46 protein-coding genes and 1 tRNA gene (1 of these 47 running past the window's edge) are annotated in these 57,671 nt (G+C 62.5%); 23 read left to right on the plus strand and 24 right to left on the minus strand.

The annotated features are described in order from the left end of the window. Both QZ269_RS01195 and QZ269_RS01200 read right to left on the minus strand, forming a co-directional pair. A partial coding sequence (locus tag QZ269_RS01195; protein ID WP_291423420.1) for an aldo/keto reductase occupies window positions 1-483 on the minus strand: 483 nt, incomplete at its 3' end. A 102-nt stretch (window positions 484-585) separates the two neighbouring features. Beyond that, complete coding sequence (locus tag QZ269_RS01200) at window positions 586-1,659, minus strand: FtsW/RodA/SpoVE family cell cycle protein (protein WP_291423422.1); 1,074 nt, start codon at window positions 1,657-1,659, stop codon at window positions 586-588. A gap of 309 nt (window positions 1,660-1,968) precedes the next feature. Here QZ269_RS01200 and QZ269_RS01205 point away from each other — a divergent pair, with 309 nt between their 5' ends. Both QZ269_RS01205 and QZ269_RS01210 read left to right on the plus strand, forming a co-directional pair. Continuing rightward, window positions 1,969-2,523 (plus strand): GNAT family protein, encoded by a 555-nt coding sequence (locus tag QZ269_RS01205; protein ID WP_291423424.1) that lies wholly within the window; start codon window positions 1,969-1,971, stop codon window positions 2,521-2,523. Window positions 2,524-2,554: 31 nt separating this feature from the next. Continuing rightward, entirely contained in the window at window positions 2,555-3,205 is a 651-nt protein-coding gene (locus QZ269_RS01210) for a hypothetical protein (protein ID WP_291423426.1), read from the plus strand. Window positions 3,206-3,490: 285 nt separating this feature from the next. On the opposite strand, the gene QZ269_RS01215 is transcribed toward QZ269_RS01210, so the two are convergent. The 4 genes from QZ269_RS01215 to QZ269_RS01230 form a co-directional block, all read right to left on the minus strand. Continuing rightward, a complete protein-coding gene (locus QZ269_RS01215; RefSeq protein ID WP_291423428.1) occupies window positions 3,491-3,859 on the minus strand; it encodes a DUF805 domain-containing protein in 369 nt (122 codons plus the stop codon). 478 nt (window positions 3,860-4,337) lie between these two features. Then, window positions 4,338-5,030, minus strand: a complete 693-nt coding sequence (locus QZ269_RS01220; protein WP_291423430.1) for a VTT domain-containing protein — start codon at window positions 5,028-5,030, stop codon at window positions 4,338-4,340. Between the two features lie 321 nt (window positions 5,031-5,351). Then, window positions 5,352-5,942 carry an ATP/GTP-binding protein gene (locus QZ269_RS01225; protein WP_291423432.1) on the minus strand — a complete coding sequence of 197 codons (591 nt, stop codon included), beginning with the start codon at window positions 5,940-5,942 and terminating at the stop codon, window positions 5,352-5,354. 84 nt (window positions 5,943-6,026) lie between these two features. After that, on the minus strand, window positions 6,027-6,512 hold the full coding sequence (locus QZ269_RS01230; protein WP_291423434.1) for a roadblock/LC7 domain-containing protein: 486 nt from the start codon (window positions 6,510-6,512) through the stop codon (window positions 6,027-6,029). Between the two features lie 124 nt (window positions 6,513-6,636). Here QZ269_RS01230 and QZ269_RS01235 point away from each other — a divergent pair, with 124 nt between their 5' ends. Both QZ269_RS01235 and QZ269_RS01240 read left to right on the plus strand, forming a co-directional pair. Beyond that, window positions 6,637-7,734, plus strand: coding sequence for a S1C family serine protease (locus tag QZ269_RS01235; RefSeq protein ID WP_291423436.1), 1,098 nt, complete (start codon window positions 6,637-6,639; stop codon window positions 7,732-7,734). Between the two features lie 38 nt (window positions 7,735-7,772). Then, window positions 7,773-7,973 carry a hypothetical protein gene (locus QZ269_RS01240; protein ID WP_291423438.1) on the plus strand — a complete coding sequence of 67 codons (201 nt, stop codon included), beginning with the start codon at window positions 7,773-7,775 and terminating at the stop codon, window positions 7,971-7,973. Between the two features lie 100 nt (window positions 7,974-8,073). Here the strand turns inward: QZ269_RS01240 and dnaE are convergent, their stop codons facing one another. The 6 genes from dnaE to QZ269_RS01270 form a co-directional block, all read right to left on the minus strand. Then, window positions 8,074-13,416 (minus strand): DNA polymerase III subunit alpha, encoded by a 5,343-nt coding sequence (gene dnaE / locus QZ269_RS01245; RefSeq protein ID WP_291423440.1) that lies wholly within the window; start codon window positions 13,414-13,416, stop codon window positions 8,074-8,076. A gap of 79 nt (window positions 13,417-13,495) precedes the next feature. Beyond that, window positions 13,496-14,449: a restriction endonuclease gene (locus tag QZ269_RS01250; RefSeq protein ID WP_291423442.1), complete on the minus strand. Its 954-nt coding sequence runs from the start codon at window positions 14,447-14,449 to the stop codon at window positions 13,496-13,498. A gap of 9 nt (window positions 14,450-14,458) precedes the next feature. Then, window positions 14,459-15,055, minus strand: a complete 597-nt coding sequence (locus tag QZ269_RS01255) for a hypothetical protein (protein WP_291423444.1) — start codon at window positions 15,053-15,055, stop codon at window positions 14,459-14,461. 214 nt (window positions 15,056-15,269) lie between these two features. Continuing rightward, a complete protein-coding gene (locus QZ269_RS01260) occupies window positions 15,270-16,181 on the minus strand; it encodes an aldose 1-epimerase (protein WP_291423445.1) in 912 nt (303 codons plus the stop codon). Beyond that, a complete protein-coding gene (gene rlmB / locus QZ269_RS01265; RefSeq protein ID WP_291423447.1) occupies window positions 16,178-16,924 on the minus strand; it encodes a 23S rRNA (guanosine(2251)-2'-O)-methyltransferase RlmB in 747 nt (248 codons plus the stop codon). The genes QZ269_RS01260 and rlmB overlap by 4 nt, the downstream gene beginning before the upstream one ends. 334 nt (window positions 16,925-17,258) lie before the next feature. Next, on the minus strand, window positions 17,259-19,895 hold the full coding sequence (locus QZ269_RS01270; protein WP_291423449.1) for an EAL domain-containing protein: 2,637 nt from the start codon (window positions 19,893-19,895) through the stop codon (window positions 17,259-17,261). A 441-nt stretch (window positions 19,896-20,336) separates the two neighbouring features. Between QZ269_RS01270 and QZ269_RS01275 the strand changes: the two genes are divergently transcribed. The 4 genes from QZ269_RS01275 to rph all read left to right on the plus strand — a co-directional run bounded on the left by QZ269_RS01275 (window position 20,337) and on the right by rph (window position 24,772). Further along, the gene (locus QZ269_RS01275) at window positions 20,337-21,584 is read left to right on the plus strand and encodes a S41 family peptidase (RefSeq protein ID WP_291423544.1); all 1,248 of its coding nucleotides are present in this window, start codon (window positions 20,337-20,339) and stop codon (window positions 21,582-21,584) included. Window positions 21,585-21,909: 325 nt separating this feature from the next. Then, window positions 21,910-23,115, plus strand: coding sequence for a PLP-dependent aminotransferase family protein (locus QZ269_RS01280; protein WP_291423451.1), 1,206 nt, complete (start codon window positions 21,910-21,912; stop codon window positions 23,113-23,115). Between the two features lie 34 nt (window positions 23,116-23,149). Beyond that, window positions 23,150-23,989 carry a glutamate racemase gene (gene murI / locus QZ269_RS01285; RefSeq protein WP_291423453.1) on the plus strand — a complete coding sequence of 280 codons (840 nt, stop codon included), beginning with the start codon at window positions 23,150-23,152 and terminating at the stop codon, window positions 23,987-23,989. 24 nt (window positions 23,990-24,013) lie between these two features. Further along, a complete protein-coding gene (rph, locus tag QZ269_RS01290; RefSeq protein ID WP_291423455.1) occupies window positions 24,014-24,772 on the plus strand; it encodes a ribonuclease PH in 759 nt (252 codons plus the stop codon). Window positions 24,773-24,827: 55 nt separating this feature from the next. Here rph and QZ269_RS01295 read toward each other — a convergent pair whose 3' ends face one another. The 4 genes from QZ269_RS01295 to QZ269_RS01310 all read right to left on the minus strand — a co-directional run bounded on the left by QZ269_RS01295 (window position 24,828) and on the right by QZ269_RS01310 (window position 27,582). Further along, on the minus strand, window positions 24,828-25,436 hold the full coding sequence (locus tag QZ269_RS01295; RefSeq protein WP_291423456.1) for a DinB family protein: 609 nt from the start codon (window positions 25,434-25,436) through the stop codon (window positions 24,828-24,830). Window positions 25,437-25,482: 46 nt separating this feature from the next. Continuing rightward, complete coding sequence (locus QZ269_RS01300; protein WP_291423458.1) at window positions 25,483-26,088, minus strand: 5-formyltetrahydrofolate cyclo-ligase; 606 nt, start codon at window positions 26,086-26,088, stop codon at window positions 25,483-25,485. Then, window positions 26,075-26,974, minus strand: coding sequence for an acyltransferase (locus QZ269_RS01305; RefSeq protein WP_291423460.1), 900 nt, complete (start codon window positions 26,972-26,974; stop codon window positions 26,075-26,077). The genes QZ269_RS01300 and QZ269_RS01305 overlap by 14 nt, the downstream gene beginning before the upstream one ends. A gap of 299 nt (window positions 26,975-27,273) precedes the next feature. Continuing rightward, window positions 27,274-27,582: a hypothetical protein gene (locus QZ269_RS01310; protein WP_291423462.1), complete on the minus strand. Its 309-nt coding sequence runs from the start codon at window positions 27,580-27,582 to the stop codon at window positions 27,274-27,276. A 97-nt stretch (window positions 27,583-27,679) separates the two neighbouring features. On the opposite strand from QZ269_RS01310, the gene QZ269_RS01315 reads away from it, so the two are divergent. The 15 genes from QZ269_RS01315 (at window position 27,680) to QZ269_RS01385 (ending at window position 44,081) form a co-directional block, all read left to right on the plus strand. Beyond that, window positions 27,680-28,438, plus strand: coding sequence for an exodeoxyribonuclease III (locus QZ269_RS01315; RefSeq protein ID WP_291423464.1), 759 nt, complete (start codon window positions 27,680-27,682; stop codon window positions 28,436-28,438). 859 nt (window positions 28,439-29,297) lie between these two features. Next, on the plus strand, window positions 29,298-32,966 hold the full coding sequence (gene rnr / locus QZ269_RS01320; protein ID WP_291423466.1) for a ribonuclease R: 3,669 nt from the start codon (window positions 29,298-29,300) through the stop codon (window positions 32,964-32,966). A gap of 276 nt (window positions 32,967-33,242) precedes the next feature. Next, the gene (locus QZ269_RS01325; protein WP_291423468.1) at window positions 33,243-33,893 is read left to right on the plus strand and encodes a DUF1345 domain-containing protein; all 651 of its coding nucleotides are present in this window, start codon (window positions 33,243-33,245) and stop codon (window positions 33,891-33,893) included. Between the two features lie 81 nt (window positions 33,894-33,974). After that, window positions 33,975-35,702, plus strand: a complete 1,728-nt coding sequence (locus QZ269_RS01330) for a PASTA domain-containing protein (RefSeq protein WP_291423470.1) — start codon at window positions 33,975-33,977, stop codon at window positions 35,700-35,702. 16 nt (window positions 35,703-35,718) lie between these two features. Next, window positions 35,719-36,855 carry a cysteine desulfurase family protein gene (locus tag QZ269_RS01335; RefSeq protein ID WP_291423473.1) on the plus strand — a complete coding sequence of 379 codons (1,137 nt, stop codon included), beginning with the start codon at window positions 35,719-35,721 and terminating at the stop codon, window positions 36,853-36,855. Between the two features lie 85 nt (window positions 36,856-36,940). Then, window positions 36,941-38,131, plus strand: coding sequence for a VWA domain-containing protein (locus QZ269_RS01340; RefSeq protein WP_291423475.1), 1,191 nt, complete (start codon window positions 36,941-36,943; stop codon window positions 38,129-38,131). A 162-nt stretch (window positions 38,132-38,293) separates the two neighbouring features. Further along, window positions 38,294-38,536, plus strand: a complete 243-nt coding sequence (infA, locus tag QZ269_RS01345) for a translation initiation factor IF-1 (RefSeq protein WP_291423546.1) — start codon at window positions 38,294-38,296, stop codon at window positions 38,534-38,536. Between the two features lie 120 nt (window positions 38,537-38,656). Continuing rightward, complete coding sequence (gene rpmJ, locus QZ269_RS01350; protein WP_019012075.1) at window positions 38,657-38,770, plus strand: 50S ribosomal protein L36; 114 nt, start codon at window positions 38,657-38,659, stop codon at window positions 38,768-38,770. A 2-nt stretch (window positions 38,771-38,772) separates the two neighbouring features. After that, window positions 38,773-39,153 carry a 30S ribosomal protein S13 gene (gene rpsM / locus QZ269_RS01355; RefSeq protein WP_291423488.1) on the plus strand — a complete coding sequence of 127 codons (381 nt, stop codon included), beginning with the start codon at window positions 38,773-38,775 and terminating at the stop codon, window positions 39,151-39,153. A 3-nt stretch (window positions 39,154-39,156) separates the two neighbouring features. Then, window positions 39,157-39,552, plus strand: coding sequence for a 30S ribosomal protein S11 (gene rpsK, locus QZ269_RS01360; protein WP_291423490.1), 396 nt, complete (start codon window positions 39,157-39,159; stop codon window positions 39,550-39,552). Window positions 39,553-39,697: 145 nt separating this feature from the next. Next, window positions 39,698-40,315, plus strand: coding sequence for a 30S ribosomal protein S4 (gene rpsD / locus QZ269_RS01365; RefSeq protein WP_291423492.1), 618 nt, complete (start codon window positions 39,698-39,700; stop codon window positions 40,313-40,315). A gap of 13 nt (window positions 40,316-40,328) precedes the next feature. Further along, a complete protein-coding gene (locus tag QZ269_RS01370; protein WP_291423494.1) occupies window positions 40,329-41,357 on the plus strand; it encodes a DNA-directed RNA polymerase subunit alpha in 1,029 nt (342 codons plus the stop codon). An 89-nt stretch (window positions 41,358-41,446) separates the two neighbouring features. Continuing rightward, the gene (rplQ, locus tag QZ269_RS01375) at window positions 41,447-41,797 is read left to right on the plus strand and encodes a 50S ribosomal protein L17 (protein ID WP_291423496.1); all 351 of its coding nucleotides are present in this window, start codon (window positions 41,447-41,449) and stop codon (window positions 41,795-41,797) included. Window positions 41,798-42,047: 250 nt separating this feature from the next. After that, on the plus strand, window positions 42,048-43,298 hold the full coding sequence (locus QZ269_RS01380; protein WP_291423548.1) for a S41 family peptidase: 1,251 nt from the start codon (window positions 42,048-42,050) through the stop codon (window positions 43,296-43,298). A gap of 99 nt (window positions 43,299-43,397) precedes the next feature. Next, window positions 43,398-44,081, plus strand: a complete 684-nt coding sequence (locus QZ269_RS01385; protein ID WP_291423498.1) for a hypothetical protein — start codon at window positions 43,398-43,400, stop codon at window positions 44,079-44,081. Between the two features lie 680 nt (window positions 44,082-44,761). On the opposite strand, the gene QZ269_RS01390 is transcribed toward QZ269_RS01385, so the two are convergent. From QZ269_RS01390 to QZ269_RS01425, 8 genes are all read right to left on the minus strand, one after another. Beyond that, a complete protein-coding gene (locus QZ269_RS01390) occupies window positions 44,762-45,184 on the minus strand; it encodes a hypothetical protein (protein WP_291423500.1) in 423 nt (140 codons plus the stop codon). Between the two features lie 650 nt (window positions 45,185-45,834). Further along, window positions 45,835-45,909, minus strand: a tRNA-Asn gene (locus QZ269_RS01395). A gap of 122 nt (window positions 45,910-46,031) precedes the next feature. Continuing rightward, window positions 46,032-46,559: a YqgE/AlgH family protein gene (locus QZ269_RS01400; RefSeq protein ID WP_291423501.1), complete on the minus strand. Its 528-nt coding sequence runs from the start codon at window positions 46,557-46,559 to the stop codon at window positions 46,032-46,034. A 202-nt stretch (window positions 46,560-46,761) separates the two neighbouring features. Then, window positions 46,762-49,233 carry an endopeptidase La gene (lon, locus tag QZ269_RS01405; RefSeq protein WP_291423503.1) on the minus strand — a complete coding sequence of 824 codons (2,472 nt, stop codon included), beginning with the start codon at window positions 49,231-49,233 and terminating at the stop codon, window positions 46,762-46,764. Window positions 49,234-49,765: 532 nt separating this feature from the next. Further along, window positions 49,766-52,702, minus strand: coding sequence for a malto-oligosyltrehalose synthase (gene treY / locus QZ269_RS01410; protein ID WP_291423505.1), 2,937 nt, complete (start codon window positions 52,700-52,702; stop codon window positions 49,766-49,768). Then, on the minus strand, window positions 52,699-54,597 hold the full coding sequence (gene treZ / locus QZ269_RS01415) for a malto-oligosyltrehalose trehalohydrolase (protein WP_291423507.1): 1,899 nt from the start codon (window positions 54,595-54,597) through the stop codon (window positions 52,699-52,701). Before treZ ends, treY begins: the two co-directional genes overlap by 4 nt. 124 nt (window positions 54,598-54,721) lie before the next feature. Further along, window positions 54,722-56,869 carry a glycogen debranching protein GlgX gene (gene glgX, locus QZ269_RS01420; protein ID WP_291423509.1) on the minus strand — a complete coding sequence of 716 codons (2,148 nt, stop codon included), beginning with the start codon at window positions 56,867-56,869 and terminating at the stop codon, window positions 54,722-54,724. 408 nt (window positions 56,870-57,277) lie between these two features. Then, a protein-coding gene (locus QZ269_RS01425) for a GntR family transcriptional regulator (protein WP_291423511.1) crosses the window boundary here: on the minus strand, window positions 57,278-57,671 show its 3' portion. Its footprint extends 299 nt past the window's final position; only the last 394 of its 693 coding nucleotides appear in the window; its start codon lies beyond the right edge, outside the window — the gene reads right to left on this strand; its stop codon occupies window positions 57,278-57,280.

Here is a 57,671-nt window from a genome sequence, read left to right on the forward strand (position 1 = left end):
CTGGGCGATGCGGGCGGCGGGCCACATGCTGGTGCCCCAGTACAGCGCCTTGCCGTCGCGGATGACCTGGTCAAAGGCCATCACGATTTCTTCCATCGGCACTTCGGGGTCGTAGCGGTGGGCAAAATAAATGTCGAGGTAATCGGTGCCCAGGCGCTTAAGGCTGGCGTCGATGCTTTCCAGCACGTGTTTGCGTGACAGCCCCCGGTCGTTGACATGGTCGCTCATGGGCCAGAAGACCTTGCTGGCGATGACCAGGGTATGGCGAGGAAATTCCCTGAGCACCTCGCCCATCAACTGTTCAGACTGCCCCCTGGCATACACGTCGGCCTGGTCGAAGTAATTTACGCCCAGGTCGTACGCCCGGCGAACGATGTCGCCCACCACCTTGGAAGCGTCATCGTTGATGCCGTAGGTTTCCCAGCCTCCCAGGGCCACTTCGGAGACTTTCAGACCACTTTTTCCCAGATTGCGAAATTCCATAGGTCTGTACTGTACGCCCCGGAAGATGAGGAAAAAGTCAGGTAAATCAACGGTTCGCAGGTCTTTTTAACCTATACGGACTGCCGATTGAATCTGGTTATCTCAGGCGATCACGCCGTAACGGTCACGGTAGACCACGTAGACCAGCCCAAGGGTGCTGAGGGTGCTGACCAGACTGCTCAGGCCGTAGCTGATGAGGGGTAGCGTAATGCCAGTGAGGGGCAACAGGCCCAGCGCCGCGCCGATGTTTTCCAGCACCTGAAACCCGACCTGGGCCAGCACGCCCGCCATCAGAATCTGATCCTGCAAGCGGGGGCTGCGGGCCGCCATACGCGAGAGCCGCCAAAGCAGCAGGCCGTACAGAATGAGCACGCTGACCGCCCCCACGAAGCCCTGTTCCTCGGCCCAAGTGCTGAAGGCAAAGTCGGTATCGGCCTCGGGCAAAAAGCCGTTGTGCGACTGGCTGCCCTGCTTGTAGCCCTTGCCCTGAAGCCCCCCCGACCCCACCGCGATGGTGCTCTGAATGACCTGATAGCCCGCGCCGCGCGGGTCGGTGTAGGGGTTCAGAAAAATAGTCAGGCGCTTTTGCTGATAGGGGGCCAGGTGCGGGTAGACCGCCGTAGGAAAGGCCACCCCAAGCGCCAAAGCCGCCAGCAGAGCGTGCCACCAGGGAATCCGGGCCGCCAGCAGCATAACTGCGAACATGACAGCCAGGATCATCGCGCCGCCGAAATCCTGGGTAACGACCAGCGCCAGCGCAGGCAAAAACACCGCGAAAGCCGCCGCGTAGGTGCGCCAGCCCTCGTAACCGCGCCGCAGGGTCACGGCCAGCATCAGGATCAGTGCCAGTTTCAGGATTTCCAGCGGCTGAAACTGCACCTGCCCCAGCATGATCCAGTTGCGCTGCCCGTTGACCTCCTTACCGATCAAGAAGGTGCTGGCCTGCAAAAGCAGTGCGGAGGCGTACAGCGGCGGCGCAAAGCGGTAGAGGCGGTCACGGCCTGCCCACCACATTACCCCGATGGGAAGGGCGGCGAGGAATACGCCCATCAATTGTTTACTGAAAATGCCCGGCGACACGCGCGGCGAGAGCGCGGCGGTACTGACCGTCAACAGGCCCACGGCGAGCAGCGCCAGCACGATGAGCGGCAGGTGGAGATCATATTTCAGATTCAAGAGCGGGTTACCTCAGCGGGGGCCGGACGACGCACCTGCTCAGGCTACAGGCTTTTGAGCCGCAGCGGGAAAGATGCTGAAGCGGTCTGGGGGGCGGCGTGACCTCCGCCTCACGCTGAGCGAACTACGCTGGGCGGATCAATGCACTAGCCCGCATCATGCCCGCGCCGTTCTATCAACACCACTTTGCCGGTCGAGCTGTGCCCGATCTGGAAGAACACCATGTATAGCAGCGCCCATCAGCGCGTCTGTTTTGCCCCTCAAGCCGACCAAGCAAGTTTTCACTGTCCCACACGCTAGGATTAAGCCGTGCAAGACTTGTTTACCTTACCTGTCGTGCTGCGTGACCGCCGCCCCGACGATATTCCGACCATGCAGCGCTGGCTGACCGATCCACGGGCCGAGTGGCGGCGCTGGGACTCGCCCTATTCGCCTGCCGAGCAGACCACCGAAACCATGCAGGCTTACATCCGCTTTTTGCAGGCCACCGCACCCGAGGCCGACGAGCGCGTGATCGACGTGGACGGCGAGGTCGTGGGGCTGGTCAACCGCGATCAGGAAGAGCCGGAGGGCAATGGGTGGTGGGATTTAGGCATCCTGATCTTCAATCCGCACTACTGGGGGGGCGGCGTGGGTACGCGGGCGCTGAGGCTGTGGGTGCAGGACACGCTCGACTGGACCGACGCGCACACCCTGACTTTTACCACCTGGAGCGGCAACGAGCGCATGATCCGCGCGGCCCTGCGCCTGGGCTTCCGCGAGTGTATGCGCGTGCGGGAAGCCCGCGTAGTCGGCGGCGAGCGCTTCGACAGCGTACGTTACGACCTGCTGCGCCGTGAGTGGGAAGCCGCGCAGCTCTCATGAACCGACCCGCCGAACGGCCCACTGGGAAGCCATGAGCCGCGAGAGATGGTCGCCGCCCATCAATCCGCCCGGATTTCTGGCGACCCAGGATCTCAAGGCCCGGGGCTGGACGCCCGCCATGATCCAGAAATTTCTGGGCGAACACGACGACACGCGCCTCAACGGGCTGAAGATGGGTCGCCGTCGCCTGCCTCCCGTGAAGCTCTACCGCGAGGAGCGTGTCAACGAGGCTGAGCGCGAGGACGACTTTCTGGCGGCTCAGGCCAGAGCGGCCGACGCCCGTGAACGCGCCGCCCGCGCCCGCGAAACCCGTGAGGCCAGACGCGCCGCGCTGCTGCGGAGTGCCGCCGGGAGCTATGTGCCGACTGTTCACCCCGAGCCGCTGCGTAAGGGCGCGACCCGCAAGGCGCGGGAGCCGTATCTGGCGGGCCTGGAACGCACCCAGAGCAAGTTGGAACGTGAAATCGCGGCGGCCTCCAAGCCGCTGGGGCAACGGGAGGCGGCGCACCTGCGTGCCCTGCTTCTCGAACAGCTCGATCTGGCGCTGTCGCAAGTCTACGACTGGTTTCCGGCTCCTGGCCAGCAGAACCAGACCGGCACAAAGAAAAAAACGGGGTCCCAGGCCACCGACCCGCAGGCCGTGGCCCAGGCCAGCGACTGGCGCGAATGGGACTGGGATTGAGAGGAGCGCCTAGAGAGTGGCCGATAGCCTACCGAAGTTCGCGCAAAGATTTAGAGCATTTTGCACAAAGATAGTGCTCTTTTGACCATGTTTTTGGCGAGTGGAACGAGTCAAAAAGAAAGAGCAGGACGTAGATTGAAGGGGGCGGCGGTGTTGTTCCGACGTGCCCATCATTCGGAGAACTGTTCTAAGCTCAGCATGCTGATAGTTTATCAGAGCGCCCTCAGCTCCCTGGAATCCAGGAAGAGCCGAAAGGTTTTGCCAACCTTTTAACCGGAGTCCGTATTACCAGGCTTCGACCGGCGCGACTGCACCAGCACCAGTTTTAGGGTTGGCCCCCCACTTGTTTTCTCCCGGCTGGCTATCGAGGCACAGAAAGTACAACAGCACAAAAGAGCCGACGAGAGGAACAAACTGAATAAACCACCACCACCCGCTCCGGCCCGTGTCGTGTAAGCGGCGAACGCTGACAGCAATAGAAGGAATGATCACCAGAAAAGCAAAAATGTAGTAGAGGATGTTGAAGAAATTGAAAGACGAGTGAGGCTGCGTCGTCAAGATAGCCAGCATCGCAAGGAAAATCCGAAGACGCCACTGACCAGCGTAAACAACCAGTAGTCCCGCCGCCGGGTTCTGCCTGAAAAATAATTCCATCCGTAGAAGGCACCAAAAAAGGCCGCTGAAGCTTCATTGATGGACTGAATCATGGCTTCAGCTTAATGAGGGGAATCTTACAGAGTTATTAAAGGTAAACAACTCCCGGTTACAGTCCCGCCGATTCGGGAAAAGTACCGGAAGCTGCTCTGCTTCTACCAGCAGCTCCTTTTGCCTTCTTGCCCTGCTCGGAGAAAGCGGAGATTCAGGGTGGCCCGACCCCCACTTTCGGGTAGTTGTCGGTCATAGTTCCAACTTGCCCAGTCGTGTGCACCGTCCGGCACAGGATTATGTTTTTGGCGAAACCGACGCGAATCAAGAGATGAACCCGAAAACCTCGTAAAAGGTAAGACCGGCACCTTTTGCTTGGGAAATCCAATTGAGAAAAATGCGTTCTCAAGGACTTTACGCAAGGATTGTCGGGAATAGTTCCAACCAACTACCCACTTTCGCAAGCGGCCTACTTATTGAAGTTTTATTAGGCCGCGACCAGGCGACGTTTATGCACAGCCCAGCGCCCCAGAGCGACCACGGCGACCAGCACCGAAAAAATCCCCAAGCCGACCACCAGACGTTGCAGGCTGCCCGAGAGCCACACGACCAGCAGCGTGACCGGCAGGATTCCCAGCGCCGTTGCCAGCATGAAGGGCCGGAAGCCCATGCCCACGGCCCCCGCCACCAGACTTATGACCTCGGAGGGCAAGATGGGCATCAGACGAACCAGCATGACGCCCTGAACACCACTTTTGGCGGTAAAGCGGTGGGCCTCGTTCCGGGCACGCTCACCGGCAAGGGCACGAACCAGGGGGTCGCCCAGTGCCCGGCCCAGGCCGTAGCCTGCCGCCGCACCCAGCAGCGCCCCAAGGTAGACGATGACAAACCCCTCGACCAACCCGTAGGCGCGAACCGCGACCGCCGTGATGACCAGCGAAGGCATGACCGGAACAATCGCCTGCACCATGAACGCCGCCAGCAAAGCCAGAGGCCCAGCCCAGCCCAGACCCTTGACGAAGCTGCGGGTCACTTCCGGATTCTGCGAACTGAGGGCCTCGTAACCGCGCTGAAAAAAGAGGCGCATGTCGGGAATCAGCCCCAGGCTCAGCAGCGCCAACAGGACGCCGCCGAGAATTAGCCAGCGTAAATGGCGTGTAGGGGGCTGAACAACAGTCATCACATGTTCTACTCTAGACAAGTTCCCTGAGACAAGCACCATCCAAAAGTTGCGGCTTTCTTGAACGAAAGCGGGGTTGTACAGACTGCCGATTGAACCAGGCCATTTTGGATTCAACCCGAGCGGAGGCGAAAAAATACGGATTTCGCGGCATGAACTCGCAGAACAGCGCCCAGAAAGGGGCCTGACCGCTTCTTGATCAAAACGGCACCCGTATAAGCAAATACTGGATTAACCAAGCACCATATTCAGAGCGCTCCCGCTAGCGACGGAAGGGATAAGGAAACGGGACTCAGCGTTGGAGGAGGGTGAGCCGTGAACTCAGCGGTTTTGCGACAACTTTTCAAGCACCAGACGGCTGGCGGCCTTGAGGGTCTCGAACACGCCCACGCCCTGGCTGGCCGAGGCCTCGAAGGTCTGAAGTTCCTTGCGCGGGTCGATCACGGCGCGAATCATATCGGCGGGCAGCGCGTCGGGAAGGTCGCGCTTGTTGATCTGAAGGATGATCGGCACATCCTTGACATCGATGCCGTGCTCGGCGAGGTTTTCACGCAGGTTACGCATACTCTCGGCGTTGGCCCGCAGGCGGTTAGGCGAGCTGTCGGCCACAAAGACGATGCCGTCCACGCCGCGCAGAATCAGTTTGCGGCTGGCGTTGTAAAACACCTGTCCGGGAACGGTGTACAGGTGAAAACGGGTCTTGAAGCCCTGCACGCTGCCGAGGTCGAGCGGCAGAAAGTCGAAGAAGAGGGTGCGCTCGTCTTCAGTGGCGAGCGAGACCATCTCGCCGCGCAGATGCTCGGGGACGCGGCTGAACACATGCCTGAGGTTGGTGGTCTTGCCGCACATACCGGGGCCGTAGTAGACGATCTTGCAGTTGATTTCGCGGGCGGCGAAGTTGATGGTACTCACGTGATGACCTCCTGATTCCAGAAACGAAGCTCAAAGGGGATGATGACCGCTGCGGCTGGGCACAGGGCCGCTATGAGAAGGCACTTATCCGAGGAGGTCATCCAGCAGCGCTGTCGCACCTGCACTAAAATCGTTGCTCAGTTGCGGTTCAGGAATATCCTTGATTTCGTCGAGGATAACAGCCAGTTTTTCGATAGATTTACGGGTGTAAACCTTGACCTTACCCAGGGCCACCGAAGCATCGAAGATAAGGGTCAGCAGGGCGTCTCCGCCGACCGACTCGACGTACAACGTACCGTTCTCGCCCTGGTGGGTCTGCTCGCTGAAGGTGCGTTCGCCCAGCATATTCGCCAGGGCTGCGGTGGCCGCCGCGTTGCTGGCGACCAGCGTGGCCACGCTGTCGAGGGCCGGGGGACGGGGGGCCCAGAGGGCTTCTTTGTGGGAAAGGACAAAGCCTTTACGGTCTACAAGCAGGCAATAGCGCACGCCAGTCTGTTCCAACAGTTCTTCTAGCTGCTGGTCGACTCGGGCGAACGCTTCGCCGTACAGGGCAAGGGATGGCTCAATCATGTCAAGCCCAGTATATGGAGCGACTTGGCACAAACCTCTGACGCGGGTCACAGGTGAGCGAGCCACGCGACTTTTGTGGCCCCTGCCCTACGCCTTGGCACGCCCTGGCACGTACACTCTGCGGGTGCGCCGCCCGAAGTTGCTCTTACCTGCCCTGCTGCTCCTGTCGCTGTGGGCTTACATCGTGCCCGCCCACCAGCCCAGCACCTCTCAGGGGACGCCTAGCCCATCTCCGGTCAGCCCAAGCCTGCCGGGTGACCTGCCCCCCGAGACGATGGCGCTGTTCGGGAAAGTGCGCCCAGCCACCGTGCAGGTCGAGAGCCTGAACGTGACCGAGAACCGGGGCGGCCTGGGCACCGGATTTTTTATAGACGCGGGCGGTCATGTGCTGACGGCCTACCATGTAGTCAGCACGGGGCAGCTGTTTCAGGTGCGGACGCTTTCAGGCACTACCCTGCCTGCACGGGTCATGGGCTTTGACGCGCGGCGCGACGTGGCGCTGCTCCAGGTGGGGCGCGGCGGCCCTTTTCCCTTTTTAAAACTGACCACCCGCACCCCGCGCCTGGGCGAAAGCGTGCTAGCCGTCGGCAACAGTCACGGCGACTTTTTGCAGCCGCGCCGGGGGCAACTGCTGCGCCTGAACGTGGAAGCGGGCCGCGCCGACTTTCCCGAGGACACCATGGAACTTTCGGCGCCGCTGGCTCCGGGCGACAGCGGCGGCCCGATTATTGACGCTAGCGGGCGGGCGACCGGTGTCATCAGTTACATCCGTGAAAGTGCGGCGGGCGCGACCCAGGCCAGTTACGCGGTGCCGTTAATGCAAGGCAGCGAGCTGATGCGGGCGCTGCTGCGGGGCGAAAAACGTGATACGCCGGTGGCGGGGCTGGTGCTGGACCCGACCCACAGCGGACAGACCGACCCGCCGGGCGCCGTCGTGGCGCATGTGGTGGCAGGCAGCCCCGCCGAGAAAGCCGGATTGCGGGGCTGCGCGGTAGACCAGAACGGCAATCTGAAACAGCTGGGCGACGTGATTGTTCAGGTGAACGGCACCGCCACACCGGACGCCAACGCCTTTATCCGGGTGGTCGAAAACCTCCAGATCGGGCAACGGGTGTCGCTGACCTACATCCACGACGGGCGGCAGCTGGAAACCACACTGACCCTGGCGGCCCGGCGCGACGTGCGCGGCCTGAACGATCCCTCAAGGAAAGGGCCGTGCTGACCCACCTTTTTTAGGGTGTGCCGGGGCATATTCAGGGGATGTCGAGTGCCTTTATCAAGGAAGAGGCGGGTGAACGCTGGACGCCCCCAGCGCCGCTGCGCGAGTACAAGATTCTATTGGGCAGCGAGGTGCTGCGCGAAACCGACGACCTGCTGGACGCCTTGCAGTGGTCGGCGCAGCGCCCGGTCAGCGGCCTGGAGATTCGCACGCGGGAGGGGCGGCTGCTGGCGGTGGCCTGAACCAGAGATGACCCGACACTCGGCCCACTGCGCCAATCACTTTGCTTTCCACACTGATGCTGCGCGGCGGTTTCCAGGTGTGGGAATGGTAATGAGGTGGTTACGCCCGCATTCCCTCACCCTTTCCTTGCTGCCGCTGCATCCACGCTGGGGGTTTGGGCGCAAAGCGGCCCAGAATGGTGGTCTGGTCGTAAGCCAGCTGCGCCCTGATCCACGGAAACGTCCGGTTGAGCGCCTTGATCGCCTCCGCGCTGCCCATGCCATGGTCAAGCTGGTACACCACGAACTGCTCGGGCGTCTCCAGGCGCAGGTAGGTGGGCATCGGCCCGGCGTATTCGTCAAGCACGCTCTGAAACTCGCCCAGCGCGTCGGGACTGGCCGTTTCGAGGTCAATGGTCACGTACATGACTTTGGGCACCTCGTTGAGCTGCTCGATGCTCACAACTTCCTCGGCAATGGCCCGCAGGCCACCGTCTTCCGATTCCAGTTCCACGATCACCAGCGCGGGCGTGTCGTTGATCAGGCGCTCCTGAATGCGGTCATAGGCGCGGGAAAAGGCCACCAGCTCGGTCTGCCCGGATTCGTCGGCCAGGATGAAGCGGGCCATCATACCGCCGGACTTGGTGGGTTTTTTGACCACGCCCTCGATCATCCCCGCCAGCACAGCCTTGATCCGTTTGCCGGGGGCCACCTGCTGGGTGGTGAACCACGCGTCGAGGTCCGCAATCCGGCAGCTGGCGGCCTCACGCAGGCCCTCGTGCTGCTCCAACGGATGGCCGGAAATGTAAAGACCCAGCGAGTCTTTTTCGATCTTCAGGCGCTCGAGATCGCTGTACGGCGCGACGCCCTGACGCAGCGGACGCTCCTTCTTGACTTCTTCCAGACCGAACATCATGCTCATGCCGCTCTGGGCCTTAGCGTTGATGTCGGCGGTTCCGGCGGCGTCCTCCAGGGCGTCTTCCAGGCTTTCCATCAGCTGGTGGCGCTCACCGAAGGCGTCGAAGGCCCCGGACTTGATCAGGCTTTCAAGCGCCTTGCGGTTACACACCTTGTTGCCTAGGCGCGAGCAGAAATCGGCCAGCGACCTGTACGGCCCCGACTTCTCGCGCTCCTCCAAAATCCTGAGCACCGCGCCTTCGCCCAGGCCCTTGATCGCGTACAGCCCAAACAGAATTTCCTCACCGGCTACGGCAAAGTCGCTGCTCGAACGGTTGATGTCGGGCGGCAACACATGCAGGTCCATCTTGCGGGCGTCGCTGACGTATTCGGCCACCTTGTCGGAGTCGCGGCGCTCGACAGTCAGAAGCGCCGCCATGAACTGCACGGGGTAATTAGCCTTGAGCCACGCAGTCTGGTAGGTAATCACCCCGTAAGCAGCAGAATGGCTGTTATGAACGACCAGCCCGTTCGCCACAAAGTTGTGGGTGCCGGGCACTTCCAGGTCATAGGTCTGCGCCTCGCCCGCCGCCTCGATGCTGGTGATGGTGTCCCAGTAGAGGTCATCCGAGCAGACGCCCAGCAGCTCCGGGGCGTCAAACCATTCGCCCGGCGTCTGAAGGGTGGCGCGGTGCAAGCCCTTTTCATGGGCCCCCTTTTCATGGGCCTTAGACGCGCCAAACTCCTTGGTACAGCCGCGCTCCGGCGTCTGCACCCCGCGCCAGGTCAGGCCGCTGCCGTCCTGAGCGACCTGCACGCGGGCTTTGGTGCTGGCGGGCAAAGTGTCCACCGTTTCGCGGCGGGCGGGCGCGGCGGCGTAGGACGCCCGCAACCCTTCCAACTGAGCTTCACGCCCGACCAGCTGCGGCCCGACCACCGCCAGGAATTGTTCTACGCTGCGCCGCCCGACCAGCTGAACCGTGTACCCGGTGCGCTTCGCCGTGTCCTCGCCACGGGCGCCGCTAAAATGCTTCTCGGTCACTTTGGCGACCATGCCCAGCCGCAGCAGGATGTGGGCGAGGTCGTCCGCCAGCCTGCGCGACGAGGTGGCCGCGTAGGGCGCCGTGTTGCCCGCGCCATAAATAAAGCCGTCGCCCGACCAGTAGCGCCCGACCAGTACGGCGAGGCTGGCATTGCTCAGGCGAAAAGCAGCGGCGGGAAGGGCCTTTTCGGTGGCCCTGCCGCCGACCATCCCTAGTTCTTCCAGCCACAGCTGCACGCCGGACTTACCACCAGTGCCGCACACGCCGGTGCCGAGGCACACGTCCCAAACAGTCTGCTGCTCTGAGCGCTGCTTGAGGCTGGGCTGCGTGTTGGCAAAAGCGGCGGCGCAGGCAACCATATCGGCCACCTGGGTTTCACTTTGCGAGTACAGGTAAGCGCCGTGGAGGTAGCAGGTATTGCCCTCGGCCAGAATCCAGCCTAGCAGCGCGGCCTTGTGCCTAGGCCACTGCTCGGCCCCCAGTTCGGGCAGGCGGGCAGGCGCGGCAATCCGGTCGCCGGGCTGCAAGTTCTCTACGTTGCGCCAGCCGTCCAGCGTGAGCAGCGGGTGGTTGGCGGTGGCAGTCAGTTCGCGGCCCAGCGCGGTTCTCACCCGCCACACGGACTGGGGGCCATTGTCAAAAAACTCTCCGGTGGGGCGCAGTTCCAGGCGGTAACTGGAGTTCACGCTGGGCAAGTGCACGCCTTGACCCTCGCGGTACAAGTCCTCGATGCGCCGCAGTTCGCCGCCTGCCACCGGAATAAGCGTGTCGCCAGTCAAACATTTGTTAAAGCCGTAATTGGCAAACGCATCCAGCAAGTCGAACAGGCGATTGCCCTCGTCCTCCGGCACGCCCTTTTCGTTCGCGCCCTCCACGAACAGCTGACGCTGACGCTTCATTTCCTCGGTGTCTTTCTTGCCCATGGCGCGGCGCAGCAGGTCGGCCCCGCCCAGCGAGTACCCGGCGACCTCGGACGCGATCTGCATAATTTGTTCCTGGTAAACCGGAATGCCGTAAGTCTCTTTCAGGATTTTTTCGAGCCACTGTTTACTGTTCGGAAAGCCGTCCTTGTCGTAATCCACGTCCTCTACGCCGTGGTGGCGGCGCACATAAGTAGGGATGTTCTCCATCGGGCCGGGGCGGTAGAGCGCCGAGAGCGCGATGATGTCGGCCAGACGCCGGGGCTTAAGGCGGCGGCTCGCGTCGGCAATCCCCGCGCCCTCAAGCTGAAAGACGCCCTTGGTGTCGCCCCGGCTCATCAGCTCATAGGTCTTTTCGTCGTCGAAGGGGATGTCGTCGAAGGTGCCGTATTTTTCCCCAAAGTCGGTGCCCGACTCGCGCAAAATCCGCTTGGCTTCGTCCAGAAAGCTCAGTGTTCGCAGGCCCAGAAAATCCATCTTGATCAGGCCGATATCCTCCACGGCCTTCATATCGAACTGGCAGACGATGCCCTCGCCGGACGTGTCGCGCATGACCGGCACGAGGTCGGTGAGCGGCTCCTTACTGATAACCACGCCCGCTGCGTGTACCGAGGCGTGGCGGGTCAGGCCCTCGAGTTTCTGCGCGAACTCGTAGGCCCCCAGCAGTTCGCGGTCGGCCCCGAGCATCTGCTGGATGTCGGGGACCGATTCGCGGGCCTGCTCCAGAGAATAGCTTTTGCCGAACTTGATCGGAATCAGCTTGCTGACCTTATCCACCTTGCTGTACTCCACGCTCATCACGCGGGCCACGTCCTTCAGGCAGGCTTTGGAGGCCATCGTTCCAAACGTGGCGATCATGGCGACCTTGTCGTCGCCGTACTTGTTGCGGACATAATCGATGACCTCAACGCGCCGGGCATCGTTGAAGTCGATGTCGAAGTCGGGCATGGAGATGCGGTCAGGATTGAGGAAGCGCTCAAACAGCAGCTCAAATTCCAGCGGGTCGAGGTTGGTGATGCGAATGGCGTAGGCGACCAGTGACCCCGCGCCCGACCCGCGCCCCGGACCCACAGAAATATCGTGGTCTTTGGCCCAATTGATATAGTCGGCCACAATCAGGAAGTAGTCGGGGAAACCCATGTTGTTGATGACGCTTAGCTCGTACTCGGCCCGCCGCAGCAGCACCAGCGCGTGCTTGTAGAAGGCACGCGGCGTCTGACCGTCCACGTCCTTGTCGGGGTCAAGGTCAATCTCGGTGTCGGAAGTCTCCTGGCACCCGGCGCGGCGAAAATCGGCCAGGGCGTAGGCGGGCAGAGCTCCGGCTTCAGCCTCGGCTTCCATTTTGGCCAGCGCGGGGTACGGCGTGTATTTTTCGCCCGCGTCCTTTCCCCGTGCCTCCCACTCGCTGCCTAAAAACGCCAGCAAGGTATACAGCGTGTCCAGGTCACAGGTGGCGGCGTCGCAGCCGTTGACCCGCTTGAGCACCCGCGCCGTGTCCGCCTCGCCCAGTTCGGTCAGCGAGCGGGTGGCGTAGTCGCGCAAAAGTCCCTCGGTCAGGTGTGCCGGGTAGCGCTTGACGGCCCCGGCGTAGGTCTGCACGCGCAGTTCCTCGGCCATCGTGCGGCCCTCGGGGATGGGCAGCGCGGGCATCTGGTACACGCGCTTTTTGCCTACCGGCAGCTCCACGTTGCACAGGTCGGCAATCGCGGCGGTGTTGTCGAACGGTTCATCGCCCCACTCGGCTGGTGGCAGCGCGGCCTGCATTTCCTCCAGGTTCTTGACGTAAAACTCGTCGCAGGGAAACTTGAAGCGGTTCTCGTCGGCCAGCGTGGCCTTTGTCTGAATGGCGAGCAGGGTTTCGTGGGCGGTGGCGTCGGACTTTTTGACATAGTGGCCGTCGTTGGTCGCCACCATGCCGATGCCCAGTTCCTGCGCCCAGGCCCGCAGAATCGGGTTGTTTTTCTTCTGCTCGGGCAGGCCGTGGTCCTGAATCTCTATGTAGTAGTTCTCGCCGAACAGGTCGCGGTACCACAGCAGCCGCTCCCTGGCCTGCTCCTCGCGCCCCTGCATCAGCAACTGCTGCACCTCGCTGCCCAGGCAGCCGCTCATAGCAATCACGCCCTTGTGGTGCTCTGTGAGCAGTTCGTGGTCGATGCGCGGCTTGTAGTAGTAGCCCTCGGTGTAGCCCCGGCTGCTCAGGCGGCAGAGGTTCTGGTAGCCTCCGAAGTCACGGGCCAGCAGCGTCAGGTGAAATATCCCCTTTTCACCGTCCTGGGCGCGGCTGCGGTCACGTCGCGTTCCTATTCCCGGCACCACATACGCCTCGTAGCCGATAATTGGCTTGACCTCCATGCCTACCGCGTAGTTATAAAAATGCACCGCCCCGTGCATGTTCCCGTGATCGGTCATCGCCAGCGCGGGCGTCTGGCCTTCGGGCGTGACCTCCTTGGCCCATTTCAGCAAGTCCGCCAGCTTGGCCGCGCCGTCCAGCAGGCTGTATTGCGTGTGCTGGTGCAGGTGGGCAAAGCGTTTGGGCTTGCAGCAAGAGCCGTCGGGCAGGTGGATGTGGGGCTGAACAGGTAAAACGTCGCCGGGCAGAGTCACTTTAGAAGTCTAGAGCGGGGCAGGATTCTGGACAGTGGCCGCCGCCGCTTGACAGCTAATTATTCCGTCTCAGACAGGATTACTCGAAAAAGTCCTCATCGATTTCCAGCAGGGTCAGTGTCTGCTTGGGCTGTACCCCGACGCCGTAGCTCAGCATCAGCGTGGTCAGTTGCACACCGTCCACCAACACGACGCGGTCTTGCGCTTCACCCTCGGCGTAGGCTTTGGCATCCGGTGTATAGCGCGAAGTAGTGATAAATACCCCTCTGGTCGCCCGCTTGCCGTGCAGCGCCCCCACGAAACCCTGCACCTCTGGGCGGCCCACCGACTTCCCTTCGCCGTACCGCTTGGCCTGGATGTAGATGTTCTGCACGCCCAGCGGGTCAAGTTTAATGATGCCGTCTATGCCGCCGTCGCTGCTACGCCCGGTGTGGCTTTTGCTGAGCAGCGTCGCCAGTTCGCGCTCGTCTTTACCGCCGTAGCCCATCGCCCACAGTACCCGAATCACCGCCCGCTCAAAAAACGCCGGGGAGCCTTCGCGCAGGCGGCGCAGCAGTTCTACGGCGAGGTCATCATTCAGCTTGTCTACTGCGGTAATGGCGGCGTTTTCGGGGTCTTGTTCTTCAGTCTGCGGGAGAACCGTAACGACCTGCGACGCATCTCCCCGCGCACTCTGGCGCTGCCTACGCTCCGCCAGATATTTCTGCCAGCGGGGTTGTGTTTCAAAAACAGTCTCAGTCAGCGTGGTGCTCACCATCGGCAAAATCTGCCGTCCCGTTTCCGAAATCTGGTAAACGCCTCGCTGAGGCTTGACCAGAAAACCAGCGCGGTACAGGTTGCTACACGCCCAGGTGATCCGGTGGCGTACTTTCGGTTCACCACTGGGGATTCTCTCGGCCAATGCTTCGGGCGAAAGCTGCGCCAGTTCGGTCACGGCGTCTTTAATCTGGTTGACTTGCCGCGCCACACCATCTCCCATAAATTTCAGCGTAAGGGCGTTAAATTCGTCAAAGCTGGGCATCGTGTTACGCATAGCTTCAGCCTACTTCCGCCCCGCCCGCACCTGTCCCAGCGCCAGCCGCCGCGTGACCGCCCCCGCCAGCTTGACCCGCTCGGCCAGCGGCAGGCCAGTCACCACCACCGCCACCGGCTGCCGAGCGGCGCCGAGGGTCTGCGCGGGCGTGTCGGGGCCGATTTCCACCATGCTGGACACCATCTGAGTGGGCGTTTCGCTAAGCAAAATGGTCACTTCCTCGCGCCGCTCGAACATGCCGCTGAAGGCCCGGAACTGGCGTGCAATGGGCAGGGCCACCAGCGCAGCAGTCAGCGCCAGCCCTAGCAGCAGCGTCAGCCAGAACGGGGTGCGCAACAGGCTAAGGGCCACCAGCACTACAAAAGAAGCGGCAATCACCATCCAGGGTTTCAGCGGGCCGTAGGCGTTTCTGGCGGCGCTTTGCACCGCTTCCATCTCGGCGGGGGTGGGCTGGTTGGTCGGGCCGCCGGGCATCACGCCCTGCACTTTTACACCCTGCGCTTTCAGTCCGTACAGCTCCACACCGTCGGTCCAGACTTTACCCGCCGGGCCGCTGTAAAGCAGTTTGCTGGGAGCCGGAGCGGGGGCCATCGGGGTGCTGGTCATGTGCCAATCATAGAAGCTAGCCAGAAAACATGGCTGTAATACGGATTCCGCGAAACCCGTATGATGTTCCTACTCGCATCCGCTCGGATTGATTCAGAACTGCACCGAATCAATCGGAATCCGTATAATAAGGATTGCGCTACATTCTGCCCGCAGTCGGGGGGCGGTTAGACCCCTTCCTGGGTGCCGTTTTGCCAGCAGTCGGCAGTCCGTACTACCAGTTGCCTTCCAGCGTGACCCGCGCCGTTCCCGCCAGGCTCTGGCCCGGTTGCAGGGTTCGCATATCTACCCCGCCCACCCCCCGCGCCGCCAGATTGAAGGCGTCGGTGGCGTGCGTCACGGGTTCCAGCGCCAGTGAGCCGTCTGGGGCTGTAAACACGATCAGGTGAGAGTACACGTTATCAGCGGTGATGGTCAGCGCCCGGCTGCCCCAGTCAAGTCGCGCGGTGCCGTCCCAGGCGGTGTAGCCCCGGTCTATGGTGCGCTCACCGACGGCGTGGGGCGTGCGGTAGTCCTCCTCGGGGCGCAGCGGGCGCGGGCCAGCCGTGGGCAGCATCCGCTCGTCGGTGTCGTAGGCCAGGCCAGCGCCGAAGCTAAGTAGTGGATCGAGCTTTTTACCATCCGGGCCATCCTGTTTGCGGTGGTAGTACGGGTGCAGGCCCAGCCCGGCAGGCATTTCACTGCTGTCCACGTTGGTCAGCGTGACGGTGGTATCGAAATGCGGCCCGCTCAGACGGTATTCGATCAGGGCGGTAAACGCCCAGGGCCAGTTGATGTCGGCAAAGTCCTGGCTGTTGAAGCTGCACACCAGCACGCCGTCGCCCTTGGGCCTGACCTGCCAGGGGCGGTTGCGGACGTCACCGTGCTGCGCGAGACCGTCTTTGGTGTTGACCCGGAGCTGAATCTCGCGGCCCTGAAACGTAAAATGCGCGTCGCGGATGCGGTTGCTGTACGGCAGCAGCGAAAAGCTGGCGCACTGGCTGCTGGTCTGTACGTTCGCCAGGTCTACCGGGCGCATGACCGGGCGGCCCGAGGCGGCTTTCAGGTTCAGGATGCTGGCTCCTAGATCGGGCAGGACGTCCAGAGTGTAAAACTCGTTGCTGAGGCGCTCGATCCGGTGCGTCATGGCTTGCCTCCTACAGCGGCGGGGCGATCAGCGGCAGGGCGATTGCGGGTCGCCTCATACAGCAAAATCCCGGCGGCCACCGAGGCGTTCAGGCTCTGTACCTGCCCGCGCGTCGGAATTTTCACCAGGGCGTCACACTTTTCGCGCACCAGCCGCCGCAGGCCCTCGCCTTCCGCGCCGATCACCAGCGCCAGCTTGCCAGAAAAATCGGTTTTGGCTGCGTCCTGGGCCGCCTCGCCCGCCGCGCCATACACCCAGACGTTTTCCTGCTTGAGCTGGTCGATCAGCCGGGGTAGGTTCTTGGTCTGGGCCACCGGCAGATAACTGGTCGCGCCCGCCGCCGTCTTGGCGACCACCGGCGAAAGCGGAGCGCTGCGGCGTTCCTCGACGACCACGCCGTGCGCCCCAAGCACCTCGGCGCTGCGGATAATAGCCCCAAAGTTGCGCGGGTCGGTAATGCCGTCGAGCAGCACGATCAACAGGTCCTCGTGCCTTTCCTCGGCACGGTCCAGAATGTCATCCACACTGGCCCAGGCGAGGTCCTCGACTTCGGCCACAATGCCCTGGTGCGCGGTGGTGCCGACCAGTTGGTCCATTTCGATGCGCGAGGTCCAGCGCACCAGAACGTCGAGTTCCTTGACCTCACGCACAAAGGCTTCCTCGACCCCTTTGGCAAGCAGCACTTCACTGACGCGCCCCTCACGCAGGGCTTCGAGTACGGGATTCCGGCCATAGAGCAACATAAGAGCAGTCTAGGTCAAGCCACCGGAAGAGAGAACTTCTGGCGGCCACTTCCCGCCCGCTGAAACTCCAATAGACCTTTTGCAACAGTCGCCCGGTTACTTCACTTAGAGCATTTTGCAAAAAGATGGTGCTCTTTTGACCATCTTTTTGCCGAGTGGAACGAGTGAAAAAGAAAGAGCAGGACGTAGAATGAAGGGGGCGGCAATGTTTTTCCGACGTGCCCATCATTCGGAGAACGGCTCTAGGTTTGCTCCTGCTTGCCCTGCTCGGCGAAAGCGGGGATTCCGGGCGGCCCGGCCCCCACTGTCGCAAAAGGTCTATTCCGTCTGGAGTTTATTTGCCTTTCTCCGGCAGCACACGGCTTTTTAGCCAGACCGCCAGATCGTCCACGGCCAGCGGCGGCGTGATCGCGTAGCCCTGAGCGGCGTCGCAGCCCAGATCGCGCAGCACGTCGAGCTGGGCATAGGTTTCTACCCCCACCGCCGTGACCGTCAGGCCCAGGCTATGCGCCAGACTGATGGTTCCCTGCACCAGCTTCAGCGATTTCTCGTCGCCGGGAAGGCGGGTGGTCAGCGTCGGGTGCAGTTTCAGGCCGCTGAGGGGAAACCGGGTCAGGGCGCTCAGGCTGCTGTTGCCATCGCCAAAATCGTCCACGATCAGGCGGCTGCCCTTCGAGCGCAGGCTTTCGAGCACTTCCAGGGTTTCGCTGCTGTGGTCGAGCAGACTGCCCGCGCTGACCTCAACGTCCAGAGCATTTTGCTTGCTCATCAGCGGCAGCAGGCGCTGGGCGGCTCCGGGGCGGCGCAGTTCTTCGAGGCTCAGGTTGACGCTGGTGCGCCAGTCGCTCTGGCCCGTCGCCTCGCGGATCAGGGCGCGCCCCCGGCCCGCTTCGTGCAGCACCCACTCGCCGACTTCGGTAATCAGGTTGCTGCGGCTTGCCAGCGGAATAAACCGCGCTGGAGAGATGTTGCCTAGTCTGGGGTGCGTCCAGCGCAGCAGCGCCTCCGCGCCGATGGTCCAACCATCTTTCAGGCTCACAGAAGGCTGGTACATCAGGGTGAACTGCCCGGCAGACACGGCCTGTTGCAGGTCGGCTTCCAGCTCGAAAGTCTCGGCTTCCTGATCGCGCAGACCCGAATTAAAATGCTGCACCTGCCCCCGGCCCTGGCGTTTGGCATATTGCAGCGCCATATCAGCGTCGGCCAGACCCTGCTCGGGCAACTGCAACGGCACATCCGCCGTGCCCAGCGTAAACGTCACCGGCACCAGCCTGCGCCCAGCCCGTAGCGGATCGCCTAAGGCGGCCCGGAGCAGCTGCCCCCCGACCTCCGCCGCCAGTTCTGGCAGGTAAATGGCAAAAGCGTCGTCGGCCAGCCGGGCCGTGCGGCCCCCGTGTTCGGCAGCCAGATCATTGAGCCGCGCCGCGACTTGAATCAGCAGCAGATCGCCCGCCGTGCGCCCGAGCGCCGCGTTCAGCGCCCCGAAACCGTCAATATCCAGGCAAGCCACCATGCCTGAAGCGCTGCCCTCACAGTTGAGCTCGGTCAGCAGGGTTCGCAGCCCGGCGCGGTTGAGCAGCCCCGTCAGGGGGTCATGCACGGCGTCGTGCCGCAGCTTGGCCTGGGCGCGGCGCAGGGCCGTCAGGTCGTTGAGCGTCAACAAGATGCCGGGTTTTTTGCCGCTCTGGGCCTCCACACTGGTCAGGCGAACTTCCATATGGCGGGTCACGCCCCCGGGCAGGCCGATCAGCACTTCACGGGTTTTGGGAAGGGTCAGGTCCTTGAATTCGGGAAGGGGCAGCGGCGCACCCTCCGGGGTATAGACCCGCACCCCCATCTGCCCGGCCACACGCGAAAGGCTTAGACCGGTCAGCTGCGCGGCGTCAAGTTCGAGGAGCGCAGCCGCCTGCTGACTGACCAGTTGGGTCCGGCCAGCGTGGTCTAGCATGAGACTAGCCGCGTCGCTCATAGACAGGGCCTGTGAGGCCAGTTGACGCTCGGCCTGGGCAGCGTTGACCACGGGGCCTTCCAGAATGATGCAGTCTGGTGCCGACGGATTGCGCCGGGCGGTCAGCGGCAACACGCAACCGCCCGCCAGGAGAATCTCGGCGCGGGCCGTCGTCGCCGCCTGCTCGACCAGTCCACGCAGGGCCGCCGCCGCCGTCTCGCCAAAGCAACTCCAGTCCCAGATCGGAATTCCGGTGGCCCCTTCAGGGTTCACGCCCGTGACAGTGCCCAGGCCACGGCTGAACTGCTGCACCTTACCAGCGGTATCCAGCAGCGCCAGAGCAACGTCGGTGTCGAGCAGGGCCGCCAGTTCGCCGAGGCGGACATATTCGGGGCTGACATCCTGTGAGGTCCACAGCACTCCCGCCGCCGCGCCGCCGAAATAGGGTTTGGCCTCGCCGCGAATCCAGCGCCCGCCGATCTGCTCATCTCTCAGACGAACCTGCCGCCCCCCCGCCGCCGCCCCGAGCTGCGCGGCAAACGTAGAAGGCTCCGGAAAAACCTGTGAAAGAGGCTGCCCGATCACGCCAGTTTCGGCCAGGCCGAACACCTCTAGGAAGCTGCGGCTTACCTGCCGGAAGCTGAGGTCTGCCGAGAGCCACGCGGTCGCCGCCGGAAGCTGGGTAATCAGCATGTCGACCTCGCGGTTGGCTCCCTCGGTACTGGCCGCCGAGAGCAGCAGCGTCAGCACATGCACCGCGCCGGGGGGCACCGGGGCATCTTCGGACCACAGCAGGCCCAGCAGCGCCCCGTCACGCGTGATCCAGGCCAGATCGCCGTGGCTGAGCCAGTCGTCCGGGGGCACCAGCTCCGTTCCATGTTCCTCGCTGAGCGGACCGTCACCGCGCACGTCGAACACACGCTGCCCCACAGAGGCCAGCAGCCTCGCGCCGGGGGCTTGAGTACGCAGCAGGTCACGCAGCGCAAGGTGAAGGGCGGGATCGGTAGCAGAAGATGCGGACATAGGACGTAACCTCGGAGAAAAGAGAGGAGAAAAGAGAGCAGTGAGAACAAAATGTCAGAGATCCGGTATGCAGGGAACATCCGGAGTTGGCCTCTAGCCTCTACCTTGCCACGACAAGTCTTACCGCCTTCATGCAAAATTGCCGTCCCGCTGGCCCTCCGGTCAGTTAACAAGTAGGCGGCGTGCAGCAAGGGCTATAGCTCTGCTGCGCCGGCTGATAGGCCTGGCCTACCCCCGGCCTTCCAGCAGATTTCCACCCCCGCCACCCCCCCAACCGGACGCGGGGCAGAGCTTTCGCTGGTACCAGGAACCCAGATTTTTCCTTACCCATATTTCAAGCTGGCCTAACCAACTCGCTCTATGCTACGAGGCGTGAAACCTAACCGCGCCCTCCTTGTCACCGGCACCCTGGCCCTGACTGCCGCCGTCGCCTACGCGCAGATGGGCGGCTATACCAGCAGCAGCGTCGGGAACACCACCACCGGAAAAGCCCTGCTACAGGTGCTCAACGACCTCAACCGCTACTACCTGTACCCGGTCGACCAGGAAAAACTGCTGCGCGGCGCGATCAACGGCGCGGTGGGCAGCCTCGACGACCAGTTTACCTACTACACCGAACCGAGCAACAACGAAATTGACCAGCAGAACCTCAGCGGGCAGTTCTACGGCATCGGCATTCAGCTGATCTCGGCCAATGCCGACGGCACGGGCGGCAAAGTAGACAACGTGTTCAAAGGCGGCGCGGCGGCGGCGTCGGGCGTGCAGATCGGCGACGTGTTCGTCAAGGTCGGCGACAAGAACGTGGTCACGGCCAAACTCGACGACATCGTCAAGCAGGTGCGCGGCGAGAAGGGCACACCCGTGACGGTGACTTTTGCCCGCGACGGCAAACCCTACACCGTCAGGATGGAGCGCCAGCCCGTGAACATCGTCAGCGTCGAGGAAACAGTGCTGCCCGGCAATATCGGTTACATCGCTCTGAACACCTTCTACAACGACAAGGCCAGCGAACAGTTCCGCGCCGCCGTGGCCGACATGAAAAAGAAGAATGTCAAGGCCCTGATTCTGGACCTGCGCGACAATGGCGGCGGCCTGCTGAGTGCCGGGATCGACGTGGCCGACCAGTTCCTGCAATCCGGCCCCATCGTCAGCTTGCGTGAGCGCGGCGGCAAACCCCAGGTCTACGGCAAAGCCACCAGGCAGAGCAGCGACTACACCGGAAAACTGGTCGTGCTGGTCAACAAGAACAGCGCCAGCGCCAGCGAAGTGGTCAGCGGAGCGTTGCAGGACACCAAACGCGCCACCATCATCGGCGAGCAGACCTTCGGCAAGGGCGTGGCCCAGGTGCCGATCGAGTTACCCGACGGCGGCAAGATCGCCATAGTCAACAGCGCGTGGATTACGCCGCTGGGCCGTGAGATTCATAAGAAGGGCATCACGCCCGACCTCGTGGTCAGGGATACGCGCTACACCGTGCCGCTCAACTTTATCGGCAGCGGGGCCGAGCCCGGAACCAGACTGAACCTCACCGTCGAAGGCAAACCCGTAACCGTCACCGCCGACAAGGACGGCAAATTTACCTACACGGGCGAGATTAGGCGCCCCGTACACAGCACCACCCAGGGCGAGGCCGTGGTCAACGTGAACAACGACGCCATCTTGAAAAAGGCGCTGGAAACGCTGAATTAAACTGGACACTTTGAGTTAGAGCCACTTTGAGGTAGAGCCACTTTGAGGTAGAACAGACCCGACGAAAGCCGCCCGCCTGAAAGCCAGTGGGCGGCTTTGTTGTGCGCTTATACGAAGTTGATCCGCCAGTTATACAGACTGCCGCACCATTGCGCCACAGTCGGGAGTGCTGGCGCCTCATAGCCCCGAGCGGACCCGTAATAAGAGCAGTTGTCGGGGCAAAACGCTACGCACAAGGGTCAGGGTAAGGCGGGATCATGGGGGGCAGTGTGCCGGGCAGGGTATCACGCGTGCCTTTCCAGGCTGACAGGACTACCATAAGGCCATGCCCAGACCTCAACCGCTGGATTTTTCTGCGCTTCTCTCGGCGCGTGCCCGCACCATGAACGCTAGCGCCATCCGCGAGATTCTCAAGATCACGCAGCGGCCCGACGTGATTTCCTTTGCCGGGGGCCTGCCCGCGCCCGAACTGTTCCCGATGGACGAGTTTCGCCGCGCCGCCGACACGGTCATGACCAAATATGGCCCGGCCTCCTTGCAGTACAGCACCACCGAGGGGCACGCGCCGCTGCGCGAGTGGATCGCCGCCCGCAGCCACATTCCGGCCAGCAATGTGCAGATCACGACCGGAAGCCAACAGGCCCTTGACCTGCTCGGCAAAATTCTGATTTCGGAGGGCGACACCGTGCTGGTCGAAGCACCGAGCTATCTGGGGGCGCTGCAATCGTTCCAGCCGTATTTGCCCAGCTACGCCGAAATGCCCACCGATGAGGGCGGAATCGACGTGGACGCGCTGGAAGGGCTACTGAAAGCCGGGAACGTCAAGTTGCTGTACGCCATTCCCAACTTTCAGAATCCCACCGGGCGCACACTGAGCCTGGAGCGCCGCCGCCGCCTGGTCGAACTGACCGCGCAACACGGCGTGCTGGTCATCGAGGACGACCCTTACGGCGACCTGCGCTTCAGCGGCGAACCGATCACCAGCCTGTATCAGCTGGGACTGGAGCTGTGGGGCGACGTGGATCAGAACCACGTTATCTATTGCAGCAGCTTTTCTAAGACGCTGGTGCCCGGCCTGCGCGACGCCTGGGTGCAGGCCGCCGCCCCGATTATCGGCAAACTGATTCAGGCCAAGCAGGGGGCCGATCTGCATACGCCCACCCTGAACCAGATGATGATTACCGAGCTGCTGCCGCTGCTACCCACGCAAATCGAGAAGGTCAGGCGGGCTTACGGCGAGCGGGCCGGAATCATGATGGACGCGATGGATCGCCTCTTTCCGGCGGGCGCACAGCACACCACGCCGCAGGGCGGAATGTTCCTGTGGGTCACGTTGCCCCACGGAATCGACACAGCCAAGATGCTGCCCCGCGCCGTGGAGCGTCAGGTGGCCTACGTGCCCGGCAGCCCGTTCTATGCCAGGGGCGGTGGCGAGAACACCATGCGCCTGAGCTACAGCTGCTCGACCCCCGAACAGATCGGGCGCGGCGTGCAGGCGCTGGCCGACACTATCCGCGAGAGCCTCGACTGATGAGCACCCGCCCAAGTCGCTTACCCCGTACCCCATGACCCACCCGCTAAGCAGCGCCGCACCCATAGGCGTCTTCGACAGCGGCGTGGGCGGTCTGAGCGTGCTGACCGAACTGCGCCGCGCCCTGCCCCACGAGAACTTCATCTACCTCGCCGACACCGCCCACCTGCCCTACGGCACCCGCGAGGACGACGACATCCGGCAGCTGACCGCCCGCGCCGTAACTGCGCTGCACGGCCAGGGCGTCAAGGCGGTGGTGGTGGCGTGCAACACTGCTTCGGCCTTTAGCCTGGACCACCTGCGTTCGCACTTCGCGCTGCCGATCATCGGGCTGGTTCCGGCAGTCAAGCCTGCGCTCAAGGCCACCCGCACGGGCGTGGTCGGCGTGCTGGCAACGCCCAGCACCATGCGCGGCAGCCTGCTGCAAACCGTGATTCGCGAGTATGCCGAACCGACCGGAATTCAGGTTGTTAAGGCTGCCAGTCCCGAACTGGTGCCCCTGATCGAGACTGGGCAAGCGAACAGCCCACGCACCCGCGCCGTGCTGCGCGACATCCTGACGCCCATCGCCGAGGCGGGCGGCGATCAATTGGTGCTGGGCTGCACCCATTACCCCTTTTTAAGCGGCAGCATTCGCGCTGAGTTCGGCGATCAGTTCGCGCTGGTCGACAGCGGCGCGGCGGTGGCGCGGCACACCCGCAACGTGCTGGAGCAGTCCGGACTGCTGACCGAAGTCCCGCAACCGGGAGAAGTCCGTTACCTCGTGACTGGCGAGGTAGAGGCGGCCCGCCCGCAACTGACCATGCTCAGTGGGGGGAGTGCCGGACTGTTCGCTGCGCCTAGCCCACTCGACATCGCTGCCATTCAGACCTGAACGGCCTACATCACAAGGTAGCTTATGACCCAGACCAATTTACCCGTCCGTGAGGGCCGCGACCTGCTGACCCCGCGCCCCATAACCGTCAAACGCGGAGTCAATCCGCACGCGCCTGGCAGCGCCCAGCTGAGTATGGGCCGCACCGAGATTCTGGCAACGGTGACCCTCGAAGACAAACCCGCCCCCCACATGCGCGGCAGCAAGGAAGGCTGGCTGACCGCCGAATACGCCATGCTGCCGCGCTCGACGGCCGACCGCCAGGCCCGCGAACGCAACCTGCAAAACGGGCGGCGACATGAAATTCAGCGCTTGCTGGGGCGGGCGCTGCGTTCCAGCCTGGACCTCAAATCTTTCCGCAATCAGACGCTGTATATCGACTGCGATGTGCTGGTGGCTGACGGCGGCACCCGCGTCGCCAGCATTCTGGCCGGACACGCCGCGCTGCACGACTTTTGCGAGCACCTGATCAACACGGGCAAGCTCAGCGAGTGGCCGATTATTCATAACGTCGGGGCAATCAGCGCTGGGCTGCTTGGCCACGAGGTGCGGGTAGACCTCGACTACGCCGAGGACAAGGTGGCGCGGGCCGACCTGAACGTGGTCGCTACCGACACGGGCCTACTGATCGAGGTGCAGGGCGGCGCGGAAGCCGGGCCTATTACTGTGCAGGAGTACGCCGCCCTGCTTGAGACCGGAGTGACGGCGGTGCGCGGCGTGATGGCCGAGCTGTCGCGGCAATTGGCGGTCGTTCAGGGCTTTGGGCATTCCTACTCGCCCTGATCGGTGAAAGCGGCGGTACGGGGCGGCCCGACCCCCACTTTTGTAAGAGGTCTATTCAGCCTGCGCTGGCCGCTTCTTGCTCGCTTACGCTAAGCGTTTCCTTCCCGGAGCGCAGTTTGCGGCTTTCGAGGTCGGCGTGCTGGGTCAGGTAACGCAGCCAGCCCTTGGCGGTCAGCGGCCCCAAACCGTTATGCTCGACCACGAAGTCGTCGTCGGGTGGGTTGTGGTGCAGTTGCCGGGCCAGTTCCACGGTGCGGGCGCGGGTCTGCGACAGGGTGCTGCGCAGTTGGGGCAGGCCGGTGCCGCTGGGTGGGCGGTAGCCCTGGTACTCGTCCTTCACGAATTCTTTTTGCCCCAGCGCCACCTGAATCCGGCTCTGACCCCAGCGCTCTATGCCGATGATATGTGCCAGCACCTCGCGGTTTTCGGGCGTATCGCTGGCAGCCTCGGCCCGCTGGGTCAGATAGGTGCCGCCGCGTTCAAGGCTCTGGCCCAGATCGGTGAAACTGCTGCGCCCCGCCGGTTTTTCGAGGACGTTTGCCACGACAAAATCCTTGATTTCGCCCTTGTTCTTGCGGGCCAGTAAGGCCGCACCCACCGCAATGCCCACGGTGGCAACCGTGACGACGGCAGGCAGGAGACCTCTAGTGTTCTTCTGCGTCATAAAATCAGTGTAGAGCCTGCATCCTAACGAAAAACTGAGGCTTCCTTTACTCCGCCTGAGCGACACAAACCTCAAGTACCTCCTGCGGCGTAGCGATCAGCGACACCCGCGAGTCGGGCGGACAGGGAAGCTGATCGCGCAGCATCAGGGGGTGCGCCAGGGTAAATTCCGGCAGGCTCAGGCCCAGGCCACGTGCGCCCCAGCTGTAGCCTTTGCCCAGTCGTCCGCCCTGCCGGTCGACACCCACGCAGGCCAGCACCACCGCCCTGGCCCCTTCCGGGATCAGGCGGGGTTCGCCCACAGCCGACATCTTGCTCAGACTGGCCCCCGCCGGATCAGTCAGCCGCCAGTACCAGCCCGCCTTTTTCTGGTGGGGCACGTACAGCACCTTGCCGCTTTCCAGCGCCAGCTTTCGCAGGGGCAGCAACGCCCGCTCGGGGCCGACAATCAGGGAATCCAGGGCCGCCAGCCGGGGATGCGCCAGCAGCTGTCTGGCGGCGTCGCGTGCGCCCTTGAAGTTGGGGCAGTGGCCGTGCGGCGGCAACGGAAAAGAACACAGGCGCGTGCGCTCCAGGGCGTTCCAGACCGCTTCCCGGCAGGCACCAGCAGTCTGCGGCGGTCTGGGGGGAGGCGGCAGCTCAGCCCTCGCCACCGCTGAGGTCTTCCGGCCCCGGTTGGCGGGTCTGGCCGGGGGTCGGCTCCGGGAACTCCGGGTTCGCCTTGCGGTCGGGCACACGAGCGTGCGTGGCGGCCCGAATGTGGTACTCGCCCATTTCCTGCTCGGGGCGCACCTTGTAGCGCGTGACCTTGGCGGGCACCCCCATGGCAATGCCGTGCGGCGGAATGTCACTGCGGAGCAGGGCGTGGGTCGCCAGCATTCCGTCGTCGCTAACGATGCTACCCGCCAGCACGGTGCTGTGGTAGGTGATGCGTGCCCCGCGCCCGATGACCGTTTTACGCAGAGTCACGTCGGGGCCGTCGAGCACGCTGTGCGTGTGGCTGTAGATGTTGACGTAATCGCTGATCGAAGCGCCGTCGTGCAGTTCGATCCCGCCGATATCGTCGAGCAGCACGTAGCGGTGCACCACCACGTCGTCCCCGACTTCCATGTTGTAGCCGACGCTGAATTCCACGTTCTGCCAGCACTTGAAGTTGCGGCCCACCTTTTTGAAGATGTGGCCCGCCAGCACCCGCCGCAGCGGGATGCCCGTCACAGGGTTCTGGCCGAAGGGAGTCAGGTCCAGGTTTTTCCAGAGCCACAGCAGCGGCTTGACCTGCTTAAAGCGCTCCTGGTCGGTCGCCATGTAATACTCGGCCTCGAAGGTGGCGTTGTTGGCGTCGCAATTGAGCGCAGCCATGGGCATGTCAGAAAGCAGCGTGGCATAGCTGCGGCCATACATCACCTGGGCCAGCACCTCACGGCACAGCTCGTAACGGTCAGTCGCCGGATCGGTGAGCCTGGCCTCCAAATCCCCGAGAAACTGGTCGAAAACGCTTTGGGCGTCCGAATTGATGCTGATGGGCACGAGCCAGGTCACGCCAGAAAGTGTAGCAGTTGATAGGAAAGGTCAACCGTCATCCTATCCAGCACTCTTTGTCTGAGAGTCTTTCATCTGGGCCTGATCTGCACGGCTAAAGTTAGGAAATTATGAGAACCTTGCGGTTACCCTCATGCGTATCTGGGTAAAACGCCCGAATCCCCTGTGCGGCGCAGTTCTACGAAGCCGCTCGGAGGGGTACCGCAATCATAATCCGGCAAGTACTGAACACTGTGAGTACGTCAACGGCGAAACACCGACTGAATCGTGTGAACGTCCTAAACCCGTCCGAACTATTACTAGTTGTCGAACTTGTCGTACCCGGCCGCCACACGGCGCTGCGCTCCACGGGCATAGTCCATCTGCATCTCGACAGTCTCATGTTTGCCCTCGGTAAAGGTACTGTCGTGAATCCAGTAGTTCAGGCGGTTGTCCCCGAGTTGCACCCAGAATTTGTGGGGGTCCGCGACATCACGCAAAAAGGCCACGTGATCGTATTCGTTCTGCTGCGCCCATACCTTGATGTCGTCCAGCACACGCACGGCTTTAGGATCAGTCATCTGGAACTCGTGACCGTCTGACTCGTTGATGAACTTGATGGTGACCATAGGCTCAGCTTAGGCCGCTTCAAGCTGATTTGAACATGAATTGACTGAACGTATCTTGACCAATAGCCTCATGGCGCACAGGCTATGCTCGGCAGCAATGCCCGGCCTTAAAGTCACCACGCTCAACGCCAATGGTCTGCGGAGCGCCTTACGCAGGGGGCTTGCGGCCTGGGTCGAGCGCCAGCAACCCGACGTGCTGCTGCTTCAGGAAGTTCGCGCCGGGCCGATGCCGGAGGCGCTTCCCGGTTACGCGTCGGCCTGGTTTCCGGCGCAGAAGGCGGGCTACAGCGGCGTGGCGATTTTGTCGCGCCATGAACTAAGCGACGTGCGAACCGGAATGAACCACGTTCAGATGGACCATGAAGGCCGCGTCATCAGCGCCGTGATCCAGGGGGTGCGGTTTGTCAGCGTGTACCTCCCCAGCGGCAGCAGCGGCGAGGAGCGCCAGGGGTTCAAAGACCGCATCCTGGGCGAATATCAGGTGTGGGTAGAAGGCCTGCTGGCGGGGGGAATACCCCTGGTGATCGGCGGCGACTACAACGTGGCCCACCGCGAAATCGACCTGAAAAACTGGCGCGGCAACCAGAAAAACAGCGGCTTTCTGCCTCATGAGCGCCAGTGGATGACAGACCACCTGCGGGGCGGCCTGACCGACACCCACCGCCTGCATCTGGGCGACACACCCGAATACACCTGGTGGAGCAACCGGGCCAACGCTTACGCTAACAATGTCGGCTGGCGCATCGATTATCTGCTGGCCGCCAGGGTGCATATCCGTAACGTTGGCGTGGACCGCGAAGCCTGCCTTAGCGACCACGCACCGCTCTCGGGGCAGGTCGAGTGGCCGCAGGAATGAGGAATATAGACTTCCGGTTGAAGGGGCCTGCCCGCCTCCCGACTGCGGGCGGAATTGAGCGCAGTCCGTATAAGTCTGTCAAAAAGCGTAAACATTCGGTCAGAGTCGACGTGATATGCTGCGCGTGCTGTTGGGAACTGCCGTGACAAACCGCAAAGACCATGAGGGTCCGCGGAAAGTGTTGGCGCAGGCAAGCCCGAATGAAGCGAAGATTGTCGGCGTCGGCCCCCATGAGAGGAATGCACGCGGTACGCCAGGGCCAAGTGGGCCACGTACTAGCCGCACCACACGCAAGACTACAAGTGCTCATGGGCGTGAATCGGCCCGACTGGGTGCGTAAATGCCAAAAATGAAGAAAATGGCTGAGGCGGTCAGTGCGACCAGCACCGAAGCCGAAACCGTGAAGAAAACGAAGAAAACCGCTCAGTCCAGCGCTGAGCCTTCCGCCGCCTCCAGTGCGGCCAAACCTCCGAAGGGCAGCAGCCGTAGCCCGAAAAAAGCCCTGGCCTCCTCCCGTTCAGAACCGTCCCAGCCGGAGCCGTCCCTGTCAGAATTACCAGCCCCAGGAGCTGGCAAGTCGCGCACCAGCCGGGCAAAAGAGACGGGCGCTACGGCTAAGGGCACCACCTCTAAAAGCCGCCCACCTGAACCCGGTTCGATTAAATCCAGCGCCGTTGAACCCGCTGCTGTAGGAACAGCAACACCAGAACCTGGGGCGGCTCCCCTTGAGCGCAAGCCGCGCAGCACCAGAGTGGCGCAGGCGATAGCGCCCAGTGAACCAGTTTCCGCTGTTCCAGCACTTTTGCCAGAAACAGTCGAAGAGGCGGCCAAGCCCCGACGCGGACGTCTGCCCCGCACGGTGAGGGAAAAAGTTGCAACGCTGCCAGCAGAGCAAGACGCTCCGGCTGCGGACAGCTCTGCCTCTACCTCTGCCGCCCAGCCCCCGGCCCGCCGAGGCCGCAAGCCGAAGCAGGCCCTGACTGAGCCCCTTGCGGAGCAGCTGGCCGAGCCGGTGCCGGTGGCCGGGGCCGCTGCCGCCGAACCCGTACTCCTGGAACGGCCCAAAAAACAGCGTGGGCGCAAGCCTAGAGGGGCCCCGGAAACGGCGCTGGCCGAGGTTCTCGATGGCGTCGAAGCTGTACCTGTCGGGCCTGTAACCGCTGAGCCTGTAACTCTTGAGCCTGTAACCGTTGAGCCTGCACCTGTCGAAGTCCCAGCCGCCCAGAGTGCAGAGCCAGCTCCAGCGGCCCTGGCTCCAGCCGCCGTAACGCACGAAACCAGTGAGCCTGCGCTAGACCTCACCACGTCCGAGCAGGCCGTGCCGCCCGCCAAGGCCACTCGCCGGGGCCGCAAGGGGGCCGCCGCGCAGGTGCAGGCACCAGAGAGCAGCGAGGCCGCAGCAAGCGCTGTGCAGACGCCGGAAGGCGCACTTGAGTCAGCGTCAGCACCAGAGCCGGAGTCACCGCAAGAAGCACAGCCGGGGCCGCACAACGACCTGGCCGACGACGCCGAGGTGCAGGAACAGGTGGCGTTGGAGCAGGTGCAGCCCGAACAGTCGCTGGTGCTGACCCAGCTGCGTAAAATTGGCCGCCCGATTCATGTCCGCGACCTCGAAAAGACCTTTACGCGCCAGGCACTCGAGCGCATCGGCGGCTGGCGCAACCTGACCGACCTGCTCGAAGAACTGGCTGAAAGCGGTCAGGTGATCCGTACCCGCAAAAAAATGTACGGGCTGCCCGAGGCCATGAGTCTGGTGCGCGGGCGCTTCCAGGCGTCGGCAGCGGGCTTCGGCTTCGTGATTCCCGACTCGGGCGGCGAGGACTACTACGTCCCCGAGGGCAAAACGATGGAAGCCTGGAACGGCGACATCGTCCTGGTGCGCATAGAAGGCCGGGGCGACAGCCGTAACGACAGCGGGCGCGGCGGCTCGCGGCGTGGGCAAAAAGGCGACGGAAACCCCCGCGCCAGCGTGGTGCGCTTCGTGCAGCGGGCCTACAAGCAACTGGTCGGCACCCTGGAGTTCAGTCACGGCCACCCCATTTTGAAACCTGACGATCACCGCGCCCGTCACCGCATCCTGATGCTGCCCGAAGGTCTAGAAGACTTGGAAGCCGGGGCACGCGTCGTGTCCGAGCTGTACTGGCCCGAGATCACCGGCGAGGACGAGGTGTTCGGGCAGGTCGTGCGCGTGCTGGGCACCGAGGACGACCCGGTAACCGAAACGGAAGCCGTCATTGTCAAGTTTGGGCTGCGCGGCGATTTCCCTGAGGAAGTGGTCGAACAGGCGAACGCGATTCCGGCCCAGATTCCCGCCGAAGCCCTGAAAGACCGGCTTGACCTGCGCTCGTTTAACATCTTCACTGTCGACGGGCGCGATGCCAAGGATTTCGACGACGCCATTCATATCCAGCCCACGCCCGAGGGCAACTTCGTGGTGGGCGTGCACATCGCCGACGTGAGCCATTACGTGCGTGAAGGCACGCCGCTAGACACCGAGGCGTATGCCCGCGCCACCAGCGTGTACCTGCCGGGCCGGGTGCTGCCCATGCTGCCCGAGCACCTCAGCAACGGGGTGTGCAGCCTGGTTCCCAACGAAGACCGCCTGACCATGACCGCGCTGGTCGAACTCTCTGCCGAGGGCGAGATTCTTAAAGTGCAACTCGCGCCTAGCGTGATCAATTCCAAGGCGCGGCTTACCTATGACGAGGTGCAGGCGTACAGCGAAGCCACCGCCACGCTGCCTGATCACGCCCGGCAACTCGAGGGTGACCTGCACCTGCTGCTTAAAATCACGACCAAACTGCGCCAGAAGCGCCTGCGTGAAGGCTCGCTGGACTTCAAGCTGCGCGAGGTTAAGGTGGATGTCGGCCCCGACGGGCGCATGGAACTTATTCCCATCCGCGAGGAAACGGCGCGGGGGATGATCGAGGACCTGATGCTGCTCGCCAACAAGGTGGTCGCCCATTACCTGATTGAACGCGAGATTCCGACCCTGTTCCGTATCCACGAGGAACCCACGCTGCAACGCTTTCAGGACGTGAGCGCGGCTATCGGGCGGCTCGGGCAGGCCTTCCCCGGCGGCCAGCCAACCCCACAGGCGTATCAGGCGGTCTTGAAAGCCGTGCGCGGCACCCCGCGCGAAAGCGTGGTCAATACGCTGCTGCTGCGCTCGATGCAGCAGGCCAAGTATGCGGGCGAGAATGTGGGCCACTTCGGGCTGGCGTTTGACGAGTACTTGCACTTTACCAGCCCGATTCGCCGCTACCCCGATCTGGTGGTTCACCGAACGCTTAAGCGCGTGCTGCTGGGCGAACTGCGGGCCGGAAGCCGTGAGGTTGCCGCGTTTCAGGCCAGGCTGCCGGGCATGGGCGAGCACACCAGCGACGCCGAGCGCAAGGCCGCCGAAGCCGAGCGCGACCTGACCAAGTACTACCAGTGCAAGTGGGCGCAGGAGCACAAGGGCGAGTCCTTCCCCGGCACCGTGTCGGGCGTAACGGCCAGCGGTCTGTACGTATCGCTGGAAAACGGCGTGGAAGGCAAGCTACACATCAGTTACCTCGACGACGACTACTACGCCTACATCGAGGACGCCCAGATGCTCAAGGGCCGCCGCACCGGGCAGAGTTTCCGTCTCGGGGATCCGGTCAACGTCACCATTCAGGAAGTCAAACCCATGGCCCGCCAGATCGATCTGGTCAAGGCCGACCCCACCAGCCCCGATTACAGACCCGGCGATATTAATGCGCCGCAGGAGAACGTCATGGATTCACCCGTCAAACCCCGTGCCCGTCGCCGCGAGGACCGCGAAGCCGAACACCGCGAAAAGCTGGCCGCCGTGCCTGTCAGCGCCCCCAAGAAGTTCACCCTGGACGAGGACGCCGCCACCGAGACCGGACTCCCGCGCCCACCACGCGAAGGCGGCAGCTACCGTCAGGGCCAGCGTCCCCAGGCAGGGCGGACACAGGGAGGACGCCGTGAGGAGCGCACCTTCGGCGGAGTCAGCATGAACGGCCAACGCACTGAAAGTCAGCGCGGGCGCAGCGCGGGCGGCTCCCGCCGGGTGATTACCCTTGAGCGCCCCCGCAACGAGCACCTGCGCCCGGTAAACATTACCGTGCAGCGCATGTATTTTGGAGATTGGTCGCTGGACAACATGCCCCCAGAAGAAGGCCCCAGCCAGGCCCGTGGCGGGCGTGAGCGCGGCTACAACCGCCAGGAACGCAGCGAACGCGGTGGCCAGATTTCAGGCACTGCCCGCAGCCAGACTCGTGGCGGCAGTGACCGCCCCGCCGTGCAAAACCCCAATGGCCGCGCTGCCCGGCAAGAAGCAGCCCCGGCAGCGGCTTCGGCCAGCCTGTCAGCCCAGCAAAGCCTGACCGAGCACACTCTGGCCCCGCAAGGTCTGGTTCAGCCTCAGCACAATCTTGCCTCGCCCAGCGCCGCCCAGACGGCTCAGTCGGAAGAAGCCAAACGCCGCCGCCGTCGCCGGGGCCGCCGCACGCCCGGCGCTCCGAGCAGCAGCGAGTAAAGGCCGGGTCAAGGCAACATCGCCAGGAAAATACGGATTCCGCTAAATTCTGGTACAGCTGGGACGACACCTCCTGTACCGCCATACTGCGGAATCCGTATTTTTCCTTCTCGTAGCCGCTCGGATTGACTCTGAACTATCCACATTGGCCGAAGCTCTGGGCCAGCGTAAAGGTTCCGGAGCACTGTCTAGGCGACTGAACCGCACTCCGCACTACTCTGTAACCACAGGCACCGTTTCACGCAGCACTTTTTCATCTGGCTTATGCTGCGGCGCATGTCGCCTATGCCGCCGCGCGCCGCCCACCGCCTCGCTACCGGTATAGGTGCTGGTCTGCTGACCACTTTGCTGGTTCCGCACAACTGGCCTGCCGAGGCGCGCATCCTGCTGGGCTGGGCGGGCTTTTGTCTGGTTAACCTCATCCGGCTGGCCCGGTTCCTAGACTATTCCCCGGAGCAGACGCGCCAGCTGGCCACCCGTGAGGACGAAACCCGCGTGGTGGCCGCCAGCCTGACGATCCTGTCGGCCCTGGTCAGTCTGGTCGGCGTGCTGTTCACGCTACACGCGGCTTCCCAGGCCAAAGGCACGCTTGCCTACCTGCTCACGGGACTGGCGGTTCTTACCGTTACGCTGTCCTGGCTGCTTATTCAGGCCGAATACACCCTGCACTACGCCCGGCGCTACTACACCGATAACGCGGGCGTGCAGTTCACGCAGCATGGCCGCGCCGAACCGCTTAGAGAACTGAATATCGTTGACTTCGCCTACCTGTCTTTTACGATTGGCATGACTTTTCAGGCGTCCGACATGCTGCTCGACACCCACAGGATGCGCCGCCTGCTGCTGGGGCACGCCCTGCTGTCCTACGGCTTTAGCGCCGTGATTATCGCCGTTACGTTCAGCGCCGTCGCTAGTATCGCTGGCTAAAGGGATGGGTCGGCTCAGGGGTCAAGCTGCGCCCCTCCCCATAACCCCTCTCACAAGTTGCCGCGCTATGCTGTCTGGCGCATGACCGTGCCGGACTCCTCAACCTCAACCTCTGCTCCCGCCACGCCACAGGTGATTGACGGGAAATATGAGGTGCTGCGCGAACTTTCTCAGGAGGGCAACCTCCACATGTACGAGGTCAAGGCTGCCGAGGGCGTTATCCGCCGCGTGGCGTGGTTCGATGTCACCACTCCGGCGGATCGCCAGCAGTTCCACGCCTACCGCACCGCCATCCGGGCCATTGCTCCGGCGGGCCTGACCGATGTCGTCGCCCGTCCCGGCGCGTATTACGCCGTGTGGCAGGACGTGAGCGGTCAACCGTTTCAGGACTACCTGACCCAGTCGGCCAAGCGGGTCAAGTCGCAAGAAGAGGTTCAGGCCGTGCAGAACCTGACCACTGCCCTGGCCGCCAGCGGCTTTGCCCTGTCGGACGCCGACATCGTTATGAACGGTCAGCTGCCCCAAGTGACTTACCTGCGGCCTCTTAGAACAAGCCGCACACCCGAGCAGATCGCGGTACTCAACAGTGCGGCCCTCAGCGCCCTAAGTGGGGGAAAGATCAAAGCGCCGCGCAGGCCGCTTGACCGCCTCGCGTGGCTTAGCTTTGTTCCTGGGCTGCTTTTTCTGGCCGGAGCGGGCCGATTCGGGGCGCAGGCCGCCCAGATCTATCTCAACCCACCAGTCACTCAGATTAAGGCCGTCACCGGACGCCCCGCCCGTGAGGCTGCGCAGATTTTGGTCAAGGCCGGCTACCGGGTCGAATATAATTACGGCGACAGCAGCGCGGTCAATGTCGGTTCAGTCATTCGCCAGGAACCGCCCGCAGGCACGCAGCTGCCGGTAGGCCGCCTCATTACGTTGACGGTCAATAAGCCCGAGCCGCTGACCGTGCCCAAGATCGAGGACATGACACTGGAACAGGCTAAGTCCCCCCTGAAAGACAATGTGCTAAAGCTGGGCAAGATTTCTAAGGTCGACGGAACCCTTACTAACACGCCGGAAGGCCGCATCATCGCACAGGTGCCTGTGCCGGGGGCGACCACGCAGCGCGGCCTGCCGATTCAGGTGCTTGTCAGTACCGGGATCAAGGGCAAGGGAACCTGGATCGCTCTGCTTGAAGGACTGACCTACGACCAGGCGCGTGAGCATGTGCGTGCGGCGGGCCTGGTACTCACCGACGTGATCAAGGAACCCAGTGACCGCCCGGAAAATACTGTTTTACGCCAGAGTCCCGCGCCGTTCGTACGTGTCACGGTGGGCAGCCCGGTTCAACTGGTGATCGCCACCGCCAAGTACACTCCGCCTAGCACCCCGGCAGGTAGCCTCCCTGTTCCACCGCCTTACGTGCCGCCGCCACCGCCCATCGAACCGGCCCCCTCCACTGGGCAAACTTCGCCTGCCACGGATCAGGCCACTGTCACGGATCAGACCGCTGCCACTGACCAGAGCACCGCCGCAGCGCCGACGCCCGACGCGACTCGCCCCGACGCCACCGGCGCCGCGCCCCCTACAGAAACCACCAACGAGGCGCGTACGGTCACGTTCTCCTACGTTTTCCCCGCCGATCTGCCTAGCGGAAACTACACGGTGGTTGTGCAGGACGCCGACGGCGAGCGGGAGGTGCTGCCCGAGACCGATTCGGCCAGGCTGGCCGGGTTCCAGGCCTCTGCTCCGACTAACGTGCGTGGCAATGCCGTGTTCATTATCCGGGCCAACGGGGCCGAATACGCCCGCGTCAATCCGCAGTAAAACGGGGAGCGTCCATATGATTTACCTCGATTACGCCGCCAGTCATCCGATGACGCCGGAGGCACTCACGGCCTATGCCCAGGCGGCGGCGCTGCCCGGCAATCCGGCCAGTGTGCACGGAGCGGGGCAGGCGGCCCGTGAAAAGCTGGAAGAAGGCCGCGCCCGCCTCGCGCTGGCCCTGGGCACCGACCCGCGTACCCTGACCATGAACAGCGGCGGCACCGAGGGAAACAACCACGTCCTGCTGGCTGTAGCCCGCGCCTGGGAAGCGCACCACGGACGTCCCGGACACCTCGTGACCACCCTCACCGAACATTCGGCAGTGCTCGCTCCGGCCCAGTGGCTGGCAACGCAGGGCTGGCAGGTGACTTTCCTCAGTCCCGATCAGCGGGGCGGTTACTCGCCCGAACAACTGGCCGGGGCGCTGCGCGACGATACGGCGCTGGTTTCCATCCACCATGCCAACAACGAAATCGGCACGGTGCAAGATACGCCCGCGCTGGCACAGGTCGCCGCTGCACGCGGCGTTCCCTACCACACCGACGCGGTACAGGCTCCCGGCGTTTTGCCAGTTGCCCTGGGGGCCTGGGGCGTTACCTTCGCGACCTTCAGCGCCCACAAATGGGGCGGGCCACGCGGCGTGGGGGTCCTGTATGTCAGGCGCGGCACCGAGTTGCTCCCGGTGACGCTGGGTGGCGGCCAGGAGGGTGGGCGGCGCCCCGGCACCCAAAACACGGCGGGGGTCTACGCCGCAGGTCTAGCCCTGGCCCAGGCCGAGGCCCGCCGGGAAGCCACTTTTACACACCTCAGCACGCTCAACAGGCAGTTCTGCCAGCTCATCGCTGATATTCCAGGGCTGCGCTTTAATCAGCCTGGAGGGGGGAGTCCCCGAATTGTCAACGTGACCATTCCTGGCGCAGACGGTGAGGCACTGCTGATGAACCTCGACATGCTGGGGATTTCGGCCAGTACGGGCAGTGCCTGCGCCGCCGGGACCATGCAGCCCAGCCACGTATTAACTGCTCTAGGCCTAAGCGAATCCGATGCCCGCGCCAGCCTGCGCTTCAGCTTCGGGGCGGCGACCACCCAGGCCGAGATAGCCGCCGCCGCCGCCGCACTGGCACAGGTGAGTGAGTGGAGTCGGCTGGGGTAGTTTTGTTATTGGCGTAATTTGTGGTATTTTTTGTTATAGAAAAACCTGATTCAATCGGCAGTTTGTATTAGGAGGCAAGATAACTATGCATTCTCCTTCCGGCCATCCCACTTCCGAACGACTTCGCCGCTGGCGGCTGGTGCTGGGCAGCGAGGCCGACCATGCTGAAGCCGGAAGCGAAGGTTATCCCCTCTCGGTACAGGATCAACGTATAGACGCCGCTCTGGCGGGGCTGTACGGCGCTCCTGATGGGGGCACGCGGCGCGGCGGTCTGGGGGCCAGCGCTCCCAGTGTGGCCCGCTGGTTGGCCGATATACGCGAGTTTTTTCCGGTAGGCGTGGTGCAGGTCATGCAGCAAGACGCCATCGAGCGCCTGAATCTGGCGCAGCTACTTTTTGAACCGGAAATGCTGGAGCAAGTCGAGGCGAACGTGCAGCTGGTCGGTACGCTTCTGTCGCTGAAGGGCGTGATGCCTGCGCGGGCCAAAGACGCCGCCCGCGCCGTGGTCCGCAAGGTGGTGGACGACCTGACCCGCCGTTTGGAAGAGCCGACCCGCGCCGCCGTTGCCGGAAGCCTGAACCGCGCCCAGCGCAATTTCCGCCCCAAAGGTAACGAGATCGACTGGAACGCCACCATCCGCAAGAACCTGAAAAATTATCTGCCCGACAAGCGCACCGTGATTCCCGAACAACTGGTAGGGTACGGGCGCAAACGCCGCAGCCTACGCAACATCGTGCTGTGCCTGGATCAGTCCGGCAGCATGGCCAGCAGCGTCATCTATGCGGGGGTCTTCGGCGCCGTGCTGGCGAGCCTCCCAGCTGTGGAAACCAGAGTGGTGGTGTTCGACACCGAGGTCGTGGACCTTTCCGAACAGCTCGGCGACCCGGTAGACGTGCTCTACGGCATCCAGCTGGGCGGCGGCACCGACATCAACCGCGCCCTAGCGTACTGTCAGGGCATCATCGACCGGCCCGAGCAGACCATCCTAGTGCTCATTTCCGACCTGTACGAGGGGGGCAACGAGCGCGAGATGCTGGCCCGCGCCCGCACCCTCAAAGACGCCGGGGTCAATGTCATTGCGCTGCTGGCCCTCTCCGACGACGGCGCACCCAGTTTCGACCACCGGGTCGCGCAGGCCCTTGCCACCATGCACATTCCAGCTTTTGCCTGCACGCCCGATCAGTTTCCTGGCCTCATGGCCACGGCGATCAGCGGGCAGGACGTGGCGGCCTGGGCCGGTCAGCAGGGCATCGTGACGCGGGGCGGCGCAAGTTGAACCACCTCCTGAGTCGAACAGGTCCTCAGATCGTCCTGCTATTTCGGACATAACGCCTTGTCTGATGGGTAGAGCTGGGGGGGTGCTTGTCGGTAGCGGCAGAAGTGTAGTAACCTTATGTTTGGCCTGTAATGGCCTGGAGGTTGCGTGGCAAGACGAAAGATGCCGGAACAGCGGGAAAAAAAGCCCAAAAAGGATGAAGATACCGTACGTGCTGAGGGTGTCGTAGAAGAAGCATTACCCAATACGACCTTTCGCGTAAAGCTGGATACGGGACACGATATTCTGGCCTATATCAGCGGAAAAATGCGGATTCACTATATCCGTATTCTGCCTGGTGACCGTGTGGTTCTGGAAATCAGCCCCTACGACACCAGTCGGGGGCGCATCGTCTACCGCAAGTAACACACGGCCAGAGCAGTGACCATCAGATTCCCTGCCACTGATGGTGAACAGAGGGTCGAGCGCTGCCACTGAACACGCGAGTGGGGCACCATGATTGGTGCGGCGGCGCGAGGAGGAAGTATGAAAGTTCGTAGCAGTGTCAAAAAGATGTGCGACAACTGCAAAGTGATCCGCCGCCATGGGCGCGTGCTGGTCATTTGCACCAACGTTAAGCACAAGCAGAGGCAGGGTTAAGTATGGCCCGCGTAGCAGGCGTTGACCTTCCCCGCGAAAAGCGCATCGAGATTGCGCTGACCTATATCTTCGGTATTGGCCCGACCCGTGCCAAGGAAGTTCTGGCGACGACCGGCATCAACCCCGATACCCGCGTCAAGAACCTGACTGAAGCCGAGCAGAGCACCTTGCGTGAAGTTATTGAAAAAACCTTCAAGGTCGAGGGTGACCTCCGCAGCGAAATCGGCCAGAACATCAAGCGTCTGATGGACATCGGCGCGTACCGTGGAATCCGCCACCGCCGTGGCCTTCCCGTGCGCGGCCAGCGCACCAAGACGAACGCCCGCACCCGCAAAGGTCCGAAAAAGACCGTTGCCGGGAAGAAAAAGGCAGCGAGGAAGTAAGCCATGGCGAAAGCAACCAAAGGCAAAGCTCCACGTCGCGCCCGGCGCAATATCAGCTCGGGCCGCGCTTACGTGCATGCGAGCTACAACAACACCATCGTCACCATCACCGACATGGACGGCAACTCCGTGGCGTGGTCAAGTGGCGGCACCATCGGCTACAAAGGCAGCAAGAAGGGTACGCCCTACGCAGCCCAGCTGGCTGCCGCCGACGCCGTGAAAAAGGCCCAGACCTCGTTCGGCATGAACGCTGTCGACGTGATCGTGCGTGGCAGCGGCTCGGGCCGTGAACAGGCCATCCGTGCCATCCAGGCTTCGGGTATCGAAGTTCGCAGCATCATGGACGACAGCCCCGTGCCTCACAACGGCTGCCGCCCCAAGAAAAAGTTCCGCGCCTAAGCGGACTGCGCGTGCCCACCTGCCCCAGTTTCGCTGTGACCGGGTCAAACCGGTTACTGAAGCCTCACCACAGGCGAGAAGCTGGGCAACAGAGGGCCGCAGACCCGGCCAGAAAGAGAGTCTGGTCGCTGTAAGGAGAATTTAAATGGGTCGTTTCCGTGGTTCCATTACCAAACAAAGCCGCCGCGAAGGGATTAACCTCGCGGAGACTGAGAAAGTCCAGAAGTACCTCGATAAGCGTCCCTACGGCCCTGGTCAGCACGGCCAGCGCCGCAAGGGCCGCCCGAGCGATTACTCGGTACGTCTGCGTGAAAAACAGAAGCTCGCCCGCCTCTACGGCATGGGTGAAAAACAGTTCCGCAACCTTTTCGAAGAAGCCGCCAGCGTTCCCGGCGTCACCGGCACTGTGTTTCTGCAACTGCTGGAACGCCGCCTCGACAACGTCGTCTTCCGCATGGGCTTTGCCAGCACCCGCCGCCAGGCCCGTCAGTTTGTCGGACACGGTCATATTTTCGTGAACGGCAAGAAAGTTGACGTTCCCAGCTACCGCGTCAAGATCGGTGACGAGATTGCGGTGGCTGAAGGCAGCCGCAGCATGGGCTTCGTTCAGGAAAACATGGACGCGCAAAAGCGCCGCCGTGTGTCGCCCTGGGTCGAGATGGATCATGACAACTTCAAGGGCACCTTTGCCCGCCTGCCCGCCCGCGAAGACCTCGCCCTGCCCATCAACGAGAACTTCATCATCGAGTATTACTCGCGCTAAATCGGAGGCCCCAGTGGATCAAAAGCGCCCTCAACTCAAAGCCCGCGTGGACGGCAACTACGGCGAATTCGTCCTCGAACCCCTCACGCGAGGTTACGGCGTCACCATCGGGAACCCCATTCGGCGCATCCTGATGTCCTCGATCCCCGGCACTGCCGTCACGAGCGTGTACATCGAGGATGTCCTGCACGAGTTTTCGACGATCCCCGGCGTCAAGGAAGATGTCATTCGGCTGATCCTGAACCTCAAGGAACTGGTCGTTAAATTTCACGCCCCCGGCCCCAAGACGCTGACCCTACGCGCAACGGGCGAAGGGGAAGTGAAGGCCAGCGCCTTTGAAGTGCCTTCAGACGCCGAAATCGTTAACCCCGATCTGGTGATCGCCACCCTAGCCGAAGACGGCAAACTGGTGATGGAAGTCCGGATCGAGGAAGGCGAAGGCTACGTCTCGGCAGACAAGCACGCCACCAAGGACCGTATCAACAGCATTCCTGTTGACGCTGCGTTCAGCCCGGTGCGCCGTGTGGCCTACCATGTGGAAAATACCCGTGTGGGACAGCAGACCGATTTGGATCGCCTGATTCTGCGAATCTGGACCGACGGCAGCGCCGGACCCCAGGAAGCCCTCGACAAGGCTGTGGAAATTCTGCGCAGCGAACTGAACGTGTTCGGCAACGTCGAAACCCTGCCGCCAGTCGTCGCGGATGCGCCCCAGGCGATCTACACGCCTAGCGCTCTGAGCAACTACGGCCAGAGCAGCCCAAGCGTGAATCCCAACCCCTACGACCTGCCGCGTCAGCCCGAGCTGAGCACTACCCCGCAGCCTTTCCCGACTGATCTGGAGTCGCCCCGCGTGACTCTTGAAGGTCTGGGGCTGACCACCCGCGTGCTGCACTCGCTGAAGGAAGAAGGCATCGACTCGGTGGACGCCCTGTGCGCCCTGAGTGACCGCGACCTGAAGAAAGTGCCCGGCATCGGTGAACGCAGCCTCGACGAAATCAAACAGCAACTCGCCCAGTTCGGCCTCGCCCTGCGCGATTAACCCCCTCCCCGGCGCGTTGCGCCTACCCTCTCCCGCAAGGGGGGATGGTAAAAAGGGAACCCCCATCTTAGACTTCAAGGAGATACACCATGCGCCACGGTAAAGCCGGACGCAAGCTCAACCGCAACAGCAGCAGCCGCACCGCCCTGGCCCGTGCCCAGGCGACGGCCCTGCTGCGTGAAGGCCGGATTCAAACGACCCTCACCAAGGCCAAAGAGCTGCGCCCTTTTGTTGAGAAACTGATCACCACCGCCAAGGGTGGCGATCTGCACGCCCGCCGCCTGATCGCCCAGGACATCAACGACCTCGCCGTCGTTCGTAAAGTCATGGACGAAGTGGCCCCCAAGTACGCTGAGCGCCCCGGTGGTTACACCCGCATTCTGCGTATCGGTACCCGCCGTGGTGACGGCGTGACCATGGCCCTGATCGAACTCGTCTAAACCGGGTTCTACCAAAAGCCCCTGCTTCGGCGGGGGTTTTTCGTTGCCTGGGCTGCTCCGGTCTATATCGTGGTGCAGCTGACATTCCGGCCCCATCCAGTTCCCATCTGCACAAGTCAAAATAGGGAGCACCATGAAACCCCACAGGTCGCTGATCGTCAAGTCGCCTCTCGGCTGGCTAAGCGTCCTGTTGACGACCTCGGTGCTGGCGGCTCCCCCGGCCTCTTTAGCGCCCAGCACAGGCGTGTGGATGACCTCGGCGGCAAACACCACTCCGGCGGCGATAGACCCCATTGCTCCGGCACAGCAGTTGTTCGATCAGGTCAATGAACTGGTCGAACAGAATTACGGCGGTCTCAGTCAGGTCGACCGCTTCAAACTGGCGCGGGAATATCAAACTCGCCTGAATACAGTGTGTATGAATGTCGCCCAGAGCTGCCCGGTCACCACAGCCTACCCGGTGATCGCCGCCGAAATCACGGCGCTGGGAGACGAGCACAGCTACTTCCAGACGCCCGAGGACTTTGAGGATTTTTTGACTACTGCCACAGGCGGTGAGCGCAGACAGTTTGGGGTCAAATTGGCCGAGCTGGACGGACAAAACCGGGTCATTCTGGAAGTCGTGCCCGAGAGTGCGGCCCAGAAAGCCGGACTGAGGCGCGGCGACGTGTTGCAGACCATAGACGGCAAACCGTACACATACGACAACCTGCACGCGGCGCGGCTGGCCGGAAAAACCATCCAACTGGGGTTGAACCGGGGGGATCAGCGGCTCCAACTGACCATCACGCCTCTTGAAAGCAGTACGCGTGACCTGCCCCGACTGAGCTATACCGGGCCCCATCAGGACATCGCAGTGCTGCGGATTCCGACTTTCCTCTCGGGGGGGGGCGTGGCGCAGCGAGTGCATGACCTGGTCGGTCAGGCCCAGGCCAGGCACGCCAGCGGCATGATCGTGGACCTGCGGGGCGATACCGGCGGCAGTCTGAGCGAATGTGACCGCGCCGTGAGCGCCTTCGTACCGGACTTTACCCGCATTTCCCGGACCAGCGATGGGAATGTCCGCACGCGTGTCAGCCGTGGTCTGCGCCTCGAAGATGGGCAGGCCGTGGGCAGCGTGCGTAACCCCAGGCTCTGGACCGGGCCGCTGGCGGTGCTGGTCGATCAGGCCAGTGCGTCGTGCAGCGAGTTTTTTGCTTACGAAGTGCAGTACGCCAGGCGCGGCCCGATCATCGGTGAAGACACGGCGGGCGTCGGGAACACCGCCACACGCATCTTCGCGCTTCCGGACAATGCGGCCCTGCAACTGACCATCACCAATTACGCTAAACCGGACGGCACTCCCTACCCGGTTCGGATCATCCCAGACCAGCGCCGCACACAGAACGAGGACGATCTTCGCCGCCTGACCCGTGGCGAAGATACCCTGCTGAACCTGGCGGTGCAGGCATTAGCCACAGCCCCGAGTATGGCCCTGGACCCGGATCATCGCCCCAACTGACCGCAGCTGTCAGCCATATGATCGGAAATGAGAAAAAAGCGGCGATGGCCTGAAGCTCACCGGAAACTGCTCTCTAGCTTCAGGCGGCACACTAGAGCTATGAACAATCAGAACCTAGCCCGTACAGGACTTGTTGCAACCACCATGGCCCTCTTCCTGACGGCCTGTGGGGGCGGCGGCTCAAGCAAGACACCGCCCCAGCCAGCTGAACAGACTGGAAGTCTCTACGGCCAGTTGCAGGGCACTACGGCCACCACTGTGCGCCCTATGGCCCAGATCGTCGAGGGACCGGAATTCGTGGCGACCGTGAACGCGCAGCAGCAGTTTAGTCTGGCCCTGCCACCTGCCAGTGTAGTCGAGGGCAAATATAACAGTGATCTGATCGCGCTCAGTGACGTGTTTACGGGCTGTACGCTGACGCCCGCCACGGACGTCAAAGTGATGCTGCTGAACAGTTTACAGACCAATACCAACCAGGAGCTAAAAGCCATCAGCTACCTCAACGGTGCCAAAACCTATACCTACTGGTGGTTTGCCAACAAAACGGCGACCACAACGGTCAACGGCTCTTGCCTGGCTGGAACCTTCAACAACCGGAGCCTAAGCCTCGTGCATGGCTGGAACAAGATTACCTGGACCACCAACGGCCAATCCGTCGACCTGAATGCTCAGGCTCCGACCAGTGACCGCCAAGTGTGGACGCCGACCAGCCTGGAAGGCCAGACCGTTCACGCCGATTTCGACCTGCCCTGGCGTCAGCTGGATAAATACAAGACCCGCTGAAACCAGTATAAGAAGAAGTCTCCGGTTGGTTACGCCGGGGGCCTCAGCAAGCCTGCCCGCTGTCTTGGACCAAACGGCGGGCGGAATTGAGCGCAGTCCGTCTGAGAGGGTGTTTGAACCGAGACTAAAGGGGCAGGTCATCCAGATCAAGCGGGCAAGCCTAACTCGTCCAGATCGTAGACCGGGGACTGGTCGTCCAAGATGTCGCAAGGGTTGCGCCCCGTCGCTCAGTACCTGACAGGTTGGGTTTCTGGTCGTCCAGAACGTCAACGACGAGAGGCTCACTTCACGCAATGTTTTCTGGATTCAAGCCAATCAAGCGCTGCATGGCTTAGAGACGAGCAACAATGGGCTTGCACCCAACGTATCGCACGATGCCAGGATTCGGAAAACAGCGTCCTGTAAGGATTCTAGAGCAACTTGTTAGGTACTGAGGGTAGGTACATTCCGCTGCCTTTCCTGAACCTCTGGGACGCCGGACTGAACAGGAGTGATGCGCTCACGGGCGGGAACGTTTCTCTTGGAGATGAGAAGTCTCCTTGAGTTGAAGGGTGAATTGAAAAGCCGCGCGGTGGTATGTGAGACACCCAAAAGCACCGCCAGCTGCCTGGAAAAGTGTAACGAATCAAGTGCAGCGGGCGGCGAGAGATCAGGGTGTGCTACGGACGTGGCGGCGTCACTCAGTTGAGGACCGCTGATGCTGTCTCCGCTGGCTGCTCGTCCCATTCCTCCCTATGAATTTTCAGGCTATCCCAGTCACTCGTGCCGCGCCACTGGGCTTTCACAACGGCGCAGTGGATAAAGGTCTCTGGGGTTTTCATGGCGCCCTCGCCGAACATCACCTGGCTCACTCGCTCGGCGTACTTCATTGTGCTCACGATTACTGCCAACTCGACCGGGATATCTGGACCTAGTGTGATCACCAGCTCACAGAGGGCCAGTTCAGACAGTGCAGCCACCTGAACGATTTCCACATTGGGCAGCTGGGCAGCCAGCAGGTGTGCGGAGGTGATCTGAGGGGTACCAACTGCGACTCTGGTCAAGGCGGCGTGGATAAGCAGCGCAGGTCTGCCTGGCGGACGGGTCTCTTCAAGACGTTTCATAGGGCCTCCGGGAAGGGGAAGGCTAAGGCATTCGTCAGCCCCGGAACATCCGCCTTCTGGCCTAGGCGTTGGGGGGGGAACACACCCTTGAAGCTGACAACATGGTCTAGCTGGAGCTCGAGCAGGCTGCCGGGCGCAAGCTCTCCAGACGCCCGGACAAGCGAGCACCTCAGTCTCAATCAGGTCGTGTTTTCCTTTCATCAGACTCGACCTGTGCCACGCGCCAGAGCTGGATTGCGAGAATGATCTCGTGAACCTGTATGCCCAGTTAATGGGGGAACTTATACCAATCCTCAGAACTATGGTGTCATAAAAGCGTGCCGAACGCTTAGGCGCCAAAATAGCGCAGCCAGACGAAGTTCTTTAGCCCTTAGACCCTTCGATCACCAAATGACAATTATTATGGCGTTTGGTATCACAAGCCGCAGGGTGATGCCGTTCTTGGTCAGGTGCTCACCAGTATGGCTGAGGAACAGGCCCTGAACACCAGCATGCGAAGGGCGCCGCTCATACAGCACGTCATCCAGTGGACATATTGGCTCTTTTTGGCGAGATTTCAGGTCATTTTGGGGGCACCCGATCACAGCTGACGCGCAGACGCCAGAAGCCCAAAACGAAAAATCCCCGCCAGTGACGGGGAAGTTTATGTATGGCTCGGCAGGTAGGGGTCGAACCTACGACCATTCGATTAACAGTCGAACGCTCTGCCACTGAGCTACTGCCGAATACGCTGTGCTGGAGTAGAGAACCAGGCACTGTGGCTGGCCGTTTCCGGCGCGAGAGGGATAGTAGCACGCCTTTTCCCGTTCGTGCAAGCCCCCCTGCTCCGGCTCCCCCCTGCCCCAGCTCAGGCTTGTGCGCCGCCCGGCATGATAGTCCCGGGATTGACGCCGAGTCGCCGAAAGGCCTCATCCCAGCGTTCGGCAGCGGCAACCTGCCAGAGCAAATCAGGCGTGTCCTGCTCGACCCACAGCCACACGCCTTGACGGGCTTCCTGGGCCAGTTGCCCCTGTCCCCAGCCGGTGTAGCCCAGCACGAGCATGTAAGTCTGCTTGCTATCCATGACTGCCCGCAACACTTCCAGACTGCTGCTCATATAGAGCCCCGCTACCAGTTCGACCTCGCCTTCAAACCCGACAGAGCGCTGATAAAGGCACCAGCCCAGCGTCGGATCGACCGGGCCGCCCAACCAGGCCTGCTCATATTGCCCCGGAGCATCGGCCATCAGCTCCGAAACGGTTTGCGGCGTTTGGAGATTGATAATAAGCCCCAGAGCGCCCTGCTCGTCGTGTTCCAGCAGCAGAATCACGGCGTTCTCGAACAGCTCACCTCGCAAATGAGGACTGGCAGCCAAGAAGGTAAGAGGGCCTGACATTGCCCCCAGCATACCGAGTCGGGTCATGAAAAACCCACCTAGCATCTTAAGGTGGGCGGCACGCTGGTTATCCCTCTACCTTGGCTTCTTCCAAGTTATGCATAACGGGTCATGCATAACTTGCGTCTACGCGGTCGGTCTCCTCTTGGCCCGCCGCTTCGCCTACTCCTGACCCCAGTTCCCCGAGACCGGGTGCCAAAGCTTACGCACTGGCCCCTGTTCCGCTGCGGCGGGCGGGCTTGCGCTTGCTGCCACCACTTGGCGGAGTCGCCGGAGGCACGACGCTGCCGTCACGCGGGGCTTCCAGCGCCTTCAGGCCACCGACGAGCGATACGTCGAGCACCTGATCGAGCGTCTCGGCGGGGTGGAAGCTCATCGAGGTGCGCAGATGCAGCGGAATGTCCTCAATGTCGCGCTCGTTGGCCTTGGGCAGAATAATGTGCTTGATTCCGGCGCGGCGTGCGCCCAACACCTTCTCCTTCAGGCCGCCGATGGGCAGGTAACGCCCGGTCAGGGTCATCTCGCCGGTCATGGCGACGTCGTGACGGGCCGGAATGCCGGTTAGGGCGCTAATCAGACTGGTCGCCATCGCGCCGCCCGCGCTGGGGCCTTCCTTGGGAATCGCTCCGGCGGGAACGTGAATGTGAATTTCGCTGTTGTCGAGCTTTTCACGGTCGATGTGAAAGCGCTCGGCGTTGCTCTTGGCGTAGGTCAGGGCGGCGCGGGCCGATTCCTTCATCACGTCGCCCAGTTGCCCGGTCAGCACTAACCCACCCTTACCGGGCATGATGCTGGTTTCCACGAACAGAATGTCGCCGCCGACGGGCGTGTAGAACATGCCGGTGGACACCCCTACCATGTCTTCCTTGCCCTCGGTTTCAGGCATGTGGCGCGGCTGACCGAGGAACTTTTCCAGCTCCTTATCAGTGATACGGGCCTTCTTGGTCTTGCCAGTGGCAATCTGGCGGGCCACCTTACGCAGCACCGTACCGATTTCGCGTTCCAGATTGCGTACCCCGGCCTCGCGGGTGTAGTGCGAGATCAGTTTTTCCAGCGCGGCGTCGCTGAACACGATCTGGTTGGACTTCAGGCCGTTTTGCAAAAGCTGGCGCGGCAGCAGGTAACGCTTGGCAATTTCCAGCTTTTCTTGCTCGATGTAGCTGTTGAACTCGATGACTTCCATGCGGTCCATCAGCGCGGGCGGAATCTGCTCGGGGTAGTTCGCCGTAGCGATAAACATCACTTCGCTGAGGTCGAACGGCACGCCCATGTAGTGGTCGGTGAAGTGCTGGTTTTGCGCGGGGTCAAGGACTTCCAGCAGCGCCGCCGAGGGGTCGCCCTGGTAGCTGCTGCCAAGCTTGTCTACCTCGTCCAGCAAAATGACCGGATTCTTGGTGCCTGCCGTGCGGATGCCCTGAATCAGGCGGCCTGGCATCGCGCCGATGTAGGTGCGGCGGTGGCCCCGGATATCGCTCTCGTCGCGTGCGCCGCCCAGTGCAATGCGGACATACTTGCGCCCCAGCGACTTGGCGATGCTCTGCGCGATAGAGGTTTTACCCACGCCGGGAGGGCCGGTAAACACCAGAATCGGGCCTTTATTGACCTCGTCGGCGCTCAGTTCGCCGCGCTCGGCACGTTGCTTGCGCAGGCGGCGCACGGCGAGAAACTCCAGCACGCGGTCTTTGACCTTATCCAGACCGTAGTGGTCATCGTCCATGACCTGCGCGGCTTCGTCCACGTCCAGGCGATCCTCACTACGCTCGTTCCAGGGCAGTTCGGTAACCCAGGTCAGGTAAGTGCGGATAACCGAAGCCTCGGCGGCGTCGGGGTGCATCCGGGCCAGTCGGTTCACTTCGCGGTCAATTTCCTTTTTGACCTCGGGCTTGAGCCCCAGCGCGTCGATTTTGGTGCGGAACTGCTCGGCCTCGTCACCCTCGTCGTCGTCGCCGCCGTGCAGCTCCTTCTGAATGACCTTCATCTGCTCGCGCAGGTAATACTCGCGCTGGTTCTTGTCGATCTCTTCCTTGACCTGGGTGCGAATCTTCTGTTGCAGGCTCTGAACTTCCTGTTCGGTGTCCAGCAGCGTCAGCAGCTTGCTCAGGCGCTGGGTCAGGCTGACGGTTTCCAGCAGGGCCTGCTTATCTTCAAGTTTGAAATCAAGGTTGAAGGCGATCTGGTCGGCCATCTCACCCACATCATCCTTGCCGTTAACGGTTTGCACGGCCTCAGCGTTCAGCTTTCCGCCCGCCGCGATCGCGTCGAACTTCTCGCGCAGCTCACGGGTCAGGGCCTGAACCTCGACCTCATTGTTCTTTGCGGCTTCCAGCACCTCGATATCGGCACTCAGATAGTCACCGTGCTGGTAGTTGCTGGCCTTCACACGCGCCACCGCCGAGACAAGCATCTGCACGGTGCTGTCAGGGTTTTTTCGCACGCGCAGCACGTTACAGGCGGTGCCGACATCGTACAGGTCAGCGCCCTTGGGATCGTCAACATCCTTGTCGCGCTGCGAGACGATCAGGATAACTTTTTCGCCGCTCATGGCGGCCTCGATAGCATTGATGGAAATGGCGCGGCTGGCGTCGATATGCTGCACCATCGTCGGATAAATAACGCTGCCACGCACGGGGCAGACGGGAACATTCTTGGGAAGCGGAGTGCTTTCGGTTGACATTTTGACTCCTTTCGCCCGCCGGAGCGGAACGGGGTCGCCTGGAATAACAGGAAACTTGAGTGTGACTATATCAAGTTTCAGGTGTCCCGACAAGTGAAGCCGAGGGTAGGCCATTTGGCCTAAAAGCCGTCTGCTACGCCAAAAATGCACACCGCAAGTCTGATCGCGCCCTCATCCGGCCCTGAGCGAAGGTTTAGGGATGAGGGGTAATACGGATTCCGCTAAATTCCGCCACAGTCGGGAAGACACTGCCTGCGGCTCCATACCGCGAAACCCGTATGTTGTTCCTACTCGCATCCGCTCGGATTGATTCGGAACTGCACCAAATCAATCGGAATCCGTATAAGGGTGTAGGCCGCACCGTTTATACAGAGTTTGCAGAATCGGCCTGTTGCAAAGTGGGGGTCGGGCCGCCCCAAGTCCCCGCTTTTGCCGAGCGGGGCGCGTAGGAGCAAATCTAATGCGCGACTTTTGCAAGAGGTCTATTGGCAGTCCGTATTACAGCTACTGCTCACCCAATACCGCGCACCTCCTACTCCCGCACCAGCAGAGCCAAGGGAAAGTCCTCCAGCACTTTTGCCAGCGGCACTTTCGCGGCGCGTACCCGCAACGTCTCACCGGTCAAAACATTGGTATAAGTTCCGGCGGCGGGCAGCGTTAGCGTGCTATTGCCCCAGCTTTCGCCCAGCGCCCAGGGGTGTTTTTCTTTGGTCAGCGTAAGGGCCAGCCGGGGCGCGACGGTCACGGCGGTCTGTCCTGCGTGCGTGCGGGCAAAGGCCAGCAGGTACTTTCCGGCCTCAATGGGCTGGTAGTCACCCGCCGCGAACAGTTCCGGATGCGCCCGCCGGGTTTGCAAGGCGGCCCAGGTTACCAGCGTCTTGACGGCTCCGTCCTCGTAACTATCCAGCAACTTGCGGGTCAGGGCCACGTCGTGACCGCGTTCCAGTCGCGCCAGCACGCGCCCGTGCGCCGGGTAATCTACCGGGCGGCGGTTATCGGGGTCAACGAGGCTCTGGTTCCAGCCCTCGCAGCCCTGGTAGGTGTCGGGCACGCCGGGGGCGGTCAGACGCACCAGCGCGGCGCTGAGGCCGTTCTGCGCTCCATACGGGCTGATGCGGCGGTGAACTTCGCCCAGGCTGCTCATAAACTCCGGGTGCGTCAGCAGCTGCCGGGTAAACTGCTCCAGCGCGGCTTCGTAGCCCTCGTCGGGGGTGGCCCAGCTGGTTCGCAGCTTGGCTTCCCGCGCCGCCTTTTGCATATAGGCGGCCATTCGGTCTGGGAAATCGGTCAGGTCACCACCCAGCGGATAGGCCCCCAGCACGTTTTGCAGCAGCACATACACGTCCAGCAGGGTCGGCGCGTGCGTATCGTCCAGGCGGGTTTGCAGGTCGTTGAACAGGCGGTTCCACTGGCTCAAGAAGGCGGCCCAGCCCTGCGGAAGCTCGCTGAGGACGCTGATTCTGGCGCGGGTGTCCTCGCCGCGTTTGGTGTCGTGGGTGCTGCCCGCCAGCATCGCGTGGGGCCACTTTTTGGCCCGTTCGCGTGCCAGTGCGTGAAAGACCTTAACCGGTGTGCCGAAATGCGCCGGGTCACTGCCCACCTCGTTCAGCGAGAGCAGGCGGGCGTAGCGGTAGAACGCCGTGTCCTCGGCCCCTTTCGCGGTGACTGGCCCGGTGAGCTGCTGAAACTTGAGGGCAAAGTCGGCGTAGGCGGCCCGCGTCGGCGCGTCGGGGGCATTCAGCGTCAGAACAGCGTGCAGGAACTCAAATACTGACGGGTCGAGCGGTGTGCCGTCAGTGCGGTTGTGCGCTCTGGCGTCGTGTATGGCCTGGGCAATCCGGGCGTCGTCATTGGGTTCGCGCTGACCGTCGGGGCGAACGTAACTGCGGTAGACCGGAAAGCTGGCAATCACCCCGCGCAAGGCCCCCCGCAGCGTGCTAAGCGTAAAATCCCGCGAGTGCGGCCCCGTTTCGGCCAGCTGTTCCAGATGCTCGGCCAGCACGTTGACCTCGCCGGGCAACGACACGCGCTGAATTAGCAGTTTGCTCCGGTACAGGTGCGCCGGGTAGGCCTCGCGGTCACCGGTAAAACGCCGGTAGATAGCCCCCAGTTCGTCCTCGTTGGCCTGGTCCACGAAGACGCCGCCCAGCTGCGCCAGAAAGTCGTAGCCGGTGGTGCCGTGAACGGCCCAGTCGGGCGGAAGTTGCTCGCCGGGTTCCAGGATTTTCTCGGCGACCACATAAAGACCCCTCTGCGCTTCGGGCTTCTCGCCTGAGAAGGAAGACAGCAACTCTCCCGGCTCCCTTTTCAGGGCAGCTGCCAGCGAAACCGTCTGGGGGGCAAGCGCTTCCCCAGCCCCCGCCTGTAAAGCCGCAAAATACCCCGCCGGGTCGTACAGCCCGTCGGTGTGGTCAAGGCGCACGCCCTGCACCACGCCCCCGCGCAGCAGTTCAAACAGCAGCGAGTGCGCCCACTCAAATACGCGGGGGTCTTCCATCCGCAGCGCCGCGAGATCATTGATGTCAAAAAAGCGGCGGTAGTTGATCTCCTCGGCGGCGACTTTCCAGTACGCCAGACGGTAATTCTGCTCGGCCACCAGCGCGTCCAGACGCTTAGGGTCGGCGTTGATAGCGTCCAGGGTGCGGCGCACGGCCTCGCGCACGGGTTTGGAAGTTTCCAGCAGCGTCCCCAGGCGGCGCGAGGCCACGTCCACCTCCTGGGCGCGGGCGAGGCAGTCATCGTCGGAAAGGCTAGCCTCGGTGCTGCGCGGCAGGGTCTGAAGGCTGCGGGTGATGCTGGCAAGTTCTGCGCGGTGCAGGTCGCCCGCGCGGGCGGGGAAGTCGTCTAGCGCCCCGGCCAGCAGCTGGGCCACGCTGCGGGGCGAGAGGGGCAGATTTCTGTCCCAGTACGCCAGCACAAACCGCTGGCCCGTCCAGTGGATCTGCAATTCGCCGCGCTCCAGCACGCGCCCGTACTGGTCGCCCAGCGTGGGGAGCAGCACCTTGCCTTCCAGCGCCCGCTTGAGCGGCTGCCACGCAATGTCAAAAAAGTGGGCGTAGCGGCTGGCCTGCCCGTGTTGCAGCACATCCTCCCAGTACGGGTTATGGCCGCCCGCAATGCCCATATGGTTCGGCACAAAGTCCACCACCAGCCCCAGCCCCAGCTCGTGCGCCCGCGCCGCGAACCGCCGCAGCCCGCCGAGGCCGCCTAGTTCGGGGTTGACCTGGGTGTGGTCGGTCACGTCGTAGCCGTGCGTGCTGCTGGGGCTGCTGGCCCAGATGGGCGAGAGGTACACGCCGGTGACGCCCAGCCGCGCCAGATACGGCAGGATTTTCTGCGCGGCGGCGAAGGGGAATCCGGCGTGGAGCTGAAGGCGGTAGGTGGAGGAAGGTAAGTAGGAAGTAGGGAGTGGGGAACAGGAAAAGGCTTGTGACGCGTGGCTTGTGGCTTGTGGAGGGGTCAGGGTCATGCGCCGCGTCCGAGGAGAACGGCGTGGCCCGGTTTCAGCTTATCCTTCCTGGTGGAGGTGGTCACACGCCCCCCCTCCCCTTGCTCCGCAGGGCCTTCCCCGGCAGGTGGGGAGGGTAAAAACTCGCTATACGCCACCACATCCCCCGGCAACTCAAACGGCAGGGACAGGCTGTCCAGCTTCAGTTCCGCCGCGCCGAGGTTCCACAGCAGCGCCCGCTCCCCGGCGTCAGTCACGGTGCGAACCCACAGCAAGTCGCCCGCCACGCTTCCGGCGCTGAGGTTCTGGCGGTCGCGGTTTTGCAGCACCGGGTCGGTCTTTCGCAGCTTCAACAGCTGGCGGTACAGCCCAAGTGTTTTGGCGTGTTCGCCGCCGCTTTGCTCGTCCCAGTGCAGTTTTGCCACCTCAAAGGTCTGGGCAGACTGCGGGTCAAGGATGTCCTCACCCTTGAACGACGCGAAACCCTCAAATTCCTTCTTGCGGCCCTCGCTAATGGCTGCGCCCAGTTCGCCGTGATGGTCACTGAAAAAGGGAAACGGCGTGCTGGCGGCCCATTCCTGGCCCATGAACAGCAGCGGCGTCATCGGCAGCGTCAGCAGCAGCATGGACGCGGCCCGGAAGCGCTCCGGCGAAACCTGCGGCAGGTGGTGAATCCGGTCACCTATAGCGCGGTTGCCCACCTGGTCATGGTTCTGAATGAAGTACACGAAACTGGCGGCCCCCAGCGCGTCGGCGGGTTTACCACGCGGCCTGTCCTCCAGCGGCCACCACTGGCCCTCAAAGACCCAGCCCCGCTCAATGGTGTTCGCCAGAGCCGCCGCGCCGCCTTGGTAGGGCGCGTAATAGCCGTCCTGATCGGCGGTCAGCGTCACGCGCACCTCGTGGTGAAAGTCGTCAATCCAGATGCCGTCCAGCTTATGCTGCGTCACCAGTTCAGGCAGGTTGCGGTAGTCCTCGGCCAGCAGCAGGTGGGTGCCGTTCAGCCTGTGCACCTCCTGCGCCAGCTCAGCCAGAATGTGCGTCTCGCTGTCGTCCTGCATGGCCTGAGTCGCGTCCAGCCGCAGCCCGTCCAGGCGGTAGTCGCGCAGCCACATCCGGGCATTTCCGGTCACGAAGCGTCGCATGTGAGGCTCGGCGTAGTCCAGGCTCGCGCCCCACGCACTACTGAAGCGGTCGGTAAAATACTGTGGGCTGTAAAGGCTCAGATAATTGCCGTCCGGCCCGAAATGGTTGTACACCACGTCCAGAAACACGCCCAGCCCCAGCCCGTGCGCGGCGTCCACGAAGGCCATCAGCGCCTCCGGGCGGCCATACGGCGCGTAGGGGGCGTACAGCGCCGCGCCGTCGTACCCCCAGCCGCGCTCACCGGAAAAGGCCGCCAGCGGCATGAGTTGCAACGCCGTAATGCCCAATCCCTTGAGGTAAGGCAGCTTGGCCTGGGCGGCGGCGTAAGTCCCTTCAGGCGTGAAGGTGCCGATGTGCAACTCATAGAACACGCAGCTTTTAAGCGGCAGGCCGCGCCAGTCGGTAGTTTGCCAGCGGTACTGGTGCAGATCCATGACCTCGGCCTCACCGTGGACCCCGTCCGGCAAAAAGCGGGCGTAGGGGTCGGGCCACGCCGCGTCGTCCAGCACAAATTTATATTTCGCGCCGGGCTGCACGGGCAAAACCAGATCGTAAATTCCGCCGCCCTGCGAGTGCATGGTGTGGTCATTGCCGTCCACGCGCACGGCGACTGTTCTGGCGGTGGATGTCCAGAGGCGAAAGCGGGTGCCGCTCCCGTCTGGCAGGGGGTGAGCACCGAGGCGGCTGGCGAGGGCGTCAGACTCTTGTTGAGTGCTCAGGGACGACTGAGAGGCACTGTGAGACTGGGAAGGAGTGGAAGACTGGGGCATGATTGGCTCCTGTGGCGCGCAGATGGCGTGTGCAGGTCGGCGGGTTAAAAACCGCGCCCTGGCGGTGGCTCAGGGCGTAGGGTCTGTCAAAAGCTGGGCAGCAGAGTAAGGGGCAGGGGACTTACTAACTGGGCAGCTCAGCCTCGGCCCGTTTGCTGCGGTACAGCTTTACGCTGCGGCCTTTAAGGGTGGTTTCCTCACCGCTTTTCAGCAACTCGTGGGCGGCGTCGTCGGTGGTGTCCAGCAGCAGCTCCCACTCGTCGCAGTGCGTAAAGTCGGGCATCCTGAAGGGCAAATCCACATAAGAACTGCTCAGCAGCAAAAGCAGGTTGTCATCCTTGAGCGGGTAGCCACTCTCGTCTATGTCGTCCAGGCCCTCGCCGTCTAGAAACATGCCCAGACTCTGGGTCTGGTGGTTGTCCCAGTCGGCGTCGGTCATGGCCTGCCCGTCAAAGCGCAGCCACACGATGTCGCGCACGTTCTCGCCGCGAATGGTGCGCCCGCTGAAGAACTTGCGGCGGTGCAGGCTGGGGTGGGCCTTACGCAGCGCAATCACCTTTCTGGTGAAGTCCAGCAGCGACCTGTCCATATTGTCCCAGTCGTACCAGCTGATTTCGTTGTCCTGGCAGTAGGCGTTGTTGTTGCCCTTCTGCGTGCGGCCAAACTCGTCGCCGCCCAGAATCATCGGCGTGCCCTGGCCCAGCAGCAGCGTCGCCAGGAAGTTCCGCATCTGCTGACCGCGCAATTTGTTGATTTCGGCGTCGTCGGTTTCGCCTTCCACGCCACAGTTCCAGGTCACGTTGTGGTTGTATCCGTCGGCGTTGTCTTCACCGTTGGCCTCGTTGTGCTTGTTCTCGTAAGTCACGCTGTCACGCAGGGTAAAGCCGTCGTGGGCAGTGACAAAGTTGATGCTGGCGTAGGGCTTGCGCCCGTCATTCTGATACAGGTCGCTAGAACCGGTCAGGCGGTAGCCGATTTCGGAGGCCAGCCCGCCGTCGCCCTTCCAGAAAGCCCGCATTTGGTCGCGGTAAATCCCGTTCCACTCGGCCCAGCCCACCGGAAAGTTACCAACCTGATAGCCGCCCTCGCCCACGTCCCAGGGTTCGGCAATCAGCTTGACCTGATTGATGATGGGGTCCTGGTGAATAATGGTAAAAAAGCCGGAAAGCTGATCTACCTCATGCAGACCGCGTGCCAGCGTACTGGCGAGGTCAAAGCGGAAGCCGTCTACGTGCATGTCGGTGACCCAGTAGCGCAGGCTGTCCATAATCAGTTGCAGCGTCTGTGGGTGGCGCACGTTCAGGCTATTGCCGGTGCCGGTGTAATCAAAGTAAAAGCGCGGGTCGGTACCGACCAGGCGGTAATAGGTGGGGTTGTCAATCCCCTTGAAGCTCATGGTCGGCCCCATGTGGTTGCCTTCGGCGGTGTGGTTATACACCACGTCCAGAATGACCTCTATGCCCGCGTCGTGCAGCGCCCGCACCATGTTTTTGAACTCGGCGACCGCGCCTGCCGGGTGGCCTTTGCGGGCCTCGGCGGAGTAGCGCACGTCGGGCGCAAAAAAGTTCAGGGTGCTATAGCCCCAGTAGTTGGTCAGATCCTTGGCAAGCAAAAAGGGGTCGTCCACATGCTGATGCACCGGCAAAAATTCGATAGCGGTGATGCCCAGTTCCTTGAGGTAGCTCAGCACCGGCTCGGTGGCAATCCCGGCGTAGGTACCGCGCAGGGCTTCCGGCACGTCGGGGTGGGTCATGGTCAGGCCCTTGACGTGCGCCTCGTAAATCACCGACTGGTGAAAGGGAATATTCGGCTTGACATCGCCCACCCAGTTGAACATGGGGTCAACGACGATGCCCAGGGGTGCGCCGCGCTGTTCCTCAGTTTGCATGGTCAGGTCGTCTTTGCCCGGCGCGTAGCCGAATACACCTTTGTCGAACTGCTCTACGCCGTCCAGGGCTTTGGCGTAGGGGTCGAGCAGCACCACATTGGGATTAAAGCGCAGACCGCGTTCGGGGGCGTACTCGCCGTGTACGCGGTAGCCATAGCGCTGGCCGGGGCCGATGCCAGGCAGGTAGCTGTGCCACACGAAGGCGGTGGGTTCGGGCAGGGTAAAGCGCGTTTCCTGGCCGTCCCCACTAAACAGGCACAGTTCTACGGCGCTGGCGTTCTCGCTGAACACGGCGAAGTTGGTGCCTTTGCCGTCCCAGGTGGCCCCCAGTGGAAAGGGCTGGCCGGGGCGCAGGGTCATCGGGGATTTTTCGCTGTTAGGCATACGGTCTAAACTCCTTGATCCAGGCGAGCGAACCACCTGATGACTACAGTTTTTATACGGACTCCGGTTCAAAGATGTGCAAACCTTTCAACCCGGAGGGACTTGTAGGGCGGCTCCGCAGAGCAAACAGCAGAGATAGGGGTTCCGGGTGTGGAATGAGCGCCCCGGTGCCTGGGAGGGTGGTCAACTAAACAGACGGCAGTCCGTATTAAAGATACTAAGGAGCTCTTGCCTACGCGCTCTGCCCCGCAGCTTTGCAAGTCCGTTCGGAGCGGTGATGCAAACATCACCCGGCCGGTTCTTAGAAGCAGAGGCGACTTCAAAGTATTGCTGTCGGCGCTCCAGGTAAGAAAACGCCACAACGAGATGGCTTGCCGTACCAGACGGCCGTTCACCTTTGAAAGGCGTTCAGGGTTCAAAGGTATCCTGAAAGGCGTAACGGTCGCCACGCACCCAGTAGTTGACATAGGTCGCCCGCTTGGGGCCGCTGTAGGTCGTGCGGCGCAGCAAGAAGGCGGCTACGCCCACTGGAACCCGCAACAGGTCGGCTTCCTCCTGGCGCAGATTGACAGCTTCGAGGTTCTGCTCGACGCGCTGAAGGGGAACGCCCATGCTGACCATTGTTTCATGAATGCTCTCGACGTTTAGGTTGTGTTCCAGCAGCCCCGGAGCCAGCGCCGCATTGATGTAGCGTTTCTCGATGACCAGCGCCTCGTCACCGGCCATTCGCAGGCGGTGAACAAAGATGACCGGGTCGCCGGGATTGATCTGCAGCACCACAGCAATTTCGGGGGTGGCCTCA

Origin of the sequence: Deinococcus sp. (genome assembly GCF_018260405.1) — a bacterium.
GTDB lineage: Bacteria > Deinococcota > Deinococci > Deinococcales > Deinococcaceae > Deinococcus.

Coding starts and splice junctions, on each gene's coding strand:
- murI (WP_291423453.1), top strand. CDS start 23,150: ATGACCCACCCGCTAAGCAGCGCCGCACCCATAGGCGTCTTCGACAGC.
- QZ269_RS01385 (WP_291423498.1), top strand. CDS start 43,398: ATGAACAATCAGAACCTAGCCCGTACAGGACTTGTTGCAACCACCATG.
- QZ269_RS01390 (WP_291423500.1), bottom strand. CDS start 45,184: ATGAAACGTCTTGAAGAGACCCGTCCGCCAGGCAGACCTGCGCTGCTT.
- QZ269_RS01275 (WP_291423544.1), top strand. CDS start 20,337: ATGGGCGGCTATACCAGCAGCAGCGTCGGGAACACCACCACCGGAAAA.
- QZ269_RS01270 (WP_291423449.1), bottom strand. CDS start 19,895: ATGTCCGCATCTTCTGCTACCGATCCCGCCCTTCACCTTGCGCTGCGT.
- glgX (WP_291423509.1), bottom strand. CDS start 56,869: ATGCCTAACAGCGAAAAATCCCCGATGACCCTGCGCCCCGGCCAGCCC.
- QZ269_RS01240 (WP_291423438.1), top strand. CDS start 7,773: ATGTCGAGTGCCTTTATCAAGGAAGAGGCGGGTGAACGCTGGACGCCC.
- QZ269_RS01340 (WP_291423475.1), top strand. CDS start 36,941: ATGCATTCTCCTTCCGGCCATCCCACTTCCGAACGACTTCGCCGCTGG.
- QZ269_RS01310 (WP_291423462.1), bottom strand. CDS start 27,582: ATGGTCACCATCAAGTTCATCAACGAGTCAGACGGTCACGAGTTCCAG.
- QZ269_RS01400 (WP_291423501.1), bottom strand. CDS start 46,559: ATGTCAGGCCCTCTTACCTTCTTGGCTGCCAGTCCTCATTTGCGAGGT.
- QZ269_RS01315 (WP_291423464.1), top strand. CDS start 27,680: ATGCCCGGCCTTAAAGTCACCACGCTCAACGCCAATGGTCTGCGGAGC.
- rplQ (WP_291423496.1), top strand. CDS start 41,447: ATGCGCCACGGTAAAGCCGGACGCAAGCTCAACCGCAACAGCAGCAGC.
- rpmJ (WP_019012075.1), top strand. CDS start 38,657: ATGAAAGTTCGTAGCAGTGTCAAAAAGATGTGCGACAACTGCAAAGTG.
- treZ (WP_291423507.1), bottom strand. CDS start 54,597: ATGCCCCAGTCTTCCACTCCTTCCCAGTCTCACAGTGCCTCTCAGTCG.
- treY (WP_291423505.1), bottom strand. CDS start 52,702: ATGACCCTGACCCCTCCACAAGCCACAAGCCACGCGTCACAAGCCTTT.
- QZ269_RS01210 (WP_291423426.1), top strand. CDS start 2,555: ATGAGCCGCGAGAGATGGTCGCCGCCCATCAATCCGCCCGGATTTCTG.
- rpsK (WP_291423490.1), top strand. CDS start 39,157: ATGGCGAAAGCAACCAAAGGCAAAGCTCCACGTCGCGCCCGGCGCAAT.
- QZ269_RS01295 (WP_291423456.1), bottom strand. CDS start 25,436: ATGACGCAGAAGAACACTAGAGGTCTCCTGCCTGCCGTCGTCACGGTT.
- lon (WP_291423503.1), bottom strand. CDS start 49,233: ATGTCAACCGAAAGCACTCCGCTTCCCAAGAATGTTCCCGTCTGCCCC.
- rpsD (WP_291423492.1), top strand. CDS start 39,698: ATGGGTCGTTTCCGTGGTTCCATTACCAAACAAAGCCGCCGCGAAGGG.
- QZ269_RS01330 (WP_291423470.1), top strand. CDS start 33,975: ATGACCGTGCCGGACTCCTCAACCTCAACCTCTGCTCCCGCCACGCCA.
- QZ269_RS01335 (WP_291423473.1), top strand. CDS start 35,719: ATGATTTACCTCGATTACGCCGCCAGTCATCCGATGACGCCGGAGGCA.
- rlmB (WP_291423447.1), bottom strand. CDS start 16,924: ATGTTGCTCTATGGCCGGAATCCCGTACTCGAAGCCCTGCGTGAGGGG.
- rpsM (WP_291423488.1), top strand. CDS start 38,773: ATGGCCCGCGTAGCAGGCGTTGACCTTCCCCGCGAAAAGCGCATCGAG.
- QZ269_RS01380 (WP_291423548.1), top strand. CDS start 42,048: ATGACCTCGGCGGCAAACACCACTCCGGCGGCGATAGACCCCATTGCT.
- QZ269_RS01220 (WP_291423430.1), bottom strand. CDS start 5,030: ATGACTGTTGTTCAGCCCCCTACACGCCATTTACGCTGGCTAATTCTC.
- rph (WP_291423455.1), top strand. CDS start 24,014: ATGACCCAGACCAATTTACCCGTCCGTGAGGGCCGCGACCTGCTGACC.
- infA (WP_291423546.1), top strand. CDS start 38,294: ATGCCGGAACAGCGGGAAAAAAAGCCCAAAAAGGATGAAGATACCGTA.
- QZ269_RS01260 (WP_291423445.1), bottom strand. CDS start 16,181: ATGACGCACCGGATCGAGCGCCTCAGCAACGAGTTTTACACTCTGGAC.
- QZ269_RS01255 (WP_291423444.1), bottom strand. CDS start 15,055: ATGACCAGCACCCCGATGGCCCCCGCTCCGGCTCCCAGCAAACTGCTT.
- QZ269_RS01215 (WP_291423428.1), bottom strand. CDS start 3,859: ATGGAATTATTTTTCAGGCAGAACCCGGCGGCGGGACTACTGGTTGTT.
- QZ269_RS01280 (WP_291423451.1), top strand. CDS start 21,910: ATGCCCAGACCTCAACCGCTGGATTTTTCTGCGCTTCTCTCGGCGCGT.
- QZ269_RS01230 (WP_291423434.1), bottom strand. CDS start 6,512: ATGATTGAGCCATCCCTTGCCCTGTACGGCGAAGCGTTCGCCCGAGTC.
- QZ269_RS01325 (WP_291423468.1), top strand. CDS start 33,243: ATGTCGCCTATGCCGCCGCGCGCCGCCCACCGCCTCGCTACCGGTATA.
- QZ269_RS01250 (WP_291423442.1), bottom strand. CDS start 14,449: ATGCGTAACACGATGCCCAGCTTTGACGAATTTAACGCCCTTACGCTG.